Source organism: Sphingomonas echinoides ATCC 14820 (genome assembly GCF_000241465.1).
Lineage (GTDB): Bacteria > Pseudomonadota > Alphaproteobacteria > Sphingomonadales > Sphingomonadaceae > Sphingomonas > Sphingomonas echinoides.
The window spans coordinates 3243007-3298392 of record NZ_JH584235.1 but is presented as its reverse complement, the minus strand read 5'-3'; the positions used below and the strand labels follow the sequence as shown (position 1 = coordinate 3298392).

Here is a 55386-nt window from a genome sequence, read left to right as displayed (position 1 = left end):
GCCCGTCATCCTTGCCCGCCTGCACCAGCGCATGCAGCCCGCCGAAGAAGCGCAGCGGCAGCGCATCGCGCGTCGGCTCACCCGGCCAATCGAGGATGCGTGCGCCCATCGCGGTGTCGCGCGTCAGCCCCGCCGCCACCGCACCCGCCATCCGGCCATAGATTGGCGCGGCATTGGCCTCGCAATAATGCTGCTGGATCAGGAACGCCCCGCGATTATTCTGCTCGCTCGCCATAATGGTCCTCCGTCGTTCCGCCCCGTTGTTGCGCCCACCCCCGCGCCTAAGTAAAGCCCGGCGGATATGGCCGATCCCATCATCATCGCCGTGCCCAAGGGCCGCATCCTCGCCGAGGCCGTTCCGCTGCTCGAACGCGCCGGAATCGTTCCCGAAGCCGCGTTCCGCGACGAGGATTCGCGCGCCTTGCGCTTCTCGACCAACACTCCCGGCATCGACTTGATCCGCGTCCGTGCGTTCGACGTCGCCACCTTCGTCGCACACGGCGCCGCGCAGCTCGGCATCGTCGGGTCGGACGTGCTGGCGGAATTCGATTATTCGGAGCTCTACGCCCCAGTCGATCTCGGCATCGGCCATTGCCGCCTGTCGGTCGCCGAGCCCGCCGACATGGCCGCGCACGACGATCCGCGCGGCTGGAGCCATGTCCGCGTCGCCACCAAATATCCGCACGTCACCGAAGCGCATTTCGCACGCCGTGGCGTGTCGGCCGAATGCGTGAAACTGAACGGCGCGATGGAACTCGCGCCCCTGCTCGGCCTTGCCCCGCGCATCGTCGATCTGGTGTCGTCGGGCCGCACGCTGAAAGAAAACGGCCTGGTCGAGGTCGAAGTGATTTGCGAGGTCACCAGCCGCCTGATCGTCAACCGCGCCGCATTCAAGACGCGCGGGCATGTCGTGCCGCTGGTCGAGGCGTTTCGCCGCGCGGTCTCCTCTCCCCTCCCGCTTGCGGGAGGGGCTGGGGGAGGGCCTGAGACAAGCAAGGCTGCCGCATGATGATGACGCACTTTCCCTCCCCCAACCCAGTCCGGGGTCGGATGTGCCCCCGGCACATCCTCGACAGCGCGGGGCGCTGGCGACCCCGAACTCGCAAGCGGGAGGGGAGCACGTTATGATCCGCCTCACCACCACCGCCCCCAGCTTCGCCGCAGACTTCACCGCTTTGGTCAACGCCCGCCGCGAAGCCGATGCCGATGTCGCGCGCGACGTAACCGCCATCATCACGCGCGTCCGTGACGAAGGCGACGCCGCCGTGCGCGCTTACACCCAAAGCTTCGACCGCCACGATCTCGACGCGACAGGCTGGCAGATCCACCGCGAAGAATGGCGCGCCGCCTATGACGGCCTCGCCCCCGATATGCGCGCCGCGCTCGATCTCGCGGCTGAGCGCATCGCCACCTATCACGAGAAGCAGAAGCCGCAGGGCAGTGACCTAACCGACGCGCACGGCATCCGCACCGGCGCGCGCTGGAACGCGATCGAAAATGCCGGGATCTATATCCCCGGCGGGCGTGCGGCCTATCCCAGCTCGGTGCTGATGAACGCCATCCCGGCCAAGGTCGCAGGCGTCGATCGCGTGGTGATGGTCACCCCCACCCCCGATGGCGAGATCAACCCGCTGGTGCTCGCCGCCGCGCACATTGCCGGGGTCGATGAAGTGTGGCGCATCGGCGGCGCGCAAGCCGTCGCGGCGCTCGCTTACGGCACCGATCGCATCGCGCCGGTCGATGTCATCACCGGCCCCGGCAATGCCTGGGTCGCCGAAGCCAAGCGCCAGTTGTACGGCGTGGTCGGCATCGACATGGTCGCAGGGCCGTCCGAAATCGTCGTCGTCGCCGATGGGCAGAACCGCGCCGACTGGATCGCCGCCGATCTGCTGTCACAGAGCGAGCATGACCCGACCAGCCAGTCGATCCTGTTCACCGACTCGGCGGTCTTTGCCGACGCCGTCGCGTCTGAGGTCGACGCCCAGATCGCCACGCTCGCCACGTCCAAGGTCGCGCGCGCGGCGTGGGATGCGAACGGCGCGATCATCCTGGTGCGCGACCTCGACGAAGCGCTGCCGCTGGTCGACCGCCTCGCGCCCGAACATCTCGAGCTGGCGTGTGATGATCCGCAAGCTTTGTTCGACAAGGTGCGCCATGCCGGATCGGTGTTCCTCGGCCGGCATACTCCGGAAGCGATCGGCGATTATGTCGCCGGGCCCAACCACGTCCTCCCCACCGGCCGCCGCGCCCGCTTCGCCAGCGGCCTGTCGGTGCTCGATTTCATGAAGCGCACCAGCTTCCTGCACTTGGACCCCAAGGGTCTGGCGGCGATCGGCCCGGCGGCGGTGGCGCTCGCCGAAGCAGAGGGCCTCCCGGCGCACGCCAGATCGGTGGCGCTGCGGCTGAAATAACCTCCCCGTCACCCCGGGCTCGTCCCGGGGTGACGGGCTTCGCGATGCGATCAATGCCCCCTCTTCCTCCCCTCCCTGACAAGGGAGGGGCCGGGGGTGGGTCGGCTGATGGCGGATGTTACGCCCGATTACGGGCCGACCCACCCCTCAATCCCCTCCCTTCCAGGGAGGGGAGGCAAGAAGCCCCCCCAAAAAACACCCAACTTCCCGTTCCCCGCTTTTTCGCCTAAGGGCCCGCCCATGTCCTCCCACGCCACCCCCCGTACCGCCGCCCGCTCCAAAGCGCGCGCCGCCGCCCGTCTCGCCGCCGTCCAGGCGCTGTATCAGCATGATATGGAAGCAACGCCGATCGCGCAGTTGCTCAACGAATTCCACAATCACCGCCTCGGCGCGACGATCGAGGATGCCGAATATGCCGAGGCCGAAGTCGATTTCTTCGACGATGTCGTAAAGGGCACCGAAGCGCGCCTCGGCGAGATCGACACCGCCATTGCCGGTAAGCTCGCCAAGGGCTGGAACCTCGCCCGGCTCGACAAGGCGATGCGCGCGATCCTGCGCGCGGGCACCTATGAATTGCTGGCGCGCGCGGATGTGCCGGTCGGCACCGTCATCACCGAATATGTCGATGTCGCGCATGCTTTCTTCGACAAGCGCGAGGCGGGTTTCGTCAACGGCCTGCTCGACGCCATCGCCAAGGACGTCCGCGTCTAACCATGGCGGAGGTCATCAACCTCCGCCGCGCCCGCAAGGCCCGCGACCGTCAAGCAGCAGACGCCACCGCCACGATCAACCGCGCCGCCTTCGGGCGGAGCAAGGCCGAGCGCGAGGCGGCGGCCACGGAGGCGGCGCGGCGGGAACGCGGGCTGGACGGGGCGAAGCGCGAGGAGTGAGTGAGGGCAATTGTACACTCTCACCCAGTTGCGGACGCAGGACGGCTGAGATAATTCAGTAATCATGAGCCTGCGATTAGCGAAAATCATTATGCCCTTGTGGCTCTGCTTCACGCTTATGAGCGTCTCGATAGCTCTCTTTTTCTCACCGATGGGCCTGCGTCTTCTTTTACCTGAATGGCATCCATTGAGCTGGATTTATCCGGCTTTAATCGTGCTGCCGCCAATCATCGTCGGTACGCAGAAGCATCTCAATACGCGAGCTTCCCGGTTGATGATGTGGAGCATCGCTATCCCCTTGGCAGCATTCGCGCTGCTGCTCTTGGCTTTTCTCGGGACGGCGCTTCGGGGGATCCTTTAACGACCGCTTCCCACCACCCGAAGACATCCGCCCCCACCCCCGCTAAACCGGCGCGTATGACTGAAGCCGATTTCCTCGCCGCCTTGCGCGCGCTGCCGCTGCATCCCGGCGCGCTGGGCCTGAGCGACGATGCCGCGCGGCTCGGGCGGCTGGTGCTGACCAGCGATACCTTGGTCGAAGGCGTGCATTACCTCGCCAGCGATCCGGCCGGGGATGTCGCGTGGAAGCTGGTCGCGACCAACCTGTCCGATCTCGCCGCCAAGGGCGCGGTGCCGGTGGGCGTGATGCTGAACTACCCGTTGCGTGCTCCGTGGCCAAACCCGACGCTCTCAACCCGTCACCCCGGGCTTGTCCCGGGGTCCACCGGGCCGCGAAACCAACCGCCGCAGGAGACGCCGCAATGTGGACCCCGGGACAAGCCCGGGGTGACGGTGACGGGCGCTGCGGCAGCAACGGGTAACGATGCCGAAGACTGGGACACCGCCTTCCTCACCGGCCTGGCAGACGCCCTCACCCGCTTCGCCGCGCCGATCCTCGGCGGCGATACGGTCTCGCTCCCGCCGCACGCCCCGCGCGTGCTCACGCTCACCGCGCTCGGCGACAGCGCGCACGCGCCAAGCCGCAGCGGCGCGCGCGCGGGCGATGCGCTCTACGTCACCGGCTCGATCGGCGATGCCGGGGCCGGGCTCGCCATCGCGCGCGGGGAAGCAGGCCCCGCCGATCTGCTCGCCGCCTATCGCCGCCCGCAGCCGCGCCTTACCGAGGGGCAGGCACTCGCGCCTTTGGTCCGCGCGATGATGGACGTGTCGGATGGCCTGCTGATCGACGCGCACCGCATGGCCCAAGCGAGCGGCCTCGCCGTCACCATCGACCTCGCCACCGTGCCGCTGTCCGACTCGTACCGCGCCTTTACCGGCGACACCCGCGCCGCCCGCCTTGCCGCCGCCACTGCGGGCGACGATTATCAATTGCTGTTCGCGCTTGGCCCCGACCAGCCCCCCCCCGTCCCCGCCACCCGCATCGGCAACTTCGCGCGCGGGGAAGGCCTCACCCTCACCGACGCTGGCGCGCCCGTCGCCCTCCCCTCCAGCCTCGGCTTCCAACACGGCTAAGACAGCGGCTTGCCAAGCCATTCCCCGGCGCTAGTCTGCGGGGACAAGCGTGGGGGCACGCATCGTGTGACCATCCCACCGACAAGCCAGGGAAAGGATACGCATGACGATCGTCTATGCCGCCATCATCTGTGGGCTGATCGCCGTCGCCTACGGCATCATCACCAGCGCCCAGGTCCTCCGCGCGCCGCCCGGCAACGAAAAGATGCAGGACATCGCCGCCGCCATTCAGGAAGGTGCCAAGGCCTATCTCGGCCGCCAATATCGCACCATCGCCATTGTCGGCGTGATCGTGCTCGCTTTGGTGTGGGTCTTCCTCGACGGAATGCGCGACCCCGTCTCCGCCATCAGCTTCGCGCTCGGCGCGGTGCTGTCGGGCGTGGCGGGCTATGTCGGCATGAACATTTCGGTGCGCGCCAATGTGCGCACGGCAGAGGCCGCGCGCACATCGCTGCAAGGCGGGCTGACGATGGCGTTCCGCTCGGGCGCGGTCACCGGCTTGCTGGTGGCGGGGCTCGGCCTGCTCGCGATTTCGGGCACCTTCTGGTATCTGGCAGGCACGAACGGCAGCGCGGCGGGCGGCCCCGTCGTGGTCAAGGCGCTGACGGCGCTCGCGTTCGGCGCGTCGCTCATCTCGATCTTCGCGCGGCTGGGCGGCGGCATCTTCACCAAGGCCGCCGATGTCGGCGCTGATCTGGTGGGCAAGGTCGAGGCGGGCATTCCCGAGGACGACCCCCGCAACCCCGCCACCATTGCCGACAATGTCGGCGACAATGTCGGCGATTGCGCAGGGATGGCCGCCGATCTGTTCGAAACCTATGTGGTGACGATCGGCGTGACGATGATCTCGGTCGCGCTCGCGCTCAAAAATGCCGATCATCTGCTGCAAGTGATGACGCTGCCGCTGATCGTCGGCGGGGTGTGCATCCTGACCTCGATCATAGGCACCTTCTTCGTGCGGCTGGGGTCGAGCGGCTCGATCATGGGCGCGCTGTACAAGGGCTTTTGGGTCAGCGTACTGCTGTCGATCCCCGCTATCTATTTCGCCACGCAATATACGCTGGGCGACCTGAATACGCCGATCGGCGGCAACGCCTTTCTCGGCGATGTCGGCGCGTTCACCGGCATGAAATTGTTCTGGTCGATGATGATCGGCCTCGCCGTCACCGGGCTGCTGGTGTGGATCACCGAATATTATACCGGCACCAACTTCCGCCCGGTGCGCAGCATCGCCAAGGCGTCGGAAACCGGCCACGGTACCAACGTCATCCAGGGCCTGGCGATCAGCCTAGAATCGACCGCTTTGCCCACGCTCGTCATCGTCATCGCGGTGATCGCGGCCTATCAGCTCGCAGGCGTGATCGGCATCGCCTTTGCCGCCACCGCGATGCTCGCCCAGGCCGGGATGGTCGTTGCGCTCGATGCGTACGGCCCGGTCACCGACAATGCCGGCGGCATCGCCGAAATGGCCGGCCTGCCCGATGACGTGCGCCACCGCACCGACGCGCTGGACGCGGTCGGCAACACCACCAAGGCGGTGACCAAGGGCTATGCCATCGGCTCGGCCGCGCTCGCAGCACTCGTGCTGTTCAACGCCTATACCTCGGACTTGGGCCGCGATTTCCCCGATCTCACGGTCAATTTCCAGCTCTCCAACCCCTATGTCATCGTCGGGCTGCTGCTGGGGGCTTTGCTCCCCTATCTGTTCGGCGCGATGGGGATGACCGCGGTCGGCCGCGCGGCGGGCGCGGTGGTGGAAGAAGTGCGCGCGCAGTTCCGCGACAATCCCGGCATCATGGCCGGCACCAGCCGCCCCGATTATGCCCGCACCGTCGACCTGGTCACGCAAGCCGCGATCAAGGAAATGATCGTGCCGAGCCTGCTGCCGGTGCTCTCGCCGATCCTGGTCTATTTCGTCATCACTGCGGTCGCGGGCCAGGCCGAAGGCTTTGCGGCGCTGGGCGCGATGCTGCTCGGCGTGATCGTCTCGGGCCTGTTCGTCGCGATTTCGATGACGTCGGGCGGCGGCGCGTGGGACAATGCCAAGAAATATATCGAAGACGGCCATCACGGCGGCAAGGGCAGCGAGGCGCACAAGGCCGCGGTCACCGGCGACACCGTGGGCGATCCGTATAAGGATACGGCAGGCCCGGCGGTGAACCCGATGATCAAGATCACCAATATCGTAGCACTACTGTTGCTCGCGGCCTTGGCGGCGGCAGGATGAGGTTCACGGCGCGGCGGCGGCGCTTCATCCGCCGCCGAGTCGGCGAACGCGCTGCCGATCAGGTCGGTCGGTAGGCGGCGACGCTCTGCATCGCCGCGTTCACCAGGCAGTTCGCCACGCAAATCAGCACATGGCCATCTTTTTGGGGCGGATGGCCGCTATACACCTCCAGCACGGCGCGCTTGCCCACGGCGGGGCTCGCGCCGATCTGCAAGGTCATCACATTATTGGGGGCCTGCGCCATCAGTCCGGTAAGCGGGCCGTAAATGCCCTCCTCCTGCTGCACCACCGTTTGCAGATAGCTGAGCGGCTGGTTGCCGTCGCACGCCTTTTGGACAATCGCCATTAGCAGGGCCCTCCGATCGAAACCGTGAAACGTTGGCAAAAGGTGTCGAGTTTCTCCGTCGTCCGTGCCGAATCGAGCAGGTTCAAAGCGTTGATCAGCGGATCGGCATCGCTCGGCTCCCCGCCCGACACCCGCTGCAACAGTCCGAGCTGCGCGGGCGTCGCGGCCTTCAGCAGGGTCGCGATCTTTTCCCGGCGGTCTTGCAGATCCTGGGCAACCGGCGCGACGATCTGGATCGCCTTGATGTCTGCGTTTGCCTGCGTCGCCTGCACGCCCGCATGATTGGAAATTTCGGTGATCGCCCCGGGAAGCGTACCAGCGAAAGCATAGTCATCGATGTCGTTGAGCGCGCGAAACAGCGAATACGCGGCGGCATCCTGCGATTCGCCCTCGCGGATGCGGGCGAGCACTTCGCGGCGTTTCGCCACCATCTGCGCCAGCATCGCGGGCATGGTCATGTTGTACAGCGCCTGCTTCTCGAACGAGGCGCGCGCCCCCAGCACCCCGGCGGAGGCCGCCGACAGCGCCTTCGATGCCGCACTCACCGAGCCGACCCCGTTCAGCGCGAGCGCGATCCAGTCGGTTCCGACGCCAAAACCGACGCCTTCCTTGTAAAGATTGCGCTCATATTCGCCAAAACGCAGGTCGATCGCGCGCAGCCGCGCGTCGATAATATCATTGCGGCACGCCTTCTTGGCCTGACAGGAATCATAAGCGGTGACCTTTGCCGCCAGCAGATACGGCGCAATCTCGGCATTGACTTGCGCAGTATCGAACGCCGATTTTGGAAATCCGCTTACGGTGGCGCACCCGGCCAGCGAGACGGCAAGTCCCCCGACCGCTGCCTTTCGCACAATATCCCCCATCCCGCGTACGATGATAGGGATTGGACCTAATCGATCGCCCCGCATCACCATCCTCTCCCCCATGTCTTTTCGAAGAAAACAACTTTAAACTGGCACAATATGCCCATTTTATCAATAACAGGATGGCTTCTACAGTAGAGATATATTTCAGGCGTTTATGCACCATTCCAGTGGCGCACGCCGCATCCATCGCTGCAGAGTCTTTGAATCGGCGCGACAGGTACAAAAAGACTGCGCCGCAATCACACATTTTGCAACGGCTTGTCGTTTTCATACAATAACCGCGTTTTTTCTTGTCATCCCCCTTGTCAGCGCGCGCATCGGCAATAAAGCTTGGCGGCATCTCTGGGGGAGGGAAATCACCGTGATCCTATACCGTTACTGGCAGGCGCTGGCGCTCGCGAGCGCGATATCCGCTGGCGTCGTCCATGCGCAGGGGGCCGCGCCGGTTGCCGACACCGCCGCCACCACCGCCGCGCCCCTCCCCGCCGAAGCCTTTGCCACGCTCCCCTTTCTGCAAGCGCCCGCTTTGTCACCCGATGGCACGCGCGTCGCGCTGAGAATGGCGATCAAGGGCGAGCAACGCTTCGCCATCATCCGGCTCGACGGCGCGAGCAACCCGGTGATGATCAACCCCGGCCCCAACGATCTCAACAGCTGGGCCTGGGTCAATAATGACTGGCTCGTCGCCACGATCGGTACCACCGCCCCGGTCGAAGGCGACAGCTGGTATCTGCGCCGCACGATCGGCATCAGCGCCGATGGCAAGAAGATCAACGTGCTCGGCAAAGATGTCGCCGCGCAGGGGGCCGATGACATCCTGTGGATCGCGCGCGATGGCAGCCCGCACATCCGCCTCGCGCTGCAGACCTCGATCTACCGCGATGCCGCAGGCTTCTGGCCCGAAGTGCGCGATTTCGATGTCACCAACGGCCACAGCGTGCAGGTGCAGCCGCCGCGCACCACCGTGATGGACTGGTATGCCGATGGCACCGGCACGGTGCGCTCGGGCCTCGCTTATGACGATGACGCGCGCTCCTACCGCTTGCTCTACCGCGACAGCGCCGCCCAGCCCTTCCGCACGCTCGTCAAGGCAAAGGGCAAGGATGCCGATCTCGGCAACACCCCCGCGATGTTCCTGCCCGAACCCGGCAAGGCGCTGTCGATCAGCGATGCCGATGACGTGACCGCGCTCTATCCGCTCGATCTCGCCACGCTCAAGACCGGCCCGAAACTGTTCGGCGTGCCCGGTTATGATATTGACGGCATCATCACCGACGACAGCGGCACGCGCCTGGTCGGCGTGAACTATACCGACACGCGCCCGCGCACGCACTGGATCGACCCCGCGCTCGCCGACATCCAGACCAAGCTCGATGCCGCCGTCGGCACCCGCACCGCGCGGATCGTGTCGTGGAGCAAGGATTTCCAGGTGCTGATCGTCCATGTCGGCGGGCCCGATCGCCCCGGCGCGTATTATGTCTATCGCCAGGCCGAAGGCGTGATGCACATGATGGCGATGGTCAATGAAGCGCTCGGGCTGAAGGCCTATGGCCCGGTGCGCACGGTGAAATATAAGGCACGCGACGGCCTCGAAATTTCCGCCGTGCTCACCTTGCCGCGCGGCAAGGACCCTAAGAACCTGCCGCTGATCCTGCTGCCGCATGGCGGCCCGTTTGCGCGCGATGACGAAAGCTGGGACTGGTGGACGCAATTCCTCGCCAGCCGCGGCTATGCCGTGCTGCAACCCAATTATCGCGGATCGTCAGGCTATGGCACCGCCTTCACCAAAAAGGGGCGCGGGCAATGGGGCCTCGCCATGCAGGACGATTTGACCGACGCGGTCAAATGGGCGGCGGATAGCGGCCTGGCCGATGCCAAGCGCGTCTGCATCGTCGGCGGCTCCTATGGCGGCTATGCCGCGTTTCGCGGGGCGCAGCGCGATGGCGCGGTGTATCGCTGCGCGGTGTCCTTTGCCGGTGTGTCGGATATGCCCGCGATGCTGCGCTATGACGGCAGCTTCCTCAATGGCGGACGCAGCAAGGATTATCTGCGCGAACAGGCCCCCGATCTGAAGGCCGTTTCCCCGCTGTACGGCGCGGCGCAATTCTCGATGCCGATCCTGATCATGCACGGCAAGAAGGACACCGTCGTCCCCGTCAAGCAATCGCGCGACATGGCGGCGAAGCTGAAGGCGGCGGGCAAGCCCTATATCTATATCGAGCAACCGCTGGGCGACCACCATTTCACCCGCCAGGCCGATCGGCTGGAGTTTTTGAAGGCGATGGAAGCGTTTTTGAAGGAGCATAACCCGGCGTAAGCCTGAGGCCCGCCAGCAACGGCGCAGCCGTTGGGGGCGGATCAGCCGAAGGCCGGCCGGCGGACGGGCGGGCCTTCCCCGCCCGATCCGACCGACGACGCGGCTTTGCCGCGGCGGCCCGGCCCCAATTGATCACCACCGCCACATGGTCTACCTTAGCTAAGTCTAGCCAGGAGCCCTTCGATGGAATCCGTCAACATGCATGACGCCAAGTCGCGCCTGTCGCAGCTCGTCGATGCGGTCGAGAGCGGAAGCGAAACCGAGATCGTCATTGCCCGCAACGGCAAGCCCGTCGCGCGCCTGGTTCCGGTCGCCCCGCGCAAACCGATCCGGCTCGGGCTCGCCAAGGGCCACTACGCCATCCCTTCGCTGGAGGAATGGAACAAGGACGATGCGGAGATCGCCGCCTTGTTCAACGGCGGGCCGCTCTGGCCGGTGCCGAACCCCGAATGAGACTGCTGCTCGATACCCACATCGCCTTATGGGCGATCGGCGACCCGGCCAGACTCGCGCCATCGGCGGTGCGCGCGATCGAACAGGCGGACGATGTCGCGGTCAGCGCCGTGGCGATTTGGGAAATCGCGATCAAGCACGCCTTGCGCCGCGACCGCCAGGACGACATCCTCATCTCGGGGCGCGAAGCCCGCCTCCGCTTCGTCGAAGCGGGCTTTTCCCTGCTGCCCATCACCGCCGCGCACGCCGAGGCAGTCGATGATCTCCCGCCGCTACACGCCGATCCGTTCGATCGTATGCTGGTGGCGCAAGCGCGCACCGAGCCGATGCACTTGATGACGCACGATGCGCGCCTCGCCGACTATCCCGTGCTGACGATTGTGGTGTAGGCAGGCAAGCATGACCAACCGGCTTTATTATGGCGACAATCTCGATGTCCTGCGCGAGCAGGTAAAGGATGAGAGCGTCGATCTCGTCTATCTCGACCCGCCGTTCAACTCGAACGCCAATTACAACATCCTGTTCAAATCGCCGACGGGCACGTCCTCCGACGCGCAGATCGAGGCGTTCGAGGATACGTGGCATTGGAACGACCATGCCGAAGAGGCCTTCGACCAGGTCATGCAGAGCGGCAACACGCAGGCCTTCGAGCTGCTGCGCGCGATGCGCGGGTTCCTCGGTGATAACGACATGATGGCGTATCTCACCATGATGGCAATCCGTTTGATCGAGCTGCACCGCGTGCTGAAACCGACCGGCAGCCTGTATCTGCACTGCGACCCGACCGCGAGCCATTATCTCAAGCTGTTGCTGGATGGGGTGTTTGGCGCGGACAAGTTTCAGAACGAGATAATCTGGAAGCGCACTGGTTCCCACGGCGGCTCAAGACGGTGGGGGCCGATTCACGATACAATTCTGTTTTACAGCAAGGCGACTGAGCCCTTCTGGAACCGAATCTACCAAGATTATGAAGAGTCTTATCTGCGTGACTTCTACCGTTTCTCTGACGAACGCGGCAGCTATAGGCTTGTTACTTTAACGGGAGCAGGAACAAGAAACGGCGATTCCGGCGCGGCTTGGCGTGGAGTTGATCCAACTGTTTCAGGCCGTCATTGGGCAGTACCAACCAGTTCGCTTGCGCGCGCCTACCCCGACCAAAGTATGGTGGGCCTAACGACACAACAGAAGCTTGACCTCCTCGATCAAGCTAACCTCATCTATTGGCCACCTCGCGGAAGCATTCCTCAGCAAAAGAGATACGTCGATGAGGGGGAAGGCGTTCCAGTGCAGGATGTCGTTACCGACATCGGGCCAATTTCCTCCCAAGCCCAAGAACGCCTCGGCTACCCCACCCAAAAACCGCTGGCCCTGCTCGAACGCATTATCGCAGCCTCGTCCAACCCAGGCGATGTGGTGCTCGATCCGTTCTGCGGTTGCGGCACCGCCGTCCATGCCGCGCAAAAGCTCGGGCGGCAGTGGCTCGGCATCGACATCACCCATCTCGCCATTACGCTGATCGAAAAACGCATGAAGGCCGCCTTCCCCGGCATCGCCTTCACCGTCGAGGGCACACCCAAGGATCTTGCCTCCGCCGTCGATCTGGCCACACGCGACAAATATCAGTTCCAATGGTGGGCGGTGTCGATGGTCGACGCCATGCCGTTCGGCGGCAAGAAGAAGGGGGCCGATGGCGGCATTGACGGCCTCATCTATTTCAAGCCCGACGGCAAGAAGACCGAAAAGGCGATCGTCTCGGTGAAGGGCGGCGACAATGTCGGCGTGCAGATGATCCGCGATCTCCACTCCGCGATGGAGCGCGAAAAGGCCCCGATCGGCGTGTTCATCACCAAGGCCTTGCCGACCAGCGTGATGGAACGCGAAGCGGCGGCGGTCGGGCGCTTTCAGTCGACCGCGACGGGCAAGAGCTATGCCCGGCTCCAGATCATCACCCTCGCCGAACTGTTCCAGGGCAAGAAGCCCGACATCCCCTATGTCGACCCCACCGCCGGCATGAAACGCGCCGCGCGCGAGGATACTGCGACACAGGCGACGCTGCTGTGAGCCGAGCGGGGATCACGTCTCCGCACATCGCCTTGGAGTATCTGCAATGAATGATGATTTGGCGTTGATAATTGCAGGTGTCTGCATCAAATCTGCCCGGGACATTGGCGACCTGTGCCGCCTAATTCCCGATGATCGGCGCGATTTAAAATTAGCCAGTGCATCGACCGTCCACCACATATATCAAAATTTAATCGATGTGATCTTCGATGAATTTCCCAATCTAAAGGCTGACATGGAAAGACGGCTGAAAGAATACGATCGCATGATTTAACGATGATCGGCCAAGGGATGTCCACCCGGTCGAGGGTCACGCGGGAATGACCTGGCGGCTGCCGCGCTGAGCCCGCCTCCAGCCACTCGTCACCCCGGCCTTGTGCCGGGGTCCACCGTGCTGGGCGAACATCGCCCGCAGATCGCTAGGCGGGGTGGATGCCGGGACACGCCCGGCATGACGGCCACAGGCGAGATGACGCGGAAGCCCCCTGTCCTACACGCCGCCGCGCTGGCATTCTCCCCCGCGCCGCCCGCCGTGCGCGGGCGCGCCGCTCTTTCGCATTGCCGCTACGCTTTTCCCAACGGGCACCCCGCCCGCGCGCTTTTTCGTATTTTTAGGCCGCACATGGGCGAACTTCCTGAAATTTCGCCCGCCCCCACCGCCCGCCGCACGCGGCTTTCCTTTTGGCGCATCATCGGCTAAGGCGCGCCCTTCAAGAATTCCCCCAAAATCCCCAGAGGTTTGTTTGGCAAAAGAAGAACTGCTCGAAATGCGCGGCCAGGTGGTGGAGCTTCTCCCCAACGCCATGTTCCGCGTGAAGCTTGAGAACGACCATGAAATTCTCGGTCACACCGCCGGCAAGATGCGCAAGAACCGCATCCGCGTGCTCGTCGGCGACGAAGTGCTGGTCGAACTGACGCCCTATGATCTTACCAAGGGGCGGATCACCTATCGTTTCAAGTGAGCGGCGTGCCCGCCCTTGAGCCGGTGCGTGTCCCCGTTGTTCCGTTCGGGCTGAGCCTGTCGAAGCCCAGCTTGCCCCACGCGACCCCTTCGCGTGTGAAGTACGGCCCTTCGACAGGCTCAGGGCGAATGGTGACCTCTTGACGCTCGTCCTCGCCTCCACCTCCCCGCGCCGCGCCGATCTGCTCGCGCGGCTGGGCGTTGTGCCCACCCGCATCGCCGCGCCCGACGTTGACGAGGCGCCGCTCAAGGCCGAGCCGCCGCGCGCCTATGTCGAGCGGGTCGCGCGCGCCAAGGCGCTGGCGGTCGCGCGTGCGCCGGGCGAAGTCGTGCTGGCCGGCGACACCACCATCGCGCTCGGCCGCCGCATCCTCGGCAAGGCGGAGGACGATGCCACCGTCCGCGCGATGCTCGGAATGCTCTCGGGCCGCCGCCACCATTGCCTGAGCGCGGTGTGCGTCATCGCGGCGGACGGCACTGTGCGCCACCGCCTGTCGGACACGATCCTCGCCTTCAAGCCTTTGTCTTCGGCCGAAATTGAGGCGTATGTCGCCAGCGGCGAGGGCCTCGGCAAGGCCGGCGGCTATGCCATTCAGGGCCGCGCCGAGGCGTTCGTGCGCTTCCTGTCGGGCTCGCATTCGGGGGTCATCGGCCTGCCCTTGTTCGAAACGCGCGCGCTGTTGCTGGCGGCGGGTCTCGCGCTTGGCTGAATGGCTCTATGAAGCCGGGATCGGCGAAGCGCGCGCCGCCTTGGTCGAGCATGGCACCATATTGGAAGCGCGACTCGCCCCCGATCGCCCCGGCCCGGCGCTGGGCGCGGTGCTGGCGGCGCGGCTGGTCGAAATCACCGTCAAGGGCCGCGAGGGCCGCGTCGCCTTCGCCGGCGGCGAGGCGCTGCTCTCGCCTTTGCCCCCCGGCATCACCCAAGGCGCCGCGCTGACGGTCGAGCTGGTGCGCGAGGCGATCCCCGAGCCCGGCCGCGCCAAGCTCCCGCGCTGCGCCCCCGCCGAGGGGCCCGAACGCGCCGGGCCAACGCTGCTGGAGCGCATCACCGCGACCGGCGTGCCGGTGCGGATCTGCCACGCGCATGAGCCCGATCATCTCGAAGCGGCGGGCTGGTCGGAGGTGCTGGAAGAAGCGCTGACCGGCGACATTGTCTTCAGCGGCCCGGTCGGCGGCGCGCTGCGGATGAGCCCGACGCCCGCCATGACGCTGTTCGACGTCGACGGCTATCCCCCGCTCGATCCGCTCGCGCTCGCCGCCGCGCGCGCCGTCGCCGCCGCGATCGTGCGACTCGATATTGGCGGCTCGATCGGCGTGGATTTCCCGACGCTGCAAGGCAAGGCCGCGCGCGCCGCGGTCGATGCCGCGCTCGATGCCGGCATCCCGCAACCGTTCGAGCGCACCGCGATGAACGGCTTCGGCTTCGTCCAGATCATCCGCCGCCGCCCGCGCGCCTCGCTGCCCGAACTGCTCCGCGCCGATCCTGCCGCTGCGCAGGCGCGCGCGCTGCTCCGCCGAATCGAGCGCACCCCGCCCCCGGTTCCGGCACACAACCGCGTGTCGGTCGCGGTGCAAAAGGTGCTGCAGGCCAATCCGCACTGGATCGCCGAGCTCGCCCGGCGTACCGGCGTGACCCCGATCTTCGAGGTGGCATGATGGCGCGTTCCAAACCCTGTCCTTTGTGCGGAAAGCCCCCGGTGGCCGCCCATGCGCCGTTCTGCAGCCAGGGCTGCCGCGACCGCGATCTGCTGCAATGGCTGGGCGAGGGCTATGCGCTTCCCGTGTCGACTCCGCCCGGAGAAGAACAAGACGGGCTAGACAGCACGCCAGAGCGCGATTAAGAGGCCGCTTCCCCGAGCAACTTCGGGTGTGCCCGAGTAGCTCAGTTGGTAGAGCATGCGACTGAAAATCGCAGTGTCGGTGGTTCGAATCCGCCCTCGGGCACCATTTTCTCAGACAGCGTTGGAGAGATGGTGATGCGCACGGCCTTCATCACGGGCGGAACTGCCGGCATCGGTGAGGCCGCCGTACGGGCGTTTGTCGCGGCCGGGTGGCGCGTCGTCACCACCGGGCGCCGCGCCGACCGCCTCGCCGCCTTGGCCGAATCGCTGGGGGGTGCCGTCCACACGCTCGCCTTCGACATTCGCGATGGCGCCGCGCTCGACGCCGCCTTGGCCTCCCTGCCCGCCGACTTTGCCGAGATCGATCTGCTGATCAACAATGCCGGGCTCGCGCTCGGCACTGCGCCTGCGCAGGAGGCCAGCCTCGACGATTGGCAGACGATGATCGACACCAACGTCTCGGCGCTGGTCAGCATCACGCGCAAGCTGCTGCCGGGTCTCGTCGCGCGCAAGGGCGCGATCATCAACCTGTCCTCGGTCGCCGCGACCTACCCCTATTCCGGCGGCAATGTGTATGCCGCGACCAAGGCGTTCGTGCGCCAGTTCAGCCTCGGCCTGCGCGCCGACCTGCACGGCAAGGGCGTGCGCGTCACCTCGATCGAACCGGGTATGGTCGAAACCGAATTCACCGTCGTGCGCACCGGCGGCAATCAGGCGGCGTCCGACGCGCTGTATGGGGGCGTCAACCCGATGACCGGCGACGACATTGCCGAAACGATGCTGTGGGTCGCGCAATTGCCGCCGCACCTCAACATCAACCGGCTGGAGCTGATGCCCGTCAACCAGTCCTTCGCCGGTTTCGCGGTGGCGCGCGAAGGCTGATCGCGGCGCGGACCGCACCGATATCGTCAAGCGCGCGGTAAGCGTAACGAGATTTTAGGGGGCTTTGGATCACAAGCCACGGGTCGCACACCATTCAGGTCCGCCCGCATGCGCTATCCCTTGATTGCCCCCAACCCGCCCCGGCTCAGCGCCCATGTCGAGGCGCTCCGCCGTGTCGAGGCCTCTGGCGTGTTCAGCAATAACGGTCCGGAAGTGCGCGCCTTCGAAGCGGAGGCGACCGAGACCTTGTTCGGCGGCCGGGGCGCGAGCCTTGCGGTCGGCAACGCCACGCTCGGCCTGATGATCGCACTGCGCGAAGCCGCCGGGGATCACCCTGCGGGTCGCTACGCCCTGATGCCCGCCCTCACCTTTGCCGCGACGGCACAAGCGGCGCTCTGGGCCGGCCTGACGCCGCTCATTTGCGACATCGATCCGAACGACTGGGGTGCCAGCGCCGAGGCAGAGGAGCGGCTGCTGCGCGAATATGGCGACCGGATCGCGGTGCTGTTGCCTTATGCAACCTTCGGCAATGCGATCGATCTCGATCGCTATGCCTGGCTCCAGCGCCAGCACGGCGTCGGCGTGGTAATCGACGCTGCCGCCTCGCTTGGCACCCGCGACGCGAGCGGTGAGGGCTTTGGCGCGGACGCGCCCTTCGCCGTGGTCCATTCGATGCACGCGACCAAGACCTTCGCCGTCGCCGAGGGTGGCCTGATCCATTCGGGCGACACACGGCTGATCGACCGGCTGCGCGCAATGACCAATTTCGGATTCGAAGCGGGGCGCAACGCGACGCTGCCCGGCCTCAACGCCAAGCTGCCCGAAGTGATCGCGGTGATGGCGCGCGCGAAACTGGCCGAGATCGATACCGTCTGCGACCACCGCGCAGCGCTGGAAGAGGCCTATCGCACGCACTTGGTCGGCGTCGACTTTCAGCAGGCGGAGGGGCAACGCCGCGCCAGCCAGTTCATGCCGATCCTGCTGCCGGAAGGCATGGGCCCGCGCCGCGACGCGATCAGCGCCGCGCTCGAAGCCGAAGGGATTGGCTGCGGCCGCTATTTTAGCCCGCATCTGGGCGAACAACCCCTGTTCCAGCGTGAAGCGATGATCCTGCCGACCCCCATTGCCGATTCGGTTGCGGGGCGGATGCTGTCGCTCCCCGTCAGCGACACGCTGAGCGTTGCCGACATCAGCACCATCTCGGCGACCTTTAACCGCATCCTTGCCAAGGAAGCGCGCGTTCCCGCCACGCCGCGCGCGCGTCCGATCGCTTCATTGCTGCTGGTCGGTGGCGGTCCCGCCGGCACCGCCTTGCTCACCGCCGCCGCCAAGCGCGGGCGTTTGCCCGAACTCGCCGCGTCCGGCCTGGTCATCGCCGAACGCGATGACGGGCTCGGCGAGGGTACGCTCGGGCGCTATGCGATTACGTCGGACAGCACCGCCGAAACCTTTCTCAGCGCGGTGAAGGACAGCCCCCACCCCGAACTCGCCACGATGATCGATCATCCGAGCGCGCGCGTCGTCGCACGCTACGTCGGTGCGCTTGGCGTGCCGCTGGTCGACGCCGGGCGCTTCGTCCGCGCGACGGGCGAACGGCTTCATGGGCTGGTCCATCGCCATGGCGGCACCGTGCTGACCGGCCATGAGGTTCTCTCGACGCGCGCCACGGCCGGCGGCCTGTGGTCAAGCCGCCTGCGCCGCCGCAGCGACGGGGTGGAATTCGAGCAACTGTCAAACGCCGTCGCGATCGCCACCGGCGGCCATCAACCGCTCGACCGGCTTGTGACACAACGCGTCGGCGGGGTCGCGTTGGTCAGCGAAGTCGGCGATCGCCTGATGCAATCGGACGAAGCATTGTCGTTGGGTGGCCCGGCGAAGATCGCCGATCTGCTGTCGACGCGGCGCAATCCGAAAATCGTCATCATCGGCGGATCGACCAGCGCGATCGCCACGATCGTGTTGCTGCTCAAGACCGCCAGCATTCCCTTCGGCGCAGGCGCGATCACGCTGCTCCACCGCGAACCGCTCCGTCCCTTCTACCCCACCCCCGAAGCGGCACGCGCGGAAGGCTTCACCGATTTCGGCCCCGATGACATCTGCCCGGTCAGCGGCTTTGTCTATCGTCTCGCCGGATTCCGGCTGGAAGCGCGCGAACTGGTGCTGCGGATGCTGCGGATCGATGGGCGTACCCCAGATCCGCGCCTGACCGTTCATCAGGTGACCGGCGACGACGATCCCGTCACCCGCGCCCACCTCGCCGAGGCTGATATCGTCATCGCCGCGCTCGGCTATCGTCCGCGCGCGCTGCCGATCCACGATGCGAAGGGCGCTCGCATCGCGCTCGCCGCCGATCACGGCGCAGCAATGGTCGATCGCCACTGCCGCATCGTCGATGCGAGCGGCGCGCCCATCCCCGGACTCTATGGTATCGGGCTGGCAGCCGGCTTCGTGCCATGGGGCAAGCTCGGCGGCGAGGCGAGCTTCTCGGGCCAGGCCAATGGCCTGTGGCAGTGGCAGAACGACGTCGGTGCGATGATCGTCGATCAGGTGCTGGACGACGCGGTGCGGGCGGTCGCATGACACCACGCCTGCCAGCGCCGATGGTCAGCGTCGTGATGCCGACCTACAATGGCGCGGCGCTGATCGGCGAGACGATTGCGTCGCTGCAGGCGCAGAGCTTTCGCGATTTCGAACTCATCATCGTCGATGATTGCTCCACCGACGACACTGTGGCGGTGATCCGCAGCTTCGACGATCCGCGCATCCGGCTGATCCAGTCGCAGAAAAACCGCCGCGTCGTGCTGAGCCGCAACGCAGCCTTTGCCGAGGCACGCGGGCGCTATATCGCCGCGCTCGACCACGATGATCTCTGCCACCCCGACCGCTTCCAGCGCCAGGTCGCGTATCTCGACGCGAATCCGGGGATCGTACTGGTCGGCAGCGCCGCAAATGTCCTGGAAGACGGCACCATTCTCCCGTCATCGCTCGCGCCGCTTTCCACGCCCCCGGTCATCGCGTGGTTGCTGCAGATTGAAAATCCGCTGGTCTGGTCGTCCGTTATGCTGCGCACCGATGCGGCGCGGCAGCTTGACCCGTTTATGCGGCCGGAAATGGTCTATGCCGAGGACTTCGATCTCTACCACCGCATCGCCAGCTTTGGCGGCGTCGCGCGGTTGGACGATGAATTGCTGACCTATCGTCGCCACAGCGGCGGCGCGTCGCAAACGCAAGCGCAGGCCATGCGCCAGGCCGCAATCCGCGTTTTGACCGGAGTGTATGTCGAGCCGTTTGGCGAAGCGGCGGCGGAGACGGCCGATTTGATCGTCACGCATGTCATGGGCCAGCAACCGGTGCCGGATCGGTTGACGTTGGAACGGGTGGGATCGGCGCTGGTCGCCTTGCAGGACCGGTTCCTGGCCCAGCATCGTCCGGATCGCGAGAGCCGCAGCCTCATTCGCTGGGAAACCGCGCGGCGCTGGGCCCGAATCGGTCGTGCCGGTCTGCGGACCGGCACGCTGCGGCTGGGCGACGCGGCGGCGGTGCGCCCACCCCATCTCGGCCTGGGCTATGCCGGGATCGAGGAGCTCATCCTGTCGCGCATCGTCGGGTCGGTACGGGCGGCACAGCGGCGGGTGCGCAAAGACGCGGCCGCCTAGGCACATCAAACCGCCCCGGGAAATTAATTCAAACTGCGACTTTTACGCAACGCCCACCAAATGGGTCGCCTATCATGCGATTTCGCCACGCCAATCCAGATGTGTGAATTTTTTGTGACATTTCAGCGCCATTTCAGTGACGTTGACTGTAACAATCTTGACCCAAACCCTGTGTAGCCGCCCGGAGCACCAGGACGCCTAGGTCCAAAGGTTCAGGGGATTCAAAATGACTGTTCGATCGGGCTTCCGCCTGCAGCTCCTCTTGGGTGGCGCTGCTCTCGCCATCAGCGCGACGCCAGCGTTCGCGCAGACCGCGCCGACCGCCGATGCTACCGCACCAGCGGCGACCGCCACTCCGGAAGATCAAGGCCTCGGTGACATCGTCGTTACCGCGACCAAGCGCGAAACCAACCTCCAGAAGACGCCGATCTCGATTTCGGTGCTCAACACGCAGGGTCTGACCGACCGCCACGTGCTCAGCTTGTTCAACCTGGCCGACGGCACGATCCCGTCGCTGCGCGTTGCAACCTTCGAAGCACGCCAGTCGGCGCTGACGATCGGCATTCGCGGTATCGTCCCTTACGATCAGAACCAGACCGCTCGCGACGGCGGCGTCGGCGTCTATATCGACGGTGTCGCGCTCGGTAAGACGCAGGGCCTGAACGCTGCGCTGTTCGACATTGAGCGTATCGAAGTGCTGAAGGGTCCGCAGGGCACGCTGTTCGGTCGCAACACCGAAGGCGGCGCGCTGTCGTTGGTCTCCAAGGCTCCGACCGGCGTGTTCGATGGCCGCATCACCGGCGGCGTCGGCAATTATGGCAGCCACAATGTCGACGCGCATCTCGACCTGCCGTCCTTCTACAATATCGCGCTGAAGTTCGACGGCGTGTACCAGCATCAGGATCCGACCGTGAAGGATCCGCTCACGGGTTCGACCGGCTGGAACTATTATGATCGCAAGGGCGGTCGCGCCGCTGCCCGCTGGCAGCCGGTTGACGGCTTCACGGCCGACTTCGCTTATGATTATGCGAAGGACGAAAATACCCCGCAGTACAGCCAGCTGATCAACTACAACCCGAACAACTATGCCGTCGGCACCTACAACGCGGCTGGTGCTCTGACGCTCAACGGCGCGGCCTGCGGCGGCACCATCACTCCGGTGCAAGCCGCGGCCGGACGCCAGATCTGCGTCGCGCCCAAGGGCCCGCTGGTGGGCGTGCATCCCGGGCGGCAGACCGTTGCAGACGTTGGCGTGCCGCAGCAGCCTAGCGTCGATATCACGCACGGCTTCTCGGCCAATCTGAAGTACAAGGTCGCTCCGTGGATGGAGCTGCGCTCGATCACCGCATGGCGCGGCGTCAGCACGGACCAGTGGGACAATTCGGGCGGCCCAGAGCGCAGCTCGTTCGCGCCGTTCGTGCCCAACACAGCCAACCCGACGGCGATCAACACGACCGGCACGTTCAGCCGTTACAGCCTTTCGTTCCTGCGCCAGCATCAGTTCAGCCAGGAATTCCAGGCGGTTGGTAGCATCCCTGAGTTCGATTACGTCGTCGGTGCCTATTACTATACCGAACACGCGACCGAATATGCGGCGACCCCGCTCTCCAACCAGTGGAATAGCGACGGCACGGCTTACACCATCCGCAGCCCGATCCCCGGCAACGCCTCGGCGATCACTGGCGCGAACTCGGGCTATCAGCAGTACGATCCGTCGTGCAACAACACGCTGGGTGCCACCGTTGCGCAGTTTGCCAACAGCTGCCAGTTCATCACGCGCGCCAGCCAGGCTGCCGACCACAACTATTCGGTCTTCGGCAACCTGACCTACACGCCCGAATTCCTGGGCAATGTCCTCCACATCACCGCCGGTGGCCGTTGGACCAAGGACGATCGCCACGGCACGCTCTACGTCGTCAACAACCGGTCCGATCTGGTGACTGCGGGTACGGTGTCGCCGTTCTCGTTCAAGAACAGCATCAGCCGCTTCGACCCGATGTTCAACATCGCCTTTGATGCCAGCCGCGACGTTCACTTCTACGCCAAATATTCGACCGGCTTCCGTGCCGGTGGCGCAAACGACCGTTCGCTCCAGTTCAACGCGTTCGGGCCTGAAGCCGTCAAGTCGTACGAAATCGGCGCAAAGATGGACTTCTGGAACCATCGTGCGCGCCTGAACATCGCCAACTACATCATGGATCGCACCAACACGCAGTTCGACTTCGATTATTTCGATACGGACGGCAAGAGCGTGACCAATGGTACCCATATCGAGCAGACCACGAACGCTGGCAGCAGCAAGATCCGTGGTGTTGAAATCGATCTGACCGTGAAGCCGATCCCGGAACTGACGCTGACCGGTTCGTATGCCTATACCTACTGGCGTGCGCCGTCGGCGGTGAACCCGCTGACCCCCGGCGCTCCGGCGCAGCAGCTCTACATCGTCTACACGCCTAAGAATGCCGCATCGGGCGCGATCGACTATGTCGTGCCGATCAATGTTGGCGACGCAAGCGTTCGCCTGCACCTCGACGGCAACTATTCGAGCAGCCAGTACAGCTTCCAGCTCGAGCCGACCAAGACCGACGCAAGCTTCGTCATGAACGGTCGCCTCGCACTGGCCGACATCGCGGTGAACGACCATAACAAGGTCACCGTGTCGGTTTGGGCGCGCAACCTGCTCGACACGACCTACATCTACCGTCGCTCGGCTGCGAACTCGTCGCCGGTCGTCAACTACAATCCGAACGGCACGGTTGCCTCGACCAACTATGGCGGCATCCTCGGCGACTATGCCAACTTCAACGCACCCCGCACCTGGGGCCTGGAGCTGTCGGCTAAGTTCTGATCTGCTCTAACGACGGATAAGACCCGGCCCGAGCATCGCTCGGGCCGGGTTTTTCTTTGTCAAAAACGCTTGCTGCCGCACGGCTCCGCGCGCGGCCGGGCAGACGCGACATCGGGCGCGCCGCAGGCGTAAACGCCGTCGGCGCGGTAGAATTTAGAAAAGTGCGGCGACCACCGCTGCGACTTCGGTCGCATCGCGACCGTCGATCGGCACTTCGCGCGCAGGATTGACGCTGTAGCCGCCGAGCACGCCATCGCGATCGATCGTTACGGCGACGACACGCCAGGCGGTCCCCTCTCGCACCGCTGCCAATCCCCCTGCGACCGGATAGCGGCCGGGATCGACCACCACGATCGCGTGCCCCGGCAAACCGCCGCCCAGCGTCGCGCGCCCTACCCGGAGCCCGAACGCCGCGTCGCTGACGTCGCGCGGCGCGTCGATCGTGCCGCCGGTGTTGACGAAATCGATCAACCCGTCGGGCAAAGGCGCACCATAGACCGTCAGCGCGCGCGCGCGTGGGGCGGGCGACGGCTTGAGCAGCGCACGCTCGTCATGCGCGTCCCGCTTGTTGGGAAGCGGTCGGGCCTCGGACGAGGGTTGCGCGGCAGATAGCCCGTTCAGCTCCCGCGCCAGGCTCGCAATTCGGCTCCGGCTCCGCGACCATCGATGCGCGGGGTCGACGACATTTTCGAGAAACGGTGCCAGGCTGCCATCCTGATAGGCGGCCAAGACGTTGTGCCGGAGTGCCGCTTCATCCGCGACGCCAAACAACCGCAAAAGCGCCGACTGTACCGCAGCGTTCCAGCGCGGCCACGGCTTTGCCGCGTTTTCGACCCGAGACAGATTGACTTGCGCCAGCCCGAAACGCTGCTCTACATCGGCGATAGTGAGGTCCGCGTCGAGCGACCGTCGCGCCCGCACCGCCGCCGCCAGCAGCAAAGCGAAGCGTTCCTCATCGTCGTCGATCGGCTTGCCGTCGGCAAAGGGTTGCGCCCATTCGGCGAGATCGAAGCCGGGATCGTCAATGTCGATCAGCAAGTCGCTCGGGGCGATGCCAAGTGCGGTTGCAATGCGACCGAGTTCGTCCGTCCGCGCAACCACTTCGCCGCGTTCGATCTTGGACAGTCGGATATAGGGGATTTCGGGTAAAACTGCGGCAAAGCGCAGCAATTTCATAAAGCCGGCGGCGCGACGCTTCTCCCGCAGCCGGTTGGGAAACACGATATTACGAAAAGGATCGATCGGGATTTCGGTCAGATCGCGCTGGCCGACTTTTGCTTCGCTCTGTGTTGACCGGCCGATCGTTGATTCCATTGCTCGCTCCGCCGGAATCCACTGCCCTGGCTATCCTTGCGCGCGCTTGTAGGCAGGGCGAGCGGGGCGGTCAACGCGGTCGCGAAATCGAAGGGCGCATCTCAGTGCAGGCGGTGGCCAGCCTGGGTGTCTTGGCCAAAGAGGCCACCATCGGCAAAAGGCAAAATCGTCACAGCGGCGACACGGCCACTACCGTGCAACTCCAACCAGCCGGGCACGCAGGGTGCAGGGTAGCTTGGCGAAAACGCGACCCCGATGCCGTCGGTGACCACCCCCAGGCAAGGCGGACTGGCACCATCGGGCCACCGCCCCGCGAAATAGTCGAGCAACGCCGCACCGGCGCGCTGCAATGCGCCCTCCAGGGACGACGTCGGCGCGAAGGCCGGTGCGCCGGCGGTCAGCTCCGCCCACACGTCCATCCGATGATTCCAGCAGGTCAGGCGAAGGATACCCCGTTCTGCTGTAACGCCGATCAGCGCGGTCTGGTTGCCAATCTGCATCAACGCCCCCGCACAACGGGCGAGCCGCGTCGCAAGGGCCGTGAGGCGGCGATTGGGCCGAGGAAGCGGACGCTGCAACCATTCAACGCGGATGTTCTGAAGGTTGGTGTGCATGGTTGTGCCAATCGTTTTTGATCAGAGGACCATCCGAGCACCAGCGTGTGCGGTGCCACCGGGTGAAATCACGCTCAGTGGGTCGTGCGCGACCCGTGCACGGGGGCATCCTCGGCCGCGAGGTGGATGGAAAACGGCTCAGGCAACGATGCCCGGCTCGTTGGTGCGATCCGGCCGCTTGCCGCATCGGCGGCCTGTATCGTGTCGAACGCCGTGACCTGTACCAGCCGGTTGTGCGGAGCCGAGGGATCGGGCAGCAGCGACACAGGCGCAGTGCGCAGCGGCGGCGGCGATTTTGGCTTGCGCGGAGCTGGCGCGGCGTGGCGCTGGCGCAGTCCTTCGGTCATCAACGCGAAGCGCGGGTCGCGCGCAGTGAGTTCGACGATCGTCCGCGCCGCCGATTTGGTGATCTGGCGCACGCGTTCCTTGGTGACACCGGTCTCGTTTGCGAGATCGTCCAGCGTGGCGGTCTCGAAGATACGCCGCGCGACGATTTCACGGTCGCGGGCCAACTTTTCTTCCAGCTTGTCGAGCTGCTCGGGATCAATCCCGTGCGTGGCGGTCTTGAAGCGCGGCGCGCCGTCGATACGGACGGGCGTGGCGCGCTTGGCACGCGGGCGGCGGCGCATTTGATCGAGCGACACCTGGCGCAGATGGTCGACATAGGCGTCGATCAGCGCGTTCATCGCGGATTCGGCGAGATAGTTCGACGCACAGGCCTCGGTCTGTTCAAGCGCGAATTCGTCCTCAATGGTCACTTCGACCGCGCCGTCTTCATTCTCGGAACGGGCCGTCAGCGCATCGAGCGACACGGTCATTGCGCCAACCTTGCGCGCCGAGGGGCGCTGATCGGCCATCATGCGGAAGCGCAGGCTCTGCAGCTCGCCACGGATTTGCCAATTCACGAAGGTGGTGAATTGCGCCTTGGTCGGATCATAGGCTTCGATGGCGCGATGCACCGCGATCGCACAGCACTGCTCGGCATCATCCCAATGTGCGGCCAGGCCATATTGGCGGATGAAGTGGCGGATGCGCGGCGCGATCAGCTTCAGGATATTTGCAAAGGCGCGATCGACGGCAACGCGCTGGCGGGCGGTCTGCTTGGCGTCGCGCGGTGTGTTCTCGATGATAGTGGCGACTGCGGCTTCGAGTGCTGCTGTGGTCTTCGACATCGATTTTCCCCAATAAGTGGGCAGCCCCTACTGCCCTTCGCTCTGGAAACCGGTGTCGCGGAAAAATCCTAACAAGGAGGAAACGATCCTATACGTATATCTACATCGACTGCGTCGCAGTGCGGCCTGATTCTAGATAATATACGTTTTTATAGTGACTTACTCGAGCATCGCTATCACAATACATATATTGGATGATATTGGATTGCAAGGGCGAAGAATCGGCAATTGCGCGGCGTGGCCGCTCAAATCGCGAAATTGGCGGGCTGAATCCGGCGATCGATGTAGGCAAGCAACCACTGCTGATGGGCCCGCGTCGGGTCACCGGCCTGCGCGATCCGCTTTTCGGCGTCGGCCGCGCCAACTTGTGCGCGTAGCAACACATGCGCCCGCGCGGGCAAGATCCCGCCTTTGAGAAACCGCACCGCATCTCCCAAACCGAGATGATGCGCGAGATAGGCAGCGCGCGCGGTGGTCTTGACGCTGTCGTCGGTGCTGATGCCCCGTTTTTGTAGCTGCGACAGGTTTTGCCGGGCATAATCGGCAATGCCGTCAATCGCGGTCGTCGGATCATAGCGCAAGGCAAGCAAGGCACCGCGCGCCGCGCCGCTGACCTTGCCGTCCGAATTGAGCCAGCCCTTCGCATGCGCTGTGGCGTTCAGCGCCGTCCCCGGCGTTTCGGCAAGACCTTCCCACGTCGCGTTAAGAAACTGGCCGAGCCCGGCCGCGCTCGACCGCGGATTGCGCGAGTGGCAATTCCAGCTGCCATCACGGCTCTTGGCCGCCTCGGCATCGACAATCGTCGCGAGCGCCGTCGCGGGAATGCCGGTACGTTGCGCCGCTTCGCACAAAGCCGCGCGGAAGCGCGCATTGGGGCCGAGTCCCCCATCCGGGCCAAGGGCGGCCGAAGCGTCGACCGCGCCCGAAGGGGACAAAGCCGCGGCCGATGTAGACGGCACCGCCGTCGCCGGATCGTCGCACGGACACGGCACCGTTTTTAGAGGCGCGTCCTCGGGCGCATTCTCCTGTGGTGCCAGCATTTTCAGCAGCGCATCCATGTCGCTGCGCGTCAATCCTGGGTCGGCAGCGGTACGGTCCGGGGCACCGCCGTCGCCGAGCGCAGCGCGCCACAAGCTATTGGCGAGCTCGGTCTGGGCAGTGCTGTAGATCACATGCGCGCGCTGGGTCGGCGTCATCGCCACAAGGGCCGCTCGATCGATCATCGCCGTGCCACCCTGCTGCGCGCCAGGCGCGCGGCCGCGATGTCATCCAGCCGCCCCTGTTCACTGGCCTCTTCGGTCCGCACCAGTTCGTCGCGATGACGCTCCACCGCGCCGTCAATAACGCGCATCGATCCATAGGCTTCGGCGGCTTGCCCGCGAAGCGTGGCAAGGCGCGCTTCGACACTACGGGCTTCGTGCTCCAGTCGCTCGCGTTCGGCGCGCATGCGGGCCAGCCACGCATCGGTGGTGAGCCAACCGGCCGCTTGCCCGACCGCGCGCTCGCGCGCGATCGACTGAACCAGCGCGTCCGATTCGCGTTCGATCCGGCTGTGATATTCCACCTCTACGCTGATCGCGACCCGGACGGTCTCGACCGCGCGCTGCTGTACGCGCTGCGCGGTATCGAACGGCGTTCTCATGCGGCTTGCTCCAGCATCGCGGCCAGCGCAGCGAAGCCGGCGGCGCAATCGCCCTGGTCGTCCTTGCCCTGGCGCAACATCGCTTCGATTTGTGGCGCGATCGCCACGGCGCGATCGATCTCGGCGCTCGACCCGGCCTTATAGGCACCAAGCCGGACGAGCTCCTCCATATCGGCATAAGTGGACAGCAACGCGCGCGCGCCGAGCCTGGTCGCGTTCTCGCTGTCGCTCAGGCAGTGCGGCAAGGTGCGCGACACCGATTTCAGGACGTCGATCGCGGGATAGCGTCCGCGTTCTGCGATCTTGCGGCTCATCACGACATGGCCGTCAAGAATCCCGCGCACGGCATCGGCGACCGGCTCATTATGGTCATCGCCGTCCACCAGCACGGTGAACAGCCCGGTGATCGAGCCCTGCCCGGGCAAGCCCGGCCCTGCCCGTTCGAGCAAGCGCGGCAGTTCCGCAAACACCGTCGGCGTATACCCCTTGGTCGCGGGCGGCTCGCCCGACGCCAGCCCGATTTCGCGCTGCGCCATCGCAAAGCGCGTGACCGAGTCCATCAGGCACAGCACGTTCAGCCCCTGATCGCGAAAATGCTCGGCAATGGCGAGCGTCGTCCACGCCGCCTGCCGCCGCATCAGCGCCGGCGCATCGGAGGTCGCGACGACGACGACACTGCGCGCCAGTCCTTCCGCGCCGAGATCGTCCTCGACGAATTCCTGCACTTCGCGACCGCGCTCGCCGACCAGCCCGATCACCGCGACGTCGCATTCGGTCCAGCGTGCCAGCATCGAGAGCAGCACCGATTTCCCGACGCCAGAGCCGGCGAACAGGCCAAGGCGCTGCCCCTCACATAAGGGGGCAAACAGATCGAGCACGCGCACCCCCGTCTCGACGCGGTGGCCAACCCGCGCACGATCAGCGGCGGGCGGCGGCGTGGCTTTGATCGGGCGCGGATCGGGGCCGAGCGGAAGCGGGCCGAGCCCATCAATCGGGCGGCCGAGCCCATCGACCATCCGCCCCAGCCAGCCCGCGCCGGGCCGGATCGAAACCTCGCCCGCCGTCAGATCGGCGCGCATGCCCAGGCCGACGCCCTGCGGATCGGTAAAGGGAAGGCACAGCGCAATGCCGCGGTCGAGCGCGGTCACCTCGGCCTCAATCTCGCCCCCGGCGATACGGATACGGCTGCCAATATGCGCCGCACCAACCAAGCCTTCGACCTCAATCAAGGCACCGCGCACCGCGACCACACGTCCAAAGCGGGTATCGGGCGATAGCGCGCGGATTGCCCGCGCAGCGCCGGCCAGCGTCGGCATGGCCCGCTCAGGCCGCTGCGGTTTCGGAAGACCCTGCAGGCGTCTCCAGCGCAATCAGATCCCGCGCCGGGGCCAGCGCGCGATAGAATTCTCCCCGGGCGATTTCGTTGGCGAAGCGGACACACGCCTGCTTCACCGCATCGGGAGCGCCGGGATTGAGCAAGTCGCGCAACGCAACCAAGGTTGCTTCCTGGTGCTTCTCGCGCCCGTCGGGGTCGATATACGCCAGCATACAGGAAAAATAGAGTTGGCGTGCCGGAGTCGTGGCCTCTTCCGGCCGCATGACTTCACGACCGCGCAGAATCGACACCGTGTTTTCGACGCGCAACTGTGTTCGCCCGACGGCGCTGATGACCGCACCGTTCAAAATGGCCTTCTCGCCATCGCGCAAAGTGATCCTCAACATAATGGTGGCGTCCTCTCAATCTGCCATCGTTATAGGATCATTCTTGCCTGGTCGGCCAAACCGGTCGGCAAAAATTGCCCACCTGCCGATTTTCTTCACAAATAGTGGGCCGACATCGCGCCCCTGCGCCAACCGCATCCTATAAAATAAGCGAGCGTGTCGCGTACTGCGCACTGCAAGGAGATCCGCATTGAGCCTCTATTCCGCCCTTTACGCCGGCGTTTCCGGCCTGAATGCTCAATCCAGCGCCATGGCGACGGTTGCTGACAACATCACCAACATCAATACGATCGGCTATAAAGGGACCGAGGCCCAGTTCCGGACGCTGGTCACCGACGGCCGTTCCCAGGCCAATTATTCGGCCGGTGGCGTCGCCGCCGTCTCGGTCGCGCAAGTTTCAAAGCAAGGGCTGATCCAGTCCTCGAGCAGCAACACCGACCTGGCCATCGACGGCGGCGGCTTTTTCGTTACGCGCACGTCGACAAGCAGCACCGCCGACCCCGCCTTCACCCGCGCCGGATCGTTCCGCCCGGATTCCGAGGGCTTTCTGCGCAACGCGAGCGGCCTGTATTTGCAAGGCTGGCGCCTCGACTCCACCGGCAGCTACACCAATACCGGCGGGCTGAACGGGCTCGAATCCGTCCGCGTTAGCGATCTGGTCGGGACAGCTGCGCCCACCACGCGCATTCAGGTCCGCGCCAATCTCCAATCCACCACCGCAGTCCATGTCGGAGCCTATACGCCGGGCAACCTCGCCAGCGGAACGGTAACGCCCGACTTCAAACGCTCCTTTGACGTCTATGATTCGCAGGGCGGATCGCACCGTTTGACCATGGCCTATCTCAAGACCGGCGCTAACCAATGGGCTTCGGAAACCTATGCCGAACCGGCCAGTGATGTGACGGCAGCCGGCGGCTTGCTGTCGAGCGGCACGCTTGCGTTCAATCCAGATGGTAGCCTGAACAAGACCGGTTCGACCGCAGCGTTGTTCAGTCCGCTCAGCATTTCCTGGACCAATGCGGCCGCATCGGCTCCGATAACGCTTGCGATCGGCAATGATGGCGGGCTCGACGGCATTACCCAATTTGGCAGCGAATCCGCGCTGATCTCCTCCAACGTCGATGGCGGGCAGCTCGGCCAATTGTCGTCGATCGACATCACCAAGACCGGCCAAGTCAATGCCGTGTTCTCGGACGGCAAGACTCGCTCGGTTTTTCAGTTGCCGATCGCCAATTTTCAAAATCCCGACGGCCTCACCCGCTTGCCGGGCAATGCCTATGCGAGCAGCAAGAACTCGGGCACCCTCACCCTCAACAAGCCGGGCTCGCTCGCCGCAGGCACGGTCGCAGCGAGCTCGCTCGAAGCATCCACCGTTGACTTGGCTGGCGAGTTCACCAACATGATCCGCTTTCAGCGGGCCTATAGTGCCGCGTCCAAAATCATCACCACCGCCGACGAAATGTTGCGGGAAGTCAGCGACCTGAAGCGCTGATCGGATGACAATGGGGGCCGGTCATGTCGCTTAGCGAAATTCTGGGATCGGCGACGTCCGGGCTTGCGGCAGCGCAGGCCGGGCTGCGCACGGTGTCCAACAACATCGCCAATGTCGGCGTGGCGGGCTATGCGCGCGAAAAGGTTACACTGGCGACCCGCGTCAATTCCGGCGGGGTCAACGGCGTCGTCATTGGCGAGCCGCAGCGGGTCGCCGATCGCTTTCTCGAAGCCTCGGTTTACCAGCGTGGCGGGGACTTCGGTCGGGCGGATGTGACGTCCTCTTATCTCGATCGGCTCCAGTCCTTGCTGGGCCAGCCGGGCGATGCGGCGAGCTTGCCCGCAAAGCTCGATTCGATTTCGGCATCCGCAATCGCGCTGACCGGATCACCGGGATCGGCCCAGACCGTCGCATCGTTTACCGGCAACGTGCAGGACGCGATTTCGTCGATGCAGCAGCTCAATGGCGACGTCACGAATCTGCGCGGCGATGTCGAATCCGAAGTCGGCACCACGGTCGACCGGATCAACGGGCTGCTGTCGCAAATCAATGATCTGAATGGAACCGTATCGCAGCAGGTCGGGCAAGGCCGCAGCACGTCCGGCGCTGCCGATCAACGGACGACGGCGCTCACCGAACTGAGCAGCCTGATCGGAATCACGGTACGCGACCAACCGGATGGCCGTGTTTCGATTGACACAGCTTCCGGTGCGACGCTCCTCGACCGGCGTCTGCGCCAACTATCCTATGCCGGGACCGGAACGGGCGATGGCGCACAGGCCTCCTATCCGCCGATCGACATTCGCTTTGCCGACCCCGGCGGTGCCTCGCCGGCAACGGGCGAACGGATCGAGACCGCTGCGGCGGGCGGGAAGCTCGGTGGATTGCTGGCTCTGCGCGACCGCGCGCTGCCGCAGTTTCAAGAGCAACTCGGCACCGTGTTCAGCGGGATGGCGGAAGCGCTAAATTCGGTGTCGAACGCCGGCACCACGGTTCCGGCCCCGACCGAACTCGACGGGCGGCAGACCGGATTGGTCGGCGGTGACCGCCTTGGCTTTACCGGCTCGGCAACGTTCGCGGTGCTCGGCACCAGCGGAAAGCTGGTGGCCAGCACGACGGTCGATTTCTCCCGCCTGGGCGCGGGCGCGACGGTCAATGATGCCGTCACCGCGATCAATGCCGGCCTTGGCGGCGCGGCCACGGCAAGTTTCACCGGCGGGGTGCTGACCTTGAAGGCCACGGGCGGCGGCAACGGCGTCGCCATCGCGCAGACACCCGGTGCCCCCAGCGATCGCGCCGGAATCGGCTTCTCGCAATTCTTTGGCATGAACGACCTGGTCCGCAGCGATACCAGCAGTTTGACGCCGAGCGGCTTCATCGCGAGCGACCCGCACGGATTTGGGGCAGGAGAAACCGCCAACATTGTGCTGCGCGACGTGTCGGGACGCGCGCTGACCAGCTATACGCTCACCGGCTCGGTCGGTCCGACCATTGGCGATCTGGTGACCGAGTTGAACGCGTCGCCCTTGTCCAAATATGGCAGCTTCGCGCTCGATCAACGCGGTCGCGTGGAGTTTAGCCCCCTCACCGGTCTGTCCGGGGCCGTCTTGTCGGTCCCGTCTGACTCGACCAATCGGTTCGGCAGCGGCGTCTCGTTCAGCTCTTTGTCGGGGCTGACCGGTGCGACAAGTGGCCTCGGGCACGCGAAAGTGCGCGGCGACATCGACGTCAACCCGAACAAGCTGCCCCTGGCCATATTGGATACAACCGCAGCGGTCGGTGCCAAGGCCGTCGGCGCGGGCGACATTCGCGGTGCCACGGCCTTTGTCGATCGGCTGGCACAGACCATCGATCTGGGTAAGGACGGTGTTGTCACGCTCGATCATGTGTCCAGCGCGCTGCTCGGCGGCGCGGGATTGAAAGCCAGCCAGGCCAAGACCAATCTCGACAATGCGACCTCGCGCCGCGACGATGCGATCAATCGTCGAGACAGTTTTTCGGGCGTCAATATCGACGAGGAATTGTCGCAGATGGTCGTGCTGCAAAGCAGCTATTCGGCCTCCGCCCGTGTCATCAGCACCGCCAGCAGCATGTACGACACGCTGCTGGCGATGATCCGATAGGAACGCCCCATGACCCGCATTGCCACCGTCCCGCTGCAACAAGTCATGTCGAACGCGATTCAGCGCGCGCAAGCCAAGCTCGCGACATCGCAGCAAAACCTGGCGACCACCAAGAAGGCGAACACCTTCGCGGACCTGGGCAGCGAATCGGTCCGTAACCTTTCGGCGCACAGCATGCTCGCGCGGCAGAGTGCCGAGACCACGGTCGCAAAGCGCGTGCAGACGACGCTGAGCCTGTATGATGCGCAACTGACCGGGATCGATACGTCCTCGGAAAACCTGCGCCAAAGCATCCTCACCGCGCTCGGCAACGGCCAGACAAGCGGCCTGCAATCGACGATCGACGGGGCCTTCGAACAATATCGCAACGCGCTCAACAGCACCGAGGGCGGCGTCGCCATGTTCGGCGGCTCGCAAACCGATACGCCCCCCTTCAAGCCCAAGGCGCTGAGCGATCTGGTCGGGTTGCCGCAGTCCGATGCCTTTGCCAACGATAGCGTCGTTGCATCGGCGCGCATCGCAGACGGGGTTGATGTCCCGTATGGCGTTGGCGCAAGTACCGCAGGGGGCGGCCTTTACACGGCATTTCAGTCGCTTGCTCAGGCGGGCCCGATCGGCGCGACGCTGACGGCCGCCCAGAAAACGGCGTTGACGACTGTCGTAGACCAGTTGCAGAGCGGCCTTGGATCGCTGCGCGCAGTGAATGCCGAAAATGGCCGCCGGACCACGCAAGTGGAATCGATGATCAACAGCGGCGATCAGCGCAAGACGTTGCTGACGGGGGTGATCGGCGCGAACGAGGACGCCGATCTGGGCCAGGTCGCGACCGACATTTCGCAGCAAAAGACGATCCTTGAAGCGAGCTATTCGGTGTTTTCGCAGCTCGCCGGGCTGAGCCTGGTTCAGTATCTGAAATAACCGCAGCAAGCCCCGTTCGCCCGCGCTAATGGCGGCGAGCGAACGGGGCATTGCGCACTATCCCGGGGTCGAGGCCAGCAAGTCCGCATAGACTCCCGCCGGGCTGGCCGACGGAATCGCTGCCATTGCGGCGCTGATTTGAGCGGAGTCGATCTTCCCGACCGGGCTTGTCAGCACATCGAACACACCCGCGCTGGGCAATGTCGCAAATGCCGCCTGATAGCGCGTGCGCAAGGCCTGCAATTTATCCTCCCGACCGATCATCGCGAGCGCGATCGCATGGCGAAGGATGGTGGCCTGCGCCACCTCGCTCAAGCCCACTTTGGCCGGGAGCGACGCACCGGTCACGGTCGCCAATCCATTCCAGTCACGCCGCCGCCACAGAATTTCTGCGCGGATCGCAGCACCGTCGGGGACATCGGCGAGCGCGGCGAACGCGGCGTCGGTCTTGCCCAGCAAGGCTAGCGCCACCGCCTCGACACGTTGGCGATCCCAGACCATCGGTTGCGAATAAGAGGGCCCGCTGCTGTTCCGCAACGCCTCGACCGCTTTGGCCGGGTCGCCCGCGAGGATGCGCAACGTCGCCACGCGCACAGACAATGGCCCCTTCGCGACATCGCTGGCACGCGCGGTCAATTGATATTGGAGCAGCTCCGCCGCCCGGGCATATAAACCCGCCGCCTGGAGTCGATCGGCCAGATGCACCGCCAGCAGATCGCCATCGGCACCGGCTGGCGTAATCTCGCGATATTCCCAGAACACGCCAGCCACATCGGGCAGAGGCATTTTGGAATCGGGAGCCAGCATCGTCGTGAGCGATTGTTGCAGCTGGGACAGAATCGGCGCAGCAGCAGCACCGAGCTTGCAATAGCGCAGCAGGGTCGATCCCGTGCGCAACATCGCGGCCGGATCGTGCGCGGCCTGCGCCTGCGCAAATTCGACCGTCAGAATGCGCCGTTCAAGATCGTCACCACGCCAGCCGAAACGGATCGCCCCAAGCTGCCGCACGGCAGCGGCCGGGGCAATCCGCCGCTGCGCAATGCCCACCATCGCCAGGCCCAATGCCGCCTCGGCGCGTTGCCCGCGCTCTGCCGCAGCACCGACCTTCTCGAACTGAGTGCGGGCATGGCCGAAATCGGCCTTCCCCAGATAGGCACGGCCCCGCAGGATGTTGGCTTCTCCGTCGGCAGGCTGCCGTTTCAGCCAATGCAAAGCCTGTAACCAGCGACCGTCGTCGAGCGCGGCGCGGATTGCGGCCAAGGCAAAGGGACGCCGCTCCAGCGGCGCGCGGTGGTTGATCGCCGGCAAGGCGCAATGCACCTCTGCCAACGCCGCCGCCGGATTGCCCAGGGCCTCCTGCGCCCGCAGCCGCCAGGCGCACGCTTCAGCATTGCCCAACAACGTCGGCCCCGACAGGGCAGACAGCGCTTCACCGCTCCGGCCAAACCCCGCCAACGTCACGCCGCGGGCAAGCTGGAAGGCGGGCACCAGCAGCAGATCAGGGTCGTCGGCAGCCATGATCTGCAGCGTGCCGAGCGCTTCTGGATACCGGCTTTTGCCGATCAGACTGCGCACCAGCGCCCAGCGGGCGGCTTGCCGTGTGGTGGGCGTCGCGTGCGCCAATGCGGACCATGCCTCCGCTTCCGGGCGCGCGGCCCATGCAGTGCCATCGACCAGCGCGGGCTGCGCGCTCAACACCGGTGCGAATCCCCGGAAACGCGGTGCGCTGGCCAGTGCCATTGGCGCATTGGCCGCAGCCACCGCCGCCGAGACGGGCTGCGGTGCGGATGGTGCCGCAGGCGACGGAGCGACTGCGGGCGGGCCCGCCGCCGATGGTGCATTGGCCCGCGTGGCAGCAAGGGGCGTGGCGATCGCCGAAGCGAGCGCGATGAGAGAAACCAGCCGCATCAGCGCGCGAGCAACGCGGCACCAAGGCCGAGCCCGCCCACGGCACAGCCAATGCAGAACACGAGCGACGGCACCATCATCCCGCGCTTGGCCGGTGAAGTCACCTCTTTGGCCGTGGCGCTGGCGACCACGTCACCGGCGCGAAGCGGTTCCGCAGAAGCCGCCGAGGCCGCCGTTGCGTCGCGGCTGGCGACCACACGGACGCGACTGGGTCGCTGATCATGACTCATGGTGATACGCCTCTTCCTTTATTGTTCTATTATAGAGGGAGCGTGCCGCCCGCAGTCGTCGCGGCGACACAAGCCGGAGACATCATGCGCCAACGTTTCGCCCGAGCCATTGCCGCACTGCCTATCGTCATCGTCAGCACCGGTGCCTCGGGCGGCGAAAGCGCACCCGCGCACACGGCACCGCAATATGTCGCGCTCGATCCCTTCGTCGTGCCGATCGTGGATTCGGATCGCATCACGGGCAATTTGCGCCTCAAGATCATGATCGATGCCGGAGACGCGGCAAGCGCAGAAAAGATGAAGCTGCGCCTGCCCGTCCTGCGGCAGGCGGCGATGGGCAGCGCGATCGACTTTGCTCGGCTACACGCGTCGCCCTTCCTGCCGGTCAATGCAGAATTGCTGGAAGGTAATTTGACGTCCGCCATGGCCGGCCCCGATCTCGGCCATGCGCGCGTGCTGATCACCGAGGTGTCGGCGACGAACGGCTGACCGGCTGCGCGGCGCGCGCCGGACCCTTGGGGGTGCCAACGACCGGCTTCTTCCCCGCATTTGCATTGCGGCGCGCCAGGGCCATGCTCAGATTGGCGGCCCCTTGCGGCGTCATGCTCGCCAAGATCATCGCGGTCGACCGATCCCGCATCTTCTGCGCAACCTGCATCTGCACGTCCATTTCGAGTTGTTCGAAAACAACCGCGGCGCGGGCGGGCTTCATCGCCTGATAGATCCGCGCAAGATTTTCATATTGCGGGTCGCTCGGCGCGGTCGGGCCGCCGACGGCGGGCTTTGCGGCGGCCGCCGCCTCCTGCCGCGCGGCCATGTCGGCTTTCAACCGTGCCTCCGCCGCGCGTGCCGCCTGCTCGCGCATGTCGAGCGCGCGCGTGCGCTTCTTTGTCGCGGCGTCGCGCGCGCCAAGATCGCCCTGGATGGCGCTACCCAAACGCGTCGGTTGGGGCTGATCCGCCAGTGCGGGCAGAGCCGCAGTAACGCCGTTGGCAAAAATCGACAGGCCGGCTGCAACCGCCGTCATTACGAGAAGCGAAGGGCGACCCATCAGGCGTCCGCCTCAATATAGGCAGCCAGCGTGCGTTCGGCGTGCGCGCGTTGATTGGCGGCAGAGGTCGCCTCGACGATCCGGTCAGCGGCGGCATCGGCAATCTCGATGATGATCCGCAATTCGTCGCTCAGCTTGCGCGCATCTTCCGAACAGCGCCCATTGGCGGCGATGCCATGCGACAGCATCGCCTTCATCTCCGACAGGACAATCTTGGCACGCTCGGTCGAATCGTCCAGCGCCGCAACGACATCGGACAATGGCGAATTCCGCATCGCCTTCAGGCTGCGCATCATCCGCACGCTCTGGATCAGGACCGCCGCGCAGAACAGCGCGGTGGCGATATTGGTACAGGCGACGAAATTCATCATGCGCACTCCTGGTATGGGTTTCGGGATATGCCGGTGATTAGGCGAACGGCCATTTTGCCGCTGCGCTGTCCGATCTGGGCGCGGCCAAGCGGCACGCCGCCGCACCGCAATTCCAGCGGCGCGTCCGGGCTTTGCGCGAGGTTGACGACATCCCCCACGGCAAGGCTGCGCAATTTGTCGAGGGACATCGCCGCTTCGCCGAGCACAACGTCGAGCGAGATGTCGGTCTTGCTGATTTCAGAGACCATATGCTCTTCCCAGATATGGTCGCGCCCGCTCTTCTCGCCCATGAAGCGCTGCAGCAGCTTTTCGCGCACTGGCTCGAGCGTGGCGTAAGGAAGCAGCATCGAGAATTTGCCGCCGCGCCCGTCCATGTCGACTCGGAAGGTCGCCACCGCGCAGATATTACTGTTCCCGGCGATCGCCGCGAAGCGCGGGTTGGTCTCGATCCGCTCCAACCCCATCGTGATCGGCTCGATCGGGGCAAAGGCCTCTGAAAAATCGGACAGCGCCAGATCCAGCATGCGCGATACCAATTTGGTCTCGATGGTGGTGAAGGCGCGACCGTCGATCAAAACCGGCGCGCTGCCGCCACGTCCGCCCAGCAGGGCATCGACCACGGCGTAGATGAGGCCGGACTCGACCGTGACGAGCCCGTAATTCTCCCATTCCTGAATGTGGAAGACGCCGATCATGGCGGGCAGCGCAACGCGCCCGACGAACTCGCCAAAGCGGGTCGAGGTCACCTCTTCCAGGCTGACCTCGATCGCATCGGAGGTGAGATTGCGCATCGAGCTGGAAAAGGCACGCACGACGCGATCGCACACCACCTCCAGCATCGGCAGGCGTTCGTGCGCGATGACGCGCGATTCCAGCACTGCGCGCAGGCCCTTCTTGGCCTCTTGCGGGACGCCGCTATCGCCGAACATCGCATCGATGGCGGCTTGGTCAAAGGTGCCATCGCCCAGCATCGCGCCCCCCATGGGGACATCGGGAAGGTCGAATTCTTCGAAATCGTCGCTCATTGCTGCACCAGATCTTCGATCAGCACATCCTTGACCGATCCTTCGCCAAGCGCGCCGGTGGTCCGCACCAGCAACTCCTCTTTCACGCGGAACACCGCCGCCGAGCCGGCAAGATCCTCGGGGCGCAATTCGCGCAAGAACGGCTGATACGCATCGAGCACCAGCGGCAGACCGGCCTTGATCGCCTCCTCCTTCATCGTGCCCGGGACCAGCATGACGTGCACTTTCAAAAAGCGCGCCACCCCATCAGGGGAGCGGATGTTGACGACCATTGCCGGGATATCGACGAACTTTACGCCTTCTTCGCCGCCGCCGTGCTTGGCCGCCTCGGCTTTCGCCGCTTCCGCTTTGGCAGCCTCCGCCTTTGGATCGCTCTTGCCGCCCAACAGGAAGAAGGCCGCGCCGCCCCCCGCCAGCAGCAACAGCAAGACGACAGCGCCAACAAGGATCAGCAGCTTCTTCTTGCCCGCTTTGGGGGCAGCGGGAGCCGCCCCCTCCTCGCCTTCTTCGCTCGATGTGACGTTCGGTTCCGACAAGGCCGTAATCCCCATGATTGTTTCGCCAGACGGTCAACCCGCTCGGTGATTTCATCCTATTATAGGATCAATGGGCGGCAAATTCTGCCTAGTGACCCAGATCGACAAAGATTTCGAAAGCAACCGCCGATGGATGTCTCTTCCTATGTGCTGCTGAGCCACGAGCAGGCGCTGCGTCGTCGGCTCGACGTGGCGGCCAACAATATGGCCAACATCTCGACCGTAGGGTTCAAGCGCGAACAGCCCGTCTTCCATGATTATGTCGAGCATGCCGACCAGGCGGTGACCGAAGATGCGAAGACCACGGCGTTCGTGCTCGATTACGGGGCAACGCACGACACCACGGCGGGCGCGTTTCAGCCGACCGGCAATCCGCTCGATGTGATGATCGACGGCCCCGGCTATCTCGCGGTCGAGGCCCCCGGCGGGGCGACCGCTTATACCCGCGCTGGGCTGATCCATGTGTTGCCGTCGGGGGATTTGGGCACGATCAGCGGGCAGCGGCTGCTCGGCGAAGGCGGCAAGCCGATCAATATTCCCCTAGAAGATGCCGGCAACCTTTCGGTTGCGGCGGACGGCACCGTGTCGGGAAAGACCGGCCAGCTTGGACGCATCGCGATCACCGTCTTCCCCAGTGAAGCGGGCGTCACGCCGCGCGGCGACGGGTTGATGGCCGCAAGCGGCGGGCGCGAGCTTTCCGCCACGGAAACCAAGCTGCGCAGCGGTGGCGTCGAGGGATCAAACGTCCAGCCGATCAGCGAAACCGCCGACATGGTCGAGATTTTGCGGGCGTACCAATCCAGCCAGCAAATGACCCAGAGCATGACCGACATGCGCCGCAAGGCAATCGATCAGCTCGGCAAAGTTGGCTGAGCCCCCCTTCCCTGAGTGAAAGGCCTTTATCATGCGTTCTCTCTCGATCGCCGCGACCGGTATGCTTGCACAGCAGACCAACGTCGACGTGATTTCGAACAACATCGCCAACATGAACACCGCCGCGTTCAAACGCCAGCGCGCGGAGTTTCAGGATCTGCTCTATCAGGAGGTGTCGCGCCCCGGCTCAGCCTCGGGTGGTGCCGATGCGAAGATCCCGTCCGGCATCCAGATCGGGGCCGGCGTCAAGACCGGCGGCGTCTATCGCATTCTGGAACAGGGTGCGCTGACGCAAACCAGCAACCCGCAAGACGTCGCGATCCAGGGCAAGGGCTATTTCCAGGTCACGCTTCCCTCGGGCGAAACGGGCTATACGCGCGACGGCAGCTTCCAGATTTCCGACCAGGGCGAATTGGTGACGCAGGATGGCTATGCCGTTCAGCCCGGCATCACGCTCCCGCAGGGGGCCGTGAATTTCAATATTTCCAAGACTGGCGAGGTTCAGGTCACCTTGTCGGGCAACCCCACGCCGCAAACGATCGGCCAGATCCAGCTTGCCTCCTTCATCAACGAATCCGGCCTGGAGGCCAAGGGCGGCAACCTGTTCCTGGAAACCAACGCGTCGGGCAAACCCACCGCCGCCAACCCCGGCGAACCGGGTTTCGGGACGCTGAGCCAGGGCTTTATCGAGGCATCGAACGTCAATCCCGTCTCGGAAATCACCGCACTGATCAGTGCGCAGCGCGCATATGAAATGAACAGCCGCGTGGTGAAGACGGCGGACGAAATGCTCTCCACCACGGCGCAGATGCGATGAGCCAGCAGCTCGGTCGTGCCGCGCTCTTCGCGCTACTGGCGTTTGCGCCGGCCATCGCTTGCGCGCAGCCGCCCGAGGCGGTCCGCGTCGCGGTGCTTGGCCATCCGATCGCGCGCGGCGATGTGCTTACGCAGGAAGACTTCACCGAGGATCAGCGCCCTGCGGCCCAGGCGCGCATTGCGCTGCCACCGCGCGATTGCGTTGGCCTGGAGGCGCGGCGCGCGCTTCCTTCGGGCTCGATCGTGATGACGTCCGATCTGATGCCGCAACAGCTCGTCCGTCGCGGCGAGCCGGTGATGATCCGCGTCGTCAGCGGCGGCCTGACCATTGCCGCCAGCGGGCGCGCGCTCGCCAGCGGTGCCAAAGGCGAGATGGTGCGTGTCGTCACCAACACCACCAGCCGAACCCTCGACGGCATTGTCGACGGTACCGGCTCGGTCCGCATCGTCGCGCCTTAAAGATCGATCCGATCCGCCTTCCACCGTCGGCCCGAACCGAAAGAACCGCCATGAAGAAGACTCTCGCATTGCTCCTCCTCGCCAGCACCCTCGCCGGGTGCGGCATACCAGGCCGACTGGCCAGCGTCGGCAAGGCCCCAAAGCTGAGCCCGGCGGGCACGGACGATGGCCCGGCGCTTGAGCCATCGCTCTCTGCCCCGTCCGATCGGCGCGGCCAGGGACGTTCGGCCACCGCCCCGCCCTCCCCGCCGAATGCGTCGCTCTTTCGCACGGGGGCAGGTGCCTTCTTTCATGATCAGCGCGCCTCGCAAAAGGGCGACATCCTGACGATCCGCATCAAGATCGCCGACAAGGCGGATTTGGGCAACGCCACGACACGCACCCGCGGCGGCACCGAATCCAGCGGCATCAGTGCGTTGTTGGGGCTGCAAAACCCGTTGGCCAAGGTCCTGCCGGGGCAGGTCGATCCGGCGAAGCTGGTCGATACCAAATCGACCTCCGGCTATAATGGTGCCGGTACGGTGGCGCGGTCGGAAACCATCAACATGACGATGGCGGCAATCGTCACCGATGTGATGCCCAACGGCAATCTGATGATCCGCGGACGGCAGGAAGTGCGCGTGAATTTCGAGATGCGCGAGTTGATCGTCAGCGGCATCGTGCGCCCGCAAGACATTGGTCGCGACAACAGCATCGCGCATACCCAGATCGCCGAGGCCCGCATCATTTATGGCGGCAAGGGCCAATTGACCGATGCGCAACAGGCGCGCTGGGGCCAGCAGATCTATGATGCGCTCTTCCCCTTCTGAGACGTTACAATTTTCAGCAATTTCTGACACTTGCTTTGCCAATCGGCCCGCTTTCCCGCGCCCCGGGGAAGCGGGCCGACTGCGTCGCGACGGTCAGCGCGCACCTTCATCTTTCGGTAACCTTCAATAATTTGCCGTTCGATTTTGGTAATCCAATAACTTTCCCAAAATGGAGAGGTGAGCGGCATTCTTCGCCGAGCATCGCCGGGGCGGCGTCTAGCCCCAGGCCGCAGAATGCGGCTCTCAATCCAAGAAGGAAATATGTATGGCGTTTTCGGTAAATACCAACGTCGGCGCGATGACGGCTCTCCAGAGCCTGAGTGCGACCGGCAAGTCCCTCGCGACGACCCAAACCCGCATCACGACCGGCCTGTCGGTTTCTTCGACCAAGGACGATTCGGCTTCGTACACGATCGCCCAAGGCCTTCGTGGTGACGTGGGTAGCCTGAAGTCCGTCAGCTCCTCGCTCAGCCGCGCCAAGAGCGTTGTTGACGTGGCAACTGCCGGTGCCGAGCAGATCTCGGATCTGGTCAACCAGATGAAGGCAAAGGCAACGACCGCCAGCGACACCGGCCTTGATGCCGCCAGCCTGTCCGCCAACGCGAAAGACTTCACCGCGTTGAAGGATCAGATCTCGACGGTCATCGCGTCCTCGTCGTTCAACGGTACGAACCTCCTGTCGAGCGTTTCGGCGGGCACCGTCAAGGCACTGCAGTCGACTGACACGACCGCAGCCACCCTCGACGTCGCCAACCAGGACTTCGAGACAGGCGTCACGACGGCGATTGGTTCCACCTTCGCGACCGCTGCGGCCGCGAAGACCATGGTAACGACGCTCAACACCGTGTCCGACACGATCAACGCAAGCCTCAGCACGCTGGGTTCGGCTTCGCGCAAGATCGACAGCCAGATGACCTTCGTCAGCAAGCTGTCCGACACGATCACGACCGGCATCGGCAATCTCGTCGATGCGGATCTGGCCAAGGAGTCTGCAAATCTGCAGTCACTGCAGGTCAAGCAGCAGCTCGGTGTTCAGGCGCTTTCGATCGCCAACCAGGCACCGCAGGCGATCACGTCGCTGTTCCGTTAAGAGAGATCAGCGGCCGCGTATCTGGTCGCTGCACTGGGGTCGACGCGGGAAACCACGTCGACCCCTTTTCTTTTTTAACCTGTGTTTCATCGGTCGCGGGGACCGGATGCGGGCGCGATCCCCGCTATAATGGAACAAGGATAACAGGAGTTTGAGCATTGTCGCTGCGCATTAGAGAGATAGCCGATGGGCTGGGCAGCAGGCTCCGTGTCACGGCCGAAGATCGCCATTCCGGCAGCCTGGTCATTCTGGAACGGGGCGATCTGAGCAACGGCACGCGTGCGCTGCTCGATCGCTATGGTGCCGAAGTGTTACGCGCCTTCTTGATGGCCGCACGCCTGTCCCTGTCGGGCGGGCTTCCCGACGAAATCGTCGGCGGACCGTTTGCGACGCAATTCCGGCTGGTGGTCGATCCCGTCGTCAATCTGGCCCTGACACAGGACGGGGGCCTCGTCGCCCTCGATATCCCGGCGTCCTTGTGGGACCGGCTGTATGCCGAACTTTGCCTGATTTCGGCCCATACCAGCGAAGGGCTGCGCGCGCCCGCGCGATCGCCACGCTACAATTAGCTTTGCGCGGCGGTTAGGCGGCGCGCTGGTTTCGTATTGCACGATCGATCGCTAAGACTGCGGCCATGCTCCGCGCTTTCCTTCTCGCGATTGGCCAGATTGGCGACCGCGCCTTTGCCGCCGTCTTCCTGAAATCGCTGGCGGTGACCTTGGCGCTGCTCACGGCGGCGGGGGGCGGGCTGTGGTATGGCGCAACCCGGCTGGCCGCATGGCTCGGCTGGGGGACGCAGATGGGCGGGCTGCTCGGCGCAATGGCATTGCTCGCCGCGTTCGGGCTTGGCTGGCTGCTGTTCCGTGTGATCGCAATTGGCGTGATGGGCGTGTTTGCCGACGACATCGTGATCGCGGTGGAGGCCAAACACTATCCCAACGCCCTTGCCACCGCGCGCAGTGTGCCGCTGACGCGCGGTATCGCGCTTGGCGTGCGGTCGGCGCTGCGGGCGATCCTGATCAACATCGCGCTGGCCCCAATCTATCTCGCATTGCTCGCCACCGGAGTGGGCACCTGGCTGTTGTTCTTCCTGGTCAATGGGTGGCTGCTTGGTCAGGATCTCGGCACCATGGTCGCCGCGCGCCACATTCCCGATGCGATGATGCGAGACTGGCGCAAGACCGGCGCGGTCGATCGTTTCGCGCTGGGGGTTGCGGGCACCGCCCTGTTCATGGTTCCCGTGCTCAACCTGTTCGCGCCGATCCTCGGCGCGGCGATGGCCACCCATCTGTTCCATGCGGGGCGAAACACATGAAACTTCTTGGCGCTTTGACGGCGGGCCTGCTCGTCACAGGCTGCGCGACCACTGGGGCACCAGCGCCCAGCACGGTGCGTCCGCCGCTCATCCCGATCCCGACCGGAACGGCAGGGCTTGACCATGTGCTGGGCACCAACGCCGCCAATCTGACGCGGATGTTCGGGGCCCCCGTCGCCGATATCCGCGAAGGCACCGCGCGCAAGCTGCAATTCGGCAACGCCACCTGCGTTCTCGATACCTATCTCTACCCAAAGGGCACTGCCGAGCCTGTCGTCACCTATCTCGATGCGCGCCAGACCGACGGATCGCCGATCGACCGCGCGAGCTGCGTCGGGGCGTTGCAGGCAGGGCGACGGAAATAGCGCGCGCCTAAGCCAGCCGCGCCAGCGCCCAGCCCGCAGCTTCCGCCACCACGGCATTGGGATCATCAAGCAGCCGCGCCACCGGCGCGCGTAGTGTAGCATCGCCGCTATTGCCCGCCGCGATCAGGCAGTTGCGCATCATCCGGTCGCGCCCGATGCGCTTGATCGGCGAGCCGGAAAACACCTGGCGGAACGCTGCATCATCGAGCGCAAGCAGATCCGCCAGCGCCGGTGCCGCAAGTTCGGCACGCGGGCGGAAGGCGCGGTTGGCGTGCGCGGCCTCCGCGAACTTGTTCCACGGGCACACCGCCAGACAATCGTCGCAACCATAGATGCGGTTGCCGATGCTCTCGCGAAATTCGTGCGGGATCGGCCCGGCATGTTCGATCGTGAGGTAGGAAATGCAGCGCCGCGCATCGAGCCGATAGGGCGCGGGAAAGGCGTCGGTCGGGCACGCACGCTGGCATGCGTCACACGAGCCGCAGCGGTCGCGCTCATGCGCCTCCTCTCCCCCGAATGCAGCCAGCTCCAGCGTCGTGTAGATCGCCCCCAGGAACAGCCAGCTCCCCTCGGTGCGGCTTACCAAATTGGTGTGCTTGCCCTGCCAGCCGAGCCCTGCCGCCGCCGCCAGCGGCTTTTCCATCACCGGCGCGGTATCGACGAACACCTTGACGTCGATCCCCGGCACCTCCGCCACCAGCCAGCGCGCCAGCGCCTTCAGCGCGCGCTTGACCACGTCATGATAATCGCCGCCCTGCGCATAGGTCGAAATTCGGCCGACGCCGCCTTCCCCGGCCAGCGCCAGCGGATCGCGCGCGGGGGCATAGCTCATCCCCAGCGCGATGACGCTGCGCACCTCGGGCCACAATCCGGCGGGGGATTCGCGGTGGTGCGCGCGCGTCTCCATCCAGATCATCTCGCCATGCCGCCCCTCGGCCAGCCATTGCCGCAGCCGTGCCGCCGTCTCGGGCGCGGCATCGGCGGACGCGACGCCGCACGCCGCGAACCCATATTCGGATGCCTTCGCCATCAGGCGGGCATGGAGTGACTTGTCGAACTGCACCACCACCCGCTACCACGGGGATTGCCCAACAGGGAATTGGGCTGAAACAGGGAATTGGCGTTGGGGCAGGAATTCGCGGTCCGCGCATCGGGCCTGATCAAGCGCTTCGGCGACCGGCGCGTCGTCGACGGGGTCGATATCGCGGTGCCAACGGGCACGATCTACGGCGTGCTAGGCCCCAATGGCGCGGGCAAGACCACCACGCTGCGGATGCTGCTCGGCATTATCGAGCCCGATGGCGGAACGCGCACGCTGCTCGGCCACGAACGCCCGCGCGAGGCGAGCGACCGCGTCGGCTACCTCCCCGAGGAACGCGGCCTGTATCCCGCGATGCGCGCCAAGGATGCGATCGCCTTCATGGGGGCGTTGCGCGGGCTCGACCTCAAGACCGGGCGCAAGCGCGCGGTGGCACTGCTCGAAGCCGCCGGGCTCGGCCACGCGGTCGACACCAAGATCCGCAAATTGTCCAAGGGGATGGCGCAGCTCGTGCAGTTGCTGGGTGCGGTGGTGCATCAGCCCGATCTGCTGGTGCTCGACGAACCCTTTTCCGGGCTCGACCCGGTCAACCAGGAACGGCTGGAGGCGCTGATCCTCGCCGAGCGCGATCGGGGGGCGACGGTGCTGTTTTCGACGCATGTCATGGCCCATGCCGAGCGGCTGTGCGACCGGCTCGCGATCATCGCGGGCGGCAAGCGCCGCTTTGAGGGCACCGTCGCCGAAGCGCGCGGCCTGCTGCCGATGCGCGCGCATTATGTGCCCGAACGCGACGATGCCGCTATCGCCACGCATCTGCCGCAAGACGCCACGCATGACGAACGAGGCTGGCATTTCGAAGTGCCCGATGGCGGGGTCGAGCAAGCGCTCAGTCGGCTGATCGGCGCGGGCCACGGCATTGCCGGGCTGTCGATCGAACGCCCCGGCCTGCACGATGCGTTCGTCCGCATCGTCGGCAACGCCGCCCTGGAGCAAGGCCAATGAGCAAGCTGCCCCGCATCGTCCGCCAGACCTTCACCATTGCCCGCCGCGATTTCGTGGCGACGGTGTTCACCCCCACCTTCCTGCTGTTCCTGCTCTCGCCCTTGTTCACGATCGGCTTCGGGCTGGTCGGCGGGATGGGCGCGTCAAGCGTGGCCAGCGGATCGACCGACAAGACCCGCATCGTCGCGATCGTCGCCCCGGCCCAGCAAGCGGCGATGCGCGCCGCCGACGCGCGGCTGCGTGCGATGTTTCCGCGCGGGGATCGTCCCGCCACACTGACGTTGGAAAATCCGAGCGCCGACCCGCAGGCACAGGCGCGCGCCGCCTTCGCCGTGCGCAAGGGCGCGGATGTCTCCGCCGCCTTGTTCGGCGATCTCACCCATCCGACGATCCTGTATGATGGCCAGGGTCGCGGCGATGCCCGCTATCTGGCGGCGCTGGCCGAGGCGACGCTGCGGACCAACCCTACGCAGACCGCGCCGCTCAGCACCGCGACGCTCACCTCGATCGCGCGCATCGTGCCGACCGAGGGTGGCCACAAACAGGCGGCGCTTGTCGCCGTGATCGGCATCTTCTTCCTGACGTTGCTGCTCGCGGGTCAGTTGGTCGGCACGATGATGGAGGAACGCAGCAACAAGGTGATCGAAGTGCTCGCCGCGGCGGTGTCGCTGGAGGCAGTGTTTTTTGGCAAGCTGCTCGGCATGTTCGGATCGGCGCTGCTGTTTGTCGCCTTCTGGGCGACTTTGGTCAGCCAGATCAGCGGCATTCTGCCCGCACAATATGCCAGCGCGATCGGCCAGATCGGCCCGGCGGTGGGCGTACCGATATTCTTCCTGCTATTCTTTGCCTATTTTGCAATGGCCTATCTGCTGCTCGGCGCGGTCTTCCTAGGCGCGGGTGCGCAGGCTTCCACCCCGCGCGAATTGCAGATGCTGTCTCTGCCGATCACCATCATCCAGGTCGCAATGGTCGGGCTCGCGCTGAAAGCAATCGGCGCGCCGGACGCCGCGTCGACGCGCTTTATCGAGCTGTTTCCGCTGAGTTCGCCATACGCGATGGCAGCGCGCGCAGCCGACAAGCCCGACCTGTGGCCGCACGTCGCCGCGCTCGGCTGGCAGGCTTTGTGGGTGGCGATCGCGATCACGATCGGCGCACGGGTGTTCCGCCGCGGCGTGCTCAAATCGGGTAGCGGGCGACCGCTGTTCCGACGGCGAAACGCTGTTGACATCAGTGTCAGTTAAGGGTCTTCTCTCTCCATAAAAGACAGGAGAGTGATGATGGCGACTCTGGCACCCGTAGCACCCGTGCGCGCGGTGGATCCGCTCGATGTCAGCCGTCCCGAACTGTATCGCGACGATGTGTGGCAAGCGCCGTTCCGGGAATTGCGCGCGACCGCACCCGTCCACCGCGTCGAACATTCGGACTTCGGCCCCTATTGGTCGATCTCCTCCTACAAGCCGATCATCACGGTGGAATCGCTGCCCGATCTCTATTCTTCGCAAGCCGGTGGCATCACGCTGGCCGACTTTATCGAAAACAATCCCGGCGACGTGCGGATGCCGATGTTCATCGCGATGGACCGGCCCAAACACACCGGCCAGCGCCGAACGGTAGCGCCCGCCTTCACGCCTTCCGAAATGGTGCGGATGAGCGACAATATCCGCACGCGCACCTCCGAAATTCTCGACTCGCTCGATTGGAACACGCCGTTCGATTGGGTGGATAAAGTCTCGGTCGAGCTGACCACGCAAATGCTGGCGATCTTGTTCGATTTCCCGTGGGAGGAACGCCGCAAACTGACCTTCTGGTCGGATTGGGCGGGCGACATCGAACTCGCCAAGAATGACGAACTGCGGCTCGAACGGCTGAAGCACATGTACGAGTGCGGTGCCTATTTCCAGAATCTGTGGAACGCCAAGGTCGGCAAGGATCCGACCCCGGACCTGATCTCGATGATGATCCATTCCGACGCGATGGCCGAGATGGACCAGATGGAGTTTCTCGGAAATTTGATCCTGCTGATCGTCGGCGGCAACGACACCACCCGCAACACGATGAGCGCGGTCGCCTACGGCCTCGACCTGTTTCCCGACCAGCGCGCGAAACTTGAGGCCAACCCATCGCTGATCCACAATACCGTGCAGGAAGTGATCCGCTGGCAGACCCCGCTCGCGCATATGCGCCGCACCGCCACCGCCGACACCGAATTGGAGGGACAACAGATCAAGGCCGGGGACAAATTGGCCTTATGGTATTTGTCGGCCAATCGCGACGAAAGCGTGTTCGAAAACGCCGACCAGATCATCGTCGATCGTGCGAATGCGCGCCGCCACTTGGCATTTGGCCACGGCATCCATCGCTGCGTTGGCGCACGCCTCGCTGAATTACAGGTTTCAGTATTGCTGGAAGAGATGGCCAAGCGGCGGATGCGCGTAAACGTCCTCGGCGAGCCCGAGCGCGTTGCCGCCTGTTTCGTGCATGGCTATCGCAAGTTGCCGGTCGAGATCAGCAGGTACTGAGCACGGTTTCAGTTCGGCTTCGACATTTGCGCAACCACGGGCTCGGCGTCGCCCGAGCAATCGCTGTGCTCGCGCGCAATCGATTCGGGCTTTTTCCGTCCCATCGTCCAATTGGCCTGCATCCGCACGCGTGGATTGGGCGCGCACCAGATTTCACCGGTCTCGTTGATCGCGGTGACCCAAATGAGGTTATGCTCCTGGCCATAATCGATGACGGCGAAGGCATAGCCTGGGCCCTTGTCGAGAACATGCACCGGAAGCGGCGGATCGAGTTGCTGCATCGTCATATGCCAAAAGCGCGCGAAATCGCAGGCGGTTCCGGGCGCAGTGCATCCGCCTGGGCGAAAGCCGCGTAACTATTGTGTCGCCGCGCGCGTATAGCCACATGACGCCCGAAAAGAGGACCCTATCGATGCCCGCCCTGATGCCCCACCGCCGCCACTTCCTCAGCCTCGCCGGCACCGGTGCTGCCGCGATTGCTCTATTCGGCTGCAAGGGGGCCACGGCGAGCGCGCCCGAGCAGTTCGAAGTGGTGCTGAGCGACGCTGCGTGGCGGAAGAAGCTGTCGCCCGCCGCTTATGTCGTGCTGCGCCACGAAAGCACCGAGACGCCCTTTACCAGCCCGCTCAACAGCGAACATCGGGCGGGGGTGTTCTCCTGCGCGGGATGTGCCCTCCCCGCTTTCTCCTCGAAGACCAAGTTCGACAGCGGCACGGGCTGGCCGAGCTTCTGGGCACCGCTGCCCAATGCCGTGCGCACCCGCGCCGACGGTTCGCTCGGCTTTACGCGAACCGAGGTGCATTGCCGCCGCTGCGGCGGCCATCTCGGCCATGTGTTCGATGATGGCCCGCAACCGACGGGCAAGCGCTATTGCATGAACGGCGTGGCGCTCAGCTTTACCCCCGGCAAAGCGTAACGCCGGGCCGCAGCGCGGCGGGTTGGCGGCTTAGAAGCGCGCCGGCCCCTGGCTGAGCGAGGCCAGGATGATCGGGGCCTTGGCGGTGCTGTCGATCGCGTCGTCGCCCTGGTCGTTCAGCGGCGCATGTTCGGCGTAGATGAAACCCTTGGTCGGATAGGCCGAGGTGCCGAGGCCACCCTGCGGACCGTACCAGACCTTGACGCGCGTCCAGTCGCCCTTTTCCGAAATGTCGATCGCGCGAACGTCACGCTCGACACCGCCGCGGCGCGACCAATTGGCATGGGTCAACAGGACTTCGCGATCGCTCACCACTTCGCTGACCATCGCCACATGGCCGAGGCGCATGTGGCTGGTCGAGGCAAAAGCGAGCACGGCACCGACCTTGGGGGCATGGCCGCGTGCATAGCGACCGGCAGCCTGGCCCCACCAGGTGTTGGCGTTGCCACGGATCTCGATGCCAGAAATCATCCGGGCATATGGCGCGCACTGCCAGAACTGGGCCATCGCTGGGGTCGCCGTCATCAGGGCGCAAGATACCACCAGCGCAAAACGCGCTGTCAAAGTCCGGATTGTCATGTGACCCCCTCAGGTCGCGATGAATTCGTTAAATGTCTCAAAGCAGTTCATAGCAGGGTTGAAAACCCCACCGCGCGGCGAACGGAACCATTTCCGACGAAGTGAGTTTGTCGCACGATGGGTGGCTTTTCGCCGCTGCCGAAACAGTGCTTTCGGATGATGCCCGCTCGCCAACCCGCGCGCACTCGGCTAAGAATCAGTCATGAACCGCAGCATCCTGGCGATCGCCCTGCTCTTGACCGCCTGCTCGCGGGAAGGCGCGTTCAGCAACGATCCCTCGCTTTATCAAAGCAACACCACGACCCTCACCCCTGGCGTACAGGCCGTGCGCGTCGGCGAAGGCGGCCCGGCGTATCCGGCCTGTGCCAGTTCCGGCCTGGTGGTGAACCTGTCGCCCGGTGGCGAGGCCTATCTGCCGCTCCGCGCCGCACCCTTTACCGAGGCGCAGGAAGTCGCCCGGCTTGGCGAGGGCGCGAAACTCTTCCTGTGTCAGCGCTCGCTCGACCAACGCTGGCAGGGCGTCGTGGTCCCGCCAGTCGATTCGCCGCAGCTTGATTGCGGAGTGGCGGCCACGCTGGCCAATGCGAGCGCTTATGCCGGGCCGTGCAAATCGGGCTGGGTGTTGAGCAGCTTCGTCCGTCCGGTCGCAGGTTAACCCCGCGCCGCCGAAACCAGCCGCGCATCGTGATCCGCGCGCCCGAACGGAAAACGCGCGTAGCAGAGCCCGGCCATGCCGTAAAAGGCCAGTTCCAGCACGATAAACACGATTGTCAGCCGGTCGAGCGTCCCGGACGGCACCATCCCGGGGCGCGCGCCCTGCGGAAACTGCGCAAACGCCAGAATCGCGCCGGCCATGAAGATGCCAAGCCCGCCGACCAGTTTCTGCACAAAAAACCCGCCGGCAAAGAACACGCCTTCGGATCGTTTGCCCGTGCGCACTTCGGATTCCTCCACCACGTCGGACAGCATTGCCGCCCCCAGGATGAAGGCCGACACACCGCACGCCGTGTTGGCCGCGAAGATCGTCAGCAACACCGGCAATAGCAGCGGCGAGCCCGGCTCCGGAAACCAGCCCGCCAGCCGCAGCACATAAGGCGAGACCAGCAGCACCGCGCTGCCGAACGAGGCGATCATGCCGATGCGCGGCTTGTCGCCGCCCTTGGTCAGCGCGGGGGCCAGGAAGAACGCACCCAGCGCGCCGATCATCAGCGCGAGCGACAGCCAATTGAAATCGCGGCCCGCAAATTGCCAGACGAACTGATACATATAGGTCGATAGCGCGAACGAGACGCCCTGCGCGGTATAGGCGAACACCCCCGCGACCATCAGGATCAGAAAACCGCGATTGCGGACGGTCCGAAGAAAATCGGCAAAATGCTCGGCCAGCGTTTCCTGCGATTTCGGGATTTGCGGCAGCAGCGGGATTTCGTGGTGCAAGCCGATCGACGACAGCACGATCGACACTGCCATCACCACCGCCGCCAGCGTCGCCATCGCGGCATAGCCATCGCGGTTGAGAATCCCCACCGGATGCGTCGCGTCGGGCACCAGGAACACGCCATAGGCCAGCGCCAGCATCGCCAACCCGCCACCCCAGCCGAACAGATAGCGATAGGAGAACATCCGGGTGCGCTCGTCATAGTCCGAACTGAGTTCGGGCCCGAGTGCCGAGGACGGAATCTCGAACGCCGACAAGGCGATCCGCACCAACAGCGCACTGCCAAACACATAGAAACCAAGCGCCGCGTGCGACCAGTGCGGCGGGTTCCACAAGAGCAGCCATCCGATCGCCACCGGCAGCGCCGAGGCGTACATCCACGGGTGTCGTCGCCCCCAGCGCCCGCGCGTATGATCCGACAGATAGCCGACCAGCGGATCGACAAACGCCTCGACCACCAACGCCGCCATGATCGCCACGCCCACCAGCCCGGCAGGCAGGCCGATCACCTGATTGTAGAACAGCAGCAAGAAGGTCGCGAAACCGCTATCCTTCACCCCATAAGCGATCGAGCCGAGTCCGAACGACCAGCGGCTGCGCGCGCCGAGTCGTCGCGCCGCCGGGACCGCGAGCGGCGTGGTCACGCGGCAAACGCTTCGAGGCTGGAGAAGAGCGACGGCGTCTTCGGGTCCCAACTGTGGCGCGGGCCGATCGTCATCCCACCATCGACGACGATGCGCGTACCGGTCACGAAAGCTGCGTCCTCGCTCGCCAGATAGGCGACGGCGGCGGCGATGTCGTCGGCGGTGCCGGCGCGCTGCAACGGCTGCGCGTGCGCCGCGACCTGTTCGATCATGCCATTGGCCATCACGCGTTTTTCGCCCGAAATGCCGAGTGCCGAGGCGAAGATGTTGGTGGTGATGAAGCCCGGACACACCGCGTTGACGCGGATATTATGCTGCGACAGGTCCGCCGCCGCAAGCGTCGTCAAATGCAACACACCGGCTTTCGCCACCGAATAAGCGGTCGGGGCGGCACCGGTCTGGAGTGCTGCGATTGAAGACGTATTGACGATCGCTCCGCCCTTGCCGCGCGCGATCATTAGCGGAGCGGCATAGCGGATGCCCATCGCGACCGAGCGTAGCAACAGGCTTTGCGTGCGATCCCAATCCTCGGGCGAAATCGCGTCGATCGTCTCGCGCGCGCCGCCCGCACCGGCATTGTTGAACAGCACATCGATGCCCCCGGCATCGTCCGCAGCCTGCAGCAGGGCGGCGATATCGGCAACGTCGGTCACGTCGGTGCGCAGAAAATGGATACGCCCGTTGGAGGTTTCGGCAAGCTCATGCCCGCCTGTGACATCGACATCGCCGATCCACACCTCGGCCCCTTCGCGCACCAGCCGGAGCGCGGTGGCGCGCCCTATTCCTGAGGCACCGCCGGTGACGACGGCGCGCTTGCCCGCAAAACGCATCTTGCTCTCCTGTATTTTTTGTCACCTTAGTACGGGCCATGGGCCGGTCAATCCGGGCCATCACGGTATTTTTGGAATTTTGGGTTTGGCGCAGCCTTGCGACCGCCGCCGCATTTCCCTACCACTGCCGCACAGCCGCGTTTCGCAAGGATGGCGCAGAGAAGAGAGATCATGGCACTCGACCCCGAAACTTTCGACGCGCTGATCGAAACCGTGCGCCGCTTCGTCGCGGAGCGGCTCCGGCCGCTGGAGGGCGCGGTCGAGGAGGCCGACGCGATCCCCGCCGACATCGTCAGCGAAATGCGCGACATGGGGCTGTTCGGCCTGTCGATCGCCGAGGAGTATGGCGGTCTTGGCTTGACCATGCTCGAGGAAACCAAGGTCGCGATCGAGCTTGGCCGCACTACCCCTGCCTTCCGTTCAACCTTCGGCACCAATGTCGGAATCGGCTCGCAAGGGTTGGTGATGGCGGGCAATGCGGCGCAGAAAGCGGCATGGCTGCCGCGCATCGCAAGCGGTGAGATCATCACCAGCTTTGCGCTGACCGAGCCCGATGTCGGCTCGGATTCGGGCGCGGTGAAGACGCGCGCGATCTTTGACGGCCAATCCTATCGGCTGAGCGGCACCAAACGCTACATCACCAATGCCGACAAGGCCGACCTGTTCACGGTGATGGCGCGGACCGGCGAGGATCCCGGCGCACGCGGCGTCTCGGCCTTTCTGGTGCCGCGCACGCTGGCGGGCGTGAGCGTCGGTGAGCCTGAAAAGAAGATGGGGCAAAAGGGCGCAAAGGTCGCCGACGTCCATTTCGACGACGTCGTTGTGCCGGGGGAGAACCGGCTCGGTGCCGAGGGCGAAGGCTTCAAGATCGCGATGCGCGTGCTCGATCGCGGGCGGCTCCACATTTCGGCGGTGTGCGTCGGCGTGGCCGAGCGGTTGATCGCGGATTGCGTGGCCTATGCGACCGAACGCAAGCAGTTCGGCAAACCGATTGCCGAGCATCAACTGATCCAGGGCATGATCGCCGACAGCAAGACCGAGGCGCTCGCCGCGCGCGCGCTGGTGCTGGAGACGGCGGCGGCCAAGGATGCGGGCAAGGACGTCGTCTTGGAATCGGCGGCGGCCAAATATTATGCGAGCGAAATGGTCGGGCGTGTGGCGGACCGCGCGGTGCAGATCTTCGGCGGGGCGGGCTATATCGCCGATTATGGGATCGAGCGGCTGTACCGCGACGTGCGGCTGTTCCGCATTTACGAAGGCACCAGCCAGATCCAGCAACTCATCATCGCGCGCGAGACGATCAAGCGCGGGGGATAAAACAAATAGCCCTCTCCCC

59 protein-coding genes and 1 tRNA gene (1 of these 60 only partly in view) are annotated in these 55386 nt (G+C 64.9%); 39 read left to right on the top strand and 21 right to left on the bottom strand.

Going from position 1 to position 55386, the window contains the following annotated elements; all coding sequences use genetic code 11:
- Positions 1-235 carry the start of a DUF2332 domain-containing protein gene (locus tag ON00_RS15330; protein WP_010407272.1) on the bottom strand. 869 nt of this gene lie to the left of the window's left edge, so the window shows 235 of its 1104 coding nt (coding positions 1-235); it begins with the start codon at positions 233-235; the stop codon falls past the left edge of the window.
- Positions 236-301: 66 nt separating this feature from the next.
- Between ON00_RS15330 and hisG the strand changes: the two genes are divergently transcribed.
- The 7 genes from hisG (at position 302) to ON00_RS15300 (ending at position 7001) form a co-directional block, all read left to right on the top strand.
- Positions 302-1009 carry an ATP phosphoribosyltransferase gene (gene hisG, locus ON00_RS15325; protein ID WP_010407270.1) on the top strand — a complete coding sequence of 236 codons (708 nt, stop codon included), beginning with the start codon at positions 302-304 and terminating at the stop codon, positions 1007-1009.
- Between the two features lie 115 nt (positions 1010-1124).
- Positions 1125-2411 (top strand): histidinol dehydrogenase, encoded by a 1287-nt coding sequence (hisD, locus tag ON00_RS15320; protein ID WP_010407268.1) that lies wholly within the window; start codon positions 1125-1127, stop codon positions 2409-2411.
- Between the two features lie 240 nt (positions 2412-2651).
- Entirely contained in the window at positions 2652-3122 is a 471-nt protein-coding gene (gene nusB, locus ON00_RS15315; RefSeq protein WP_010407265.1) for a transcription antitermination factor NusB, read from the top strand.
- Positions 3123-3124: 2 nt separating this feature from the next.
- Complete coding sequence (locus ON00_RS20245) at positions 3125-3301, top strand: DUF4169 family protein (RefSeq protein WP_010407263.1); 177 nt, start codon at positions 3125-3127, stop codon at positions 3299-3301.
- Positions 3302-3365: 64 nt separating this feature from the next.
- Positions 3366-3662 carry a hypothetical protein gene (locus tag ON00_RS15310; protein WP_010407261.1) on the top strand — a complete coding sequence of 99 codons (297 nt, stop codon included), beginning with the start codon at positions 3366-3368 and terminating at the stop codon, positions 3660-3662.
- A gap of 56 nt (positions 3663-3718) precedes the next feature.
- Complete coding sequence (locus ON00_RS15305; protein WP_010407259.1) at positions 3719-4774, top strand: thiamine-phosphate kinase; 1056 nt, start codon at positions 3719-3721, stop codon at positions 4772-4774.
- A gap of 103 nt (positions 4775-4877) precedes the next feature.
- Positions 4878-7001 carry a sodium-translocating pyrophosphatase gene (locus tag ON00_RS15300; protein WP_010407256.1) on the top strand — a complete coding sequence of 708 codons (2124 nt, stop codon included), beginning with the start codon at positions 4878-4880 and terminating at the stop codon, positions 6999-7001.
- Positions 7002-7059: 58 nt separating this feature from the next.
- Here ON00_RS15300 and ON00_RS15295 read toward each other — a convergent pair whose 3' ends face one another.
- A complete protein-coding gene (locus ON00_RS15295) occupies positions 7060-7347 on the bottom strand; it encodes a hypothetical protein (protein ID WP_010407254.1) in 288 nt (95 codons plus the stop codon).
- Entirely contained in the window at positions 7347-8201 is an 855-nt protein-coding gene (locus tag ON00_RS15290; protein WP_154651348.1) for a hypothetical protein, read from the bottom strand. The genes ON00_RS15295 and ON00_RS15290 overlap by 1 nt, the downstream gene beginning before the upstream one ends.
- Before the next feature lie 376 nt (positions 8202-8577).
- On the opposite strand from ON00_RS15290, the gene ON00_RS15285 reads away from it, so the two are divergent.
- From ON00_RS15285 to ON00_RS15220, 14 genes are all read left to right on the top strand, one after another.
- Positions 8578-10533, top strand: a complete 1956-nt coding sequence (locus ON00_RS15285) for an alpha/beta hydrolase family protein (protein WP_010407252.1) — start codon at positions 8578-8580, stop codon at positions 10531-10533.
- Between the two features lie 183 nt (positions 10534-10716).
- The gene (locus tag ON00_RS15280) at positions 10717-10986 is read left to right on the top strand and encodes a type II toxin-antitoxin system Phd/YefM family antitoxin (RefSeq protein WP_010407251.1); all 270 of its coding nucleotides are present in this window, start codon (positions 10717-10719) and stop codon (positions 10984-10986) included.
- Positions 10983-11375: a type II toxin-antitoxin system VapC family toxin gene (locus ON00_RS15275; protein WP_010407250.1), complete on the top strand. Its 393-nt coding sequence runs from the start codon at positions 10983-10985 to the stop codon at positions 11373-11375. Before ON00_RS15280 ends, ON00_RS15275 begins: the two co-directional genes overlap by 4 nt.
- 10 nt (positions 11376-11385) lie before the next feature.
- Complete coding sequence (locus tag ON00_RS15270) at positions 11386-13047, top strand: DNA methyltransferase (RefSeq protein WP_010407249.1); 1662 nt, start codon at positions 11386-11388, stop codon at positions 13045-13047.
- 46 nt (positions 13048-13093) lie between these two features.
- Positions 13094-13321 (top strand): hypothetical protein, encoded by a 228-nt coding sequence (locus ON00_RS15265; RefSeq protein WP_010407247.1) that lies wholly within the window; start codon positions 13094-13096, stop codon positions 13319-13321.
- Positions 13322-13790: 469 nt separating this feature from the next.
- The gene (gene infA, locus ON00_RS15260; RefSeq protein WP_010162480.1) at positions 13791-14009 is read left to right on the top strand and encodes a translation initiation factor IF-1; all 219 of its coding nucleotides are present in this window, start codon (positions 13791-13793) and stop codon (positions 14007-14009) included.
- Between the two features lie 139 nt (positions 14010-14148).
- On the top strand, positions 14149-14718 hold the full coding sequence (locus ON00_RS15255) for a Maf family protein (RefSeq protein WP_010407228.1): 570 nt from the start codon (positions 14149-14151) through the stop codon (positions 14716-14718).
- Entirely contained in the window at positions 14711-15667 is a 957-nt protein-coding gene (locus tag ON00_RS15250; protein WP_010407226.1) for a hypothetical protein, read from the top strand. Before ON00_RS15255 ends, ON00_RS15250 begins: the two co-directional genes overlap by 8 nt.
- Positions 15667-15852 (top strand): DNA gyrase inhibitor YacG, encoded by a 186-nt coding sequence (locus ON00_RS15245; protein ID WP_029622962.1) that lies wholly within the window; start codon positions 15667-15669, stop codon positions 15850-15852. Before ON00_RS15250 ends, ON00_RS15245 begins: the two co-directional genes overlap by 1 nt.
- Positions 15853-15882: 30 nt before the next feature.
- A tRNA-Phe gene (locus ON00_RS15240) sits at positions 15883-15958 on the top strand.
- A gap of 29 nt (positions 15959-15987) precedes the next feature.
- Entirely contained in the window at positions 15988-16734 is a 747-nt protein-coding gene (locus ON00_RS15235; protein WP_010407223.1) for an SDR family NAD(P)-dependent oxidoreductase, read from the top strand.
- Positions 16735-16842: 108 nt separating this feature from the next.
- Entirely contained in the window at positions 16843-19314 is a 2472-nt protein-coding gene (locus ON00_RS15230; protein WP_010407220.1) for a DegT/DnrJ/EryC1/StrS family aminotransferase, read from the top strand.
- On the top strand, positions 19311-20390 hold the full coding sequence (locus tag ON00_RS15225; protein ID WP_040601690.1) for a glycosyltransferase family 2 protein: 1080 nt from the start codon (positions 19311-19313) through the stop codon (positions 20388-20390). Before ON00_RS15230 ends, ON00_RS15225 begins: the two co-directional genes overlap by 4 nt.
- A gap of 226 nt (positions 20391-20616) precedes the next feature.
- Complete coding sequence (locus ON00_RS15220) at positions 20617-23238, top strand: TonB-dependent receptor (RefSeq protein WP_010407217.1); 2622 nt, start codon at positions 20617-20619, stop codon at positions 23236-23238.
- Between the two features lie 153 nt (positions 23239-23391).
- On the opposite strand, the gene ON00_RS15215 is transcribed toward ON00_RS15220, so the two are convergent.
- The 7 genes from ON00_RS15215 to ON00_RS15185 all read right to left on the bottom strand — a co-directional run bounded on the left by ON00_RS15215 (position 23392) and on the right by ON00_RS15185 (position 29702).
- Entirely contained in the window at positions 23392-24552 is a 1161-nt protein-coding gene (locus ON00_RS15215; RefSeq protein WP_010407215.1) for a helix-turn-helix domain-containing protein, read from the bottom strand.
- A 101-nt stretch (positions 24553-24653) separates the two neighbouring features.
- Positions 24654-25166, bottom strand: coding sequence for a hypothetical protein (locus tag ON00_RS15210; protein WP_010407213.1), 513 nt, complete (start codon positions 25164-25166; stop codon positions 24654-24656).
- 74 nt (positions 25167-25240) lie between these two features.
- Entirely contained in the window at positions 25241-26338 is a 1098-nt protein-coding gene (locus ON00_RS15205; RefSeq protein WP_010407210.1) for a sigma factor-like helix-turn-helix DNA-binding protein, read from the bottom strand.
- Between the two features lie 245 nt (positions 26339-26583).
- Entirely contained in the window at positions 26584-27561 is a 978-nt protein-coding gene (locus ON00_RS15200; RefSeq protein WP_010407209.1) for a hypothetical protein, read from the bottom strand.
- Entirely contained in the window at positions 27558-27980 is a 423-nt protein-coding gene (locus ON00_RS15195; protein WP_010407206.1) for a hypothetical protein, read from the bottom strand. The genes ON00_RS15200 and ON00_RS15195 overlap by 4 nt, the downstream gene beginning before the upstream one ends.
- Entirely contained in the window at positions 27977-29296 is a 1320-nt protein-coding gene (gene fliI / locus ON00_RS15190; RefSeq protein WP_010407203.1) for a flagellar protein export ATPase FliI, read from the bottom strand. The genes ON00_RS15195 and fliI overlap by 4 nt, the downstream gene beginning before the upstream one ends.
- Before the next feature lie 7 nt (positions 29297-29303).
- Positions 29304-29702: a flagellar biosynthesis repressor FlbT gene (locus ON00_RS15185; protein ID WP_010407200.1), complete on the bottom strand. Its 399-nt coding sequence runs from the start codon at positions 29700-29702 to the stop codon at positions 29304-29306.
- 190 nt (positions 29703-29892) lie between these two features.
- Between ON00_RS15185 and flgE the strand changes: the two genes are divergently transcribed.
- Genes flgE through ON00_RS15170 form a run of 3 tightly spaced genes read left to right on the top strand, consistent with a single transcriptional unit; the run spans position 29893 to position 34235 of the window.
- Entirely contained in the window at positions 29893-31194 is a 1302-nt protein-coding gene (gene flgE / locus ON00_RS15180; protein ID WP_010407198.1) for a flagellar hook protein FlgE, read from the top strand.
- 23 nt (positions 31195-31217) lie between these two features.
- Positions 31218-33317, top strand: coding sequence for a flagellar hook-associated protein FlgK (flgK, locus tag ON00_RS15175; RefSeq protein WP_010407197.1), 2100 nt, complete (start codon positions 31218-31220; stop codon positions 33315-33317).
- Positions 33318-33326: 9 nt separating this feature from the next.
- Positions 33327-34235, top strand: coding sequence for a flagellin (locus tag ON00_RS15170; protein ID WP_010407196.1), 909 nt, complete (start codon positions 33327-33329; stop codon positions 34233-34235).
- Positions 34236-34292: 57 nt separating this feature from the next.
- Here ON00_RS15170 and ON00_RS15165 read toward each other — a convergent pair whose 3' ends face one another.
- Together ON00_RS15165 and ON00_RS15160 are read right to left on the bottom strand one after the other, a co-directional pair.
- On the bottom strand, positions 34293-36143 hold the full coding sequence (locus tag ON00_RS15165; RefSeq protein WP_010407195.1) for a hypothetical protein: 1851 nt from the start codon (positions 36141-36143) through the stop codon (positions 34293-34295).
- Positions 36143-36373, bottom strand: a complete 231-nt coding sequence (locus ON00_RS15160; protein WP_010407194.1) for a hypothetical protein — start codon at positions 36371-36373, stop codon at positions 36143-36145. The genes ON00_RS15165 and ON00_RS15160 overlap by 1 nt, the downstream gene beginning before the upstream one ends.
- Positions 36374-36457: 84 nt before the next feature.
- On the opposite strand from ON00_RS15160, the gene ON00_RS15155 reads away from it, so the two are divergent.
- Entirely contained in the window at positions 36458-36862 is a 405-nt protein-coding gene (locus ON00_RS15155) for a flagellar basal body-associated FliL family protein (protein WP_010407193.1), read from the top strand.
- Here the strand turns inward: ON00_RS15155 and ON00_RS15150 are convergent.
- From ON00_RS15150 to ON00_RS15135, 4 genes are read right to left on the bottom strand one after another with little or no spacing between them, the layout of a single operon-like run.
- Positions 36834-37424, bottom strand: a complete 591-nt coding sequence (locus tag ON00_RS15150; protein WP_010407191.1) for a magnesium transporter MgtE N-terminal domain-containing protein — start codon at positions 37422-37424, stop codon at positions 36834-36836. The two genes, ON00_RS15155 and ON00_RS15150, sit on opposite strands and share 29 nt — an antisense overlap.
- Positions 37424-37795 (bottom strand): DUF6468 domain-containing protein, encoded by a 372-nt coding sequence (locus ON00_RS15145; RefSeq protein ID WP_154651347.1) that lies wholly within the window; start codon positions 37793-37795, stop codon positions 37424-37426. The genes ON00_RS15150 and ON00_RS15145 overlap by 1 nt, the downstream gene beginning before the upstream one ends.
- Positions 37792-38820, bottom strand: coding sequence for a flagellar motor switch protein FliM (gene fliM / locus ON00_RS15140; protein ID WP_010407186.1), 1029 nt, complete (start codon positions 38818-38820; stop codon positions 37792-37794). Before fliM ends, ON00_RS15145 begins: the two co-directional genes overlap by 4 nt.
- Complete coding sequence (locus tag ON00_RS15135) at positions 38817-39371, bottom strand: flagellar basal body-associated FliL family protein (protein WP_010407184.1); 555 nt, start codon at positions 39369-39371, stop codon at positions 38817-38819. The genes fliM and ON00_RS15135 overlap by 4 nt, the downstream gene beginning before the upstream one ends.
- 114 nt (positions 39372-39485) lie before the next feature.
- Between ON00_RS15135 and ON00_RS15130 the strand changes: the two genes are divergently transcribed.
- The 8 genes from ON00_RS15130 to ON00_RS15095 all read left to right on the top strand — a co-directional run bounded on the left by ON00_RS15130 (position 39486) and on the right by ON00_RS15095 (position 45083).
- Positions 39486-40229, top strand: a complete 744-nt coding sequence (locus ON00_RS15130) for a flagellar hook-basal body protein (RefSeq protein ID WP_010407182.1) — start codon at positions 39486-39488, stop codon at positions 40227-40229.
- Between the two features lie 31 nt (positions 40230-40260).
- Positions 40261-41046 (top strand): flagellar basal-body rod protein FlgG, encoded by a 786-nt coding sequence (flgG, locus tag ON00_RS15125; RefSeq protein WP_010407180.1) that lies wholly within the window; start codon positions 40261-40263, stop codon positions 41044-41046.
- On the top strand, positions 41043-41504 hold the full coding sequence (gene flgA / locus ON00_RS15120) for a flagellar basal body P-ring formation chaperone FlgA (RefSeq protein ID WP_010407178.1): 462 nt from the start codon (positions 41043-41045) through the stop codon (positions 41502-41504). Before flgG ends, flgA begins: the two co-directional genes overlap by 4 nt.
- Before the next feature lie 50 nt (positions 41505-41554).
- A complete protein-coding gene (flgH, locus tag ON00_RS15115) occupies positions 41555-42313 on the top strand; it encodes a flagellar basal body L-ring protein FlgH (protein WP_010407176.1) in 759 nt (252 codons plus the stop codon).
- Between the two features lie 265 nt (positions 42314-42578).
- Positions 42579-43403 (top strand): flagellin, encoded by an 825-nt coding sequence (locus tag ON00_RS15110; RefSeq protein WP_010407174.1) that lies wholly within the window; start codon positions 42579-42581, stop codon positions 43401-43403.
- 158 nt (positions 43404-43561) lie between these two features.
- Positions 43562-43972, top strand: coding sequence for a hypothetical protein (locus ON00_RS15105; RefSeq protein ID WP_010407172.1), 411 nt, complete (start codon positions 43562-43564; stop codon positions 43970-43972).
- Between the two features lie 65 nt (positions 43973-44037).
- Positions 44038-44718 (top strand): EI24 domain-containing protein, encoded by a 681-nt coding sequence (locus tag ON00_RS15100; RefSeq protein WP_010407169.1) that lies wholly within the window; start codon positions 44038-44040, stop codon positions 44716-44718.
- Positions 44715-45083: a hypothetical protein gene (locus ON00_RS15095; protein WP_010407166.1), complete on the top strand. Its 369-nt coding sequence runs from the start codon at positions 44715-44717 to the stop codon at positions 45081-45083. The genes ON00_RS15100 and ON00_RS15095 overlap by 4 nt, the downstream gene beginning before the upstream one ends.
- 7 nt (positions 45084-45090) lie before the next feature.
- Here ON00_RS15095 and queG read toward each other — a convergent pair whose 3' ends face one another.
- The gene (queG, locus tag ON00_RS15090; protein ID WP_050810999.1) at positions 45091-46113 is read right to left on the bottom strand and encodes a tRNA epoxyqueuosine(34) reductase QueG; all 1023 of its coding nucleotides are present in this window, start codon (positions 46111-46113) and stop codon (positions 45091-45093) included.
- An 87-nt stretch (positions 46114-46200) separates the two neighbouring features.
- Between queG and ON00_RS15085 the strand changes: the two genes are divergently transcribed.
- The 3 genes from ON00_RS15085 to ON00_RS15075 are packed head-to-tail and all read left to right on the top strand — an operon-like array spanning position 46201 to position 49643.
- A complete protein-coding gene (locus ON00_RS15085; protein WP_010407160.1) occupies positions 46201-47124 on the top strand; it encodes an ABC transporter ATP-binding protein in 924 nt (307 codons plus the stop codon).
- Positions 47121-48365, top strand: a complete 1245-nt coding sequence (locus ON00_RS15080) for an ABC transporter permease (RefSeq protein ID WP_010407158.1) — start codon at positions 47121-47123, stop codon at positions 48363-48365. Before ON00_RS15085 ends, ON00_RS15080 begins: the two co-directional genes overlap by 4 nt.
- Positions 48366-48401: 36 nt before the next feature.
- Entirely contained in the window at positions 48402-49643 is a 1242-nt protein-coding gene (locus tag ON00_RS15075; protein WP_010407157.1) for a cytochrome P450, read from the top strand.
- 8 nt (positions 49644-49651) lie between these two features.
- On the opposite strand, the gene ON00_RS15070 is transcribed toward ON00_RS15075, so the two are convergent.
- Positions 49652-49930, bottom strand: a complete 279-nt coding sequence (locus tag ON00_RS15070; protein WP_010407156.1) for a hypothetical protein — start codon at positions 49928-49930, stop codon at positions 49652-49654.
- A 137-nt stretch (positions 49931-50067) separates the two neighbouring features.
- Between ON00_RS15070 and msrB the strand changes: the two genes are divergently transcribed.
- Positions 50068-50559 (top strand): peptide-methionine (R)-S-oxide reductase MsrB, encoded by a 492-nt coding sequence (gene msrB / locus ON00_RS15065; protein ID WP_040602168.1) that lies wholly within the window; start codon positions 50068-50070, stop codon positions 50557-50559.
- A gap of 30 nt (positions 50560-50589) precedes the next feature.
- Here msrB and ON00_RS15060 read toward each other — a convergent pair whose 3' ends face one another.
- Positions 50590-51138, bottom strand: a complete 549-nt coding sequence (locus ON00_RS15060; protein WP_010407154.1) for a CHAP domain-containing protein — start codon at positions 51136-51138, stop codon at positions 50590-50592.
- Positions 51139-51340: 202 nt separating this feature from the next.
- Here ON00_RS15060 and ON00_RS15055 point away from each other — a divergent pair, with 202 nt between their 5' ends.
- On the top strand, positions 51341-51793 hold the full coding sequence (locus ON00_RS15055; RefSeq protein WP_010407152.1) for a hypothetical protein: 453 nt from the start codon (positions 51341-51343) through the stop codon (positions 51791-51793).
- On the opposite strand, the gene ON00_RS15050 is transcribed toward ON00_RS15055, so the two are convergent.
- Both ON00_RS15050 and ON00_RS15045 read right to left on the bottom strand, forming a co-directional pair.
- On the bottom strand, positions 51790-53220 hold the full coding sequence (locus ON00_RS15050) for an MFS transporter (protein ID WP_010407150.1): 1431 nt from the start codon (positions 53218-53220) through the stop codon (positions 51790-51792). The genes ON00_RS15055 and ON00_RS15050 overlap by 4 nt on opposite strands.
- Positions 53217-54050 carry an SDR family NAD(P)-dependent oxidoreductase gene (locus ON00_RS15045; RefSeq protein ID WP_010407148.1) on the bottom strand — a complete coding sequence of 278 codons (834 nt, stop codon included), beginning with the start codon at positions 54048-54050 and terminating at the stop codon, positions 53217-53219. Before ON00_RS15045 ends, ON00_RS15050 begins: the two co-directional genes overlap by 4 nt.
- Before the next feature lie 171 nt (positions 54051-54221).
- On the opposite strand from ON00_RS15045, the gene ON00_RS15040 reads away from it, so the two are divergent.
- Positions 54222-55367, top strand: a complete 1146-nt coding sequence (locus tag ON00_RS15040; RefSeq protein ID WP_010407145.1) for an acyl-CoA dehydrogenase family protein — start codon at positions 54222-54224, stop codon at positions 55365-55367.
- The last annotated feature ends 19 nt before the right edge of the window (positions 55368-55386 follow it).

What these genes read in the sequence shown, in the direction of transcription:
- hisG (WP_010407270.1), top strand. Translation starts at nt 302, where the DNA reads ATGGCCGATCCCATCATCATCGCCGTGCCCAAGGGCCGCATCCTCGCC.
- hisD (WP_010407268.1), top strand. Translation starts at nt 1,125, where the DNA reads ATGATCCGCCTCACCACCACCGCCCCCAGCTTCGCCGCAGACTTCACC.
- nusB (WP_010407265.1), top strand. Translation starts at nt 2,652, where the DNA reads ATGTCCTCCCACGCCACCCCCCGTACCGCCGCCCGCTCCAAAGCGCGC.
- ON00_RS20245 (WP_010407263.1), top strand. Translation starts at nt 3,125, where the DNA reads ATGGCGGAGGTCATCAACCTCCGCCGCGCCCGCAAGGCCCGCGACCGT.
- ON00_RS15310 (WP_010407261.1), top strand. Translation starts at nt 3,366, where the DNA reads ATGAGCCTGCGATTAGCGAAAATCATTATGCCCTTGTGGCTCTGCTTC.
- ON00_RS15305 (WP_010407259.1), top strand. Translation starts at nt 3,719, where the DNA reads ATGACTGAAGCCGATTTCCTCGCCGCCTTGCGCGCGCTGCCGCTGCAT.
- ON00_RS15300 (WP_010407256.1), top strand. Translation starts at nt 4,878, where the DNA reads ATGACGATCGTCTATGCCGCCATCATCTGTGGGCTGATCGCCGTCGCC.
- ON00_RS15295 (WP_010407254.1), bottom strand. Translation starts at nt 7,347, where the DNA reads ATGGCGATTGTCCAAAAGGCGTGCGACGGCAACCAGCCGCTCAGCTAT.
- ON00_RS15280 (WP_010407251.1), top strand. Translation starts at nt 10,717, where the DNA reads ATGGAATCCGTCAACATGCATGACGCCAAGTCGCGCCTGTCGCAGCTC.
- ON00_RS15275 (WP_010407250.1), top strand. Translation starts at nt 10,983, where the DNA reads ATGAGACTGCTGCTCGATACCCACATCGCCTTATGGGCGATCGGCGAC.
- ON00_RS15270 (WP_010407249.1), top strand. Translation starts at nt 11,386, where the DNA reads ATGACCAACCGGCTTTATTATGGCGACAATCTCGATGTCCTGCGCGAG.
- ON00_RS15265 (WP_010407247.1), top strand. Translation starts at nt 13,094, where the DNA reads ATGAATGATGATTTGGCGTTGATAATTGCAGGTGTCTGCATCAAATCT.
- ON00_RS15245 (WP_029622962.1), top strand. Translation starts at nt 15,667, where the DNA reads ATGGCGCGTTCCAAACCCTGTCCTTTGTGCGGAAAGCCCCCGGTGGCC.
- ON00_RS15235 (WP_010407223.1), top strand. Translation starts at nt 15,988, where the DNA reads ATGCGCACGGCCTTCATCACGGGCGGAACTGCCGGCATCGGTGAGGCC.
- ON00_RS15230 (WP_010407220.1), top strand. Translation starts at nt 16,843, where the DNA reads ATGCGCTATCCCTTGATTGCCCCCAACCCGCCCCGGCTCAGCGCCCAT.
- ON00_RS15225 (WP_040601690.1), top strand. Translation starts at nt 19,311, where the DNA reads ATGACACCACGCCTGCCAGCGCCGATGGTCAGCGTCGTGATGCCGACC.
- ON00_RS15220 (WP_010407217.1), top strand. Translation starts at nt 20,617, where the DNA reads ATGACTGTTCGATCGGGCTTCCGCCTGCAGCTCCTCTTGGGTGGCGCT.
- ON00_RS15215 (WP_010407215.1), bottom strand. Translation starts at nt 24,552, where the DNA reads ATGGAATCAACGATCGGCCGGTCAACACAGAGCGAAGCAAAAGTCGGC.
- ON00_RS15210 (WP_010407213.1), bottom strand. Translation starts at nt 25,166, where the DNA reads ATGCACACCAACCTTCAGAACATCCGCGTTGAATGGTTGCAGCGTCCG.
- ON00_RS15205 (WP_010407210.1), bottom strand. Translation starts at nt 26,338, where the DNA reads ATGTCGAAGACCACAGCAGCACTCGAAGCCGCAGTCGCCACTATCATC.
- ON00_RS15200 (WP_010407209.1), bottom strand. Translation starts at nt 27,561, where the DNA reads ATGATCGATCGAGCGGCCCTTGTGGCGATGACGCCGACCCAGCGCGCG.
- ON00_RS15195 (WP_010407206.1), bottom strand. Translation starts at nt 27,980, where the DNA reads ATGAGAACGCCGTTCGATACCGCGCAGCGCGTACAGCAGCGCGCGGTC.
- fliI (WP_010407203.1), bottom strand. Translation starts at nt 29,296, where the DNA reads ATGCCGACGCTGGCCGGCGCTGCGCGGGCAATCCGCGCGCTATCGCCC.
- ON00_RS15185 (WP_010407200.1), bottom strand. Translation starts at nt 29,702, where the DNA reads ATGTTGAGGATCACTTTGCGCGATGGCGAGAAGGCCATTTTGAACGGT.
- flgK (WP_010407197.1), top strand. Translation starts at nt 31,218, where the DNA reads ATGTCGCTTAGCGAAATTCTGGGATCGGCGACGTCCGGGCTTGCGGCA.
- ON00_RS15170 (WP_010407196.1), top strand. Translation starts at nt 33,327, where the DNA reads ATGACCCGCATTGCCACCGTCCCGCTGCAACAAGTCATGTCGAACGCG.
- ON00_RS15165 (WP_010407195.1), bottom strand. Translation starts at nt 36,143, where the DNA reads ATGCGGCTGGTTTCTCTCATCGCGCTCGCTTCGGCGATCGCCACGCCC.
- ON00_RS15160 (WP_010407194.1), bottom strand. Translation starts at nt 36,373, where the DNA reads ATGAGTCATGATCAGCGACCCAGTCGCGTCCGTGTGGTCGCCAGCCGC.
- ON00_RS15155 (WP_010407193.1), top strand. Translation starts at nt 36,458, where the DNA reads ATGCGCCAACGTTTCGCCCGAGCCATTGCCGCACTGCCTATCGTCATC.
- ON00_RS15150 (WP_010407191.1), bottom strand. Translation starts at nt 37,424, where the DNA reads ATGGGTCGCCCTTCGCTTCTCGTAATGACGGCGGTTGCAGCCGGCCTG.
- ON00_RS15145 (WP_154651347.1), bottom strand. Translation starts at nt 37,795, where the DNA reads ATGATGAATTTCGTCGCCTGTACCAATATCGCCACCGCGCTGTTCTGC.
- fliM (WP_010407186.1), bottom strand. Translation starts at nt 38,820, where the DNA reads ATGAGCGACGATTTCGAAGAATTCGACCTTCCCGATGTCCCCATGGGG.
- ON00_RS15135 (WP_010407184.1), bottom strand. Translation starts at nt 39,371, where the DNA reads ATGGGGATTACGGCCTTGTCGGAACCGAACGTCACATCGAGCGAAGAA.
- ON00_RS15130 (WP_010407182.1), top strand. Translation starts at nt 39,486, where the DNA reads ATGGATGTCTCTTCCTATGTGCTGCTGAGCCACGAGCAGGCGCTGCGT.
- flgG (WP_010407180.1), top strand. Translation starts at nt 40,261, where the DNA reads ATGCGTTCTCTCTCGATCGCCGCGACCGGTATGCTTGCACAGCAGACC.
- flgA (WP_010407178.1), top strand. Translation starts at nt 41,043, where the DNA reads ATGAGCCAGCAGCTCGGTCGTGCCGCGCTCTTCGCGCTACTGGCGTTT.
- flgH (WP_010407176.1), top strand. Translation starts at nt 41,555, where the DNA reads ATGAAGAAGACTCTCGCATTGCTCCTCCTCGCCAGCACCCTCGCCGGG.
- ON00_RS15110 (WP_010407174.1), top strand. Translation starts at nt 42,579, where the DNA reads ATGGCGTTTTCGGTAAATACCAACGTCGGCGCGATGACGGCTCTCCAG.
- ON00_RS15100 (WP_010407169.1), top strand. Translation starts at nt 44,038, where the DNA reads ATGCTCCGCGCTTTCCTTCTCGCGATTGGCCAGATTGGCGACCGCGCC.
- ON00_RS15095 (WP_010407166.1), top strand. Translation starts at nt 44,715, where the DNA reads ATGAAACTTCTTGGCGCTTTGACGGCGGGCCTGCTCGTCACAGGCTGC.
- queG (WP_050810999.1), bottom strand. Translation starts at nt 46,113, where the DNA reads ATGGCGAAGGCATCCGAATATGGGTTCGCGGCGTGCGGCGTCGCGTCC.
- ON00_RS15080 (WP_010407158.1), top strand. Translation starts at nt 47,121, where the DNA reads ATGAGCAAGCTGCCCCGCATCGTCCGCCAGACCTTCACCATTGCCCGC.
- ON00_RS15075 (WP_010407157.1), top strand. Translation starts at nt 48,402, where the DNA reads ATGGCGACTCTGGCACCCGTAGCACCCGTGCGCGCGGTGGATCCGCTC.
- ON00_RS15070 (WP_010407156.1), bottom strand. Translation starts at nt 49,930, where the DNA reads ATGACGATGCAGCAACTCGATCCGCCGCTTCCGGTGCATGTTCTCGAC.
- msrB (WP_040602168.1), top strand. Translation starts at nt 50,068, where the DNA reads ATGCCCCACCGCCGCCACTTCCTCAGCCTCGCCGGCACCGGTGCTGCC.
- ON00_RS15060 (WP_010407154.1), bottom strand. Translation starts at nt 51,138, where the DNA reads ATGACAATCCGGACTTTGACAGCGCGTTTTGCGCTGGTGGTATCTTGC.
- ON00_RS15055 (WP_010407152.1), top strand. Translation starts at nt 51,341, where the DNA reads ATGAACCGCAGCATCCTGGCGATCGCCCTGCTCTTGACCGCCTGCTCG.
- ON00_RS15045 (WP_010407148.1), bottom strand. Translation starts at nt 54,050, where the DNA reads ATGCGTTTTGCGGGCAAGCGCGCCGTCGTCACCGGCGGTGCCTCAGGA.
- ON00_RS15040 (WP_010407145.1), top strand. Translation starts at nt 54,222, where the DNA reads ATGGCACTCGACCCCGAAACTTTCGACGCGCTGATCGAAACCGTGCGC.